We start from the raw sequence: 52,014 nt of genomic DNA on the forward strand, positions 1-52,014 counted from the left end.
GCGCGGGTGGCCTCGGGCCACTGGTCCGGGTTGTAGTCGGCGCCGAAGCCGATGCCGCCCAGGCGCGCGCGCAGCGCGGCCACGCGGCCGGCGGGGCGGTGTGTGGTGTCGTTCATCGGTGGGTTGTGGCACGCCGGGGCCGAAGTTCTCTCGGGCCGGCGCCACTTCTCCTTCGGGTCACTTCGGGGCGGTGAGGACGAATGGGTTCGCGGGAGGGTGCGGAGGGCGTGCGTCGTTCGGCGCCGCCGGTTCGGTTCGGGGCGTGCCGTCCCGCGTCTGCTCGGGCTTTCGTCGTACCGGGAGTGGCAGCGATCGGCGGGCGGCAGCCAGGGGGCGGCGGGCGATGCGGGGAGGCCGCGTGAACCCGTCGGCCGGGAGTGGGCGCGACGTGTCGTCGGGGAGTGGGAGTGGCCGTGACGGTCCAGCGGGGGGCCGTGACGGTTCGTCAGAGGTGCGTTCGGTCGTGACGGCTCGTCAGGGCGTGCGAGGGGCCGTGATCGTTCGTCAGGGAGTGGGCGGCGCCGAGGTGCTGTCCCGGACGATCAGGGTCGGGGCGACCGGCGTGGCGCCGTGGACGGTGGCGTGACCGGTGCGGAACTGGTCGAACAGCAGCGCCACGCACTGCCGACCGACCTCTTCGAAGTCCTGGTGGACGGTGGTGAGCGAGGGCAGGAACCAGGCCGACTCGGCGAGATCGTCGAAGCCCACCACGCTGACCTCGCCCGGCACCGGACGCCCCGCCTCGTGCAGGGCTCGCACGATGCCCAGCGCCATCTGGTCGTTGCCCGCGAACACGGCGGACACCTCCGGGTTCGCGGCCAGTTCGAGGCCGGCCGCGTAGCCGCCGGCGGCGGTCCAGTCGCCGTACAGCAGCGGCGGCACGGGCGCGCCGGCCGCCTTGAGCGTGCGGTGCCAGGATTCGGCACGCCGGCGGGCGGCGTACGAATCCTGCGGGCCGGACACATGCCAGACCGTGGGATGGCCCAGGTCGAGCAGATGTGTGGTGGCCAATCGGGCGCCCTCGGCCTGATTGGTGTCCACGCCCGGATGTCGGCGGCTCTCCTCACCGTCGACCACCACGACCGGCAGGCCGGAGGGCAGGCGTAGCGCGGGAGTGTCGAGGATCTGCGCCTCGATCAGGATGATGCCGTCCACGGCCTGCATGGTCAGCCGATCGAAGGCGTCGCGTACGGCGCTCTCGGTCTGCGCGCGCACGCTCACCACGTTCACCGAGTAGTCCGCGTCCTGCGCGGCGGCGACTATGGCTTCGAGGGTGCGCGCGTTGCCGTAGGCGTTGAGGCCGAAGCTGATCACGCCGAGCATCCGGAACTTGCCGGTGGCCAGTGCCCGGGCGGCCGTGTTGGGTCGGTAGCCGAGCATCCGCATCGCGGCGAGCACGCGTTCGCGCGTCGCCTCGTCGACGTTGCTGCGGTTGTTCGCGACGCGCGAGACGGTCTGGCTGGAGACCCCGGCCATCTCGGCGACGTCGGCCATGGACGGGGGTCGGGTACGCGTCGCGGACGACCCGCCCGATCCGGGCTTCGCCGACTCTCCGTCCTTCGCCATGCCCCGATCCTTTCATTCACACCGTCCGCGCCGGGCGGCGGATGCGCTCATGTTCGCGCGAACATGATGTCGGGTCAACAGCGTGTCGTGAATGATCGCGAAGGATTGCCGGGGGTCGTCAAAAGCGACATTCCTGCGGGAAAATTCCCGCACGAACGTCCGAGGGATGCCTATTGACAGCCGTTGAGGCTGACGGAACACTCTCGAAACGCGCCGCGATGTTGGCGCAAACATTCGGGGCCGGTGGTGAACACCCGCGCGTCCGCCGTTCTCGAAATCCCCGAGTGTTCCGGAGGACCTTCCGTGAGAGTCGACCCGACCCCATGCCGCCGACAGGGCATGCGGTGAAACGCGGCGCCCTGCGGCGTAACCTCACCGGCCACGCCTTCTTCTTTCCGTTCCTGGTGGTCTTCGGCATCGGCGTGGCCGCCCCGCTGGCCTACGCGTTCCGGCTGAGTCTGTACGAGGACCGGATGATCGGGGGTACGGTCTTCGTCGGCTTCGACAACTACTCGAAGGCGCTGAGCGACCACCTGTTCTCGGCCGGGCTGGCCCGGGTCGCGCTGTTCTTCGCGATCCAGGTACCGCTGATGCTGACCCTGTCTCTGCTGGCGGCGTTGGCCATCGACAGCGGCCGGCTGCGCGGTGCGAGCCTGTTCCGGGTCGGCATCTTCGTTCCGTATGCGGTGCCGGGCGTGGTCGCGGCACTGATGTGGGGCTACATCTACGGCGACCGGTTCGGCTTGGCCGCCGAGGTGGGTGACCTGCTCGGCACGGAGCTGCCCGATCTGCTGAGTCCGGACTGGATGCTCGCGTCCATCGGCAACGTGGTGACCTGGTCCTACGTCGGCTACAACATGATGATCCTGTACGCGGCCCTGCGGGCGATTCCCGAAGAGTTGTACGAGGCCGCCGAGATGGACGGCGCGGGCGTGTTCCGTACCGCGTGGAGCATCAAACTCCCGGCGCTGAAGCCGGCGTTGCTGCTGGCCACCACGTTCTCCGTGATCGGCAGCTTTCAATTGTTCAACGAGCCGAGCATCCTCCAGACGCTCGCCCCGGCGTCGGTGCCGACCAACTACACCCCGAACCTGTACGCCTACAACCTCGCGTTCAGCGGCCGCCAGTTCAACTACTCGGCCGCCATCGCGGTGGTCCTCGGCGTGGTCACCGTGTTCGTCGCGTACCTGGTCCAACTCGCCACCGCACGACGGGAGCGCATGCAGTGAGCACCTCCACCCTGCCGGACGGATCGCGTGCCACCGGCGAGGCGGGCGAGGCCGGCGAGAAGAGCGGGGCCGGCGCAACCGGCGTGACGCGGGCCGGGTTCCTCCGTCCGCGCGGGCGGCTCGATCGACGTGCGCGACGTGGGCGAGGGAGGTCGGGTGATCGCCACGATCGACGTGGTCGCAAGAGCACCGCGCTGACCGTCGCGATGGCGTTGATGCTCGCCTATACGCTGCTGCCGCTGGTGTGGCTGATGTTCGGTGCGACCAAGTCCAACGAGGGCCTGCTGTCCTCGCGCGGGCTCTGGTTCGCCGACGACTTCGCGTTGTTCGACAACGTCCACGACGTCTTCACCTACGACGACGGCATCTATCTGCGCTGGTTCGCCAACAACCTGCTGTACTCGGTGGTCGGCGCGGGCGGCGCCGCGCTGATCGCCACCCTCGGCGGGTACGCGCTCGCCAAGTTCGAATTCACCGGGCGGCGGCTGATGTTCGCGCTCGTGCTGGGCGCGATCTCGATTCCGGGCACGGCGTTGGCGGTGCCGACCTATCTGCTGTTCAGCGACGTGGGCATCGTGAACACCCCGTGGGCGGTCATCCTGCCCTCCCTGGCTAGCCCGTTCGGCCTGTACCTGATGCGCGTGTACGCGGCCGACGCGGTGCCGGACGCGATGCTGGAGGCCGCCCGCATGGACGGCGCCGGCGAGCTGCGGATCTTCTTCACCATCTCACTGCGACTGCTCATGCCCGGCTTCGTCACGGTGCTGCTGTTCGCACTCGTGGCGACCTGGAACAACTACTTCCTGCCGCTGATCGTGCTCAACGACCCGAACTGGTTCCCGCTGACCGTCGGCCTCAACCGGTGGAACGGCCAGGCCAACGGCGGGAGCGTGGCGGGAAGTACGGCGATCTACCCGATTCTGCTGACCGGCAGTCTGCTCGCGATCGTGCCGCTGATCGTGGCCTTCCTCTTCCTTCAGCGGTTCTGGCAGTCCGGCCTGTCGGCGGGCGGGGTCAAGCAATAGAGCCGTGGGCTCGGCGCGCATTTCGCTTCTTCTGTGCATGCCTTTGCTGCCTTTCGGCATTTTCCGGCATGACATATATTTTCGTGATCTGCCATGCATTTCTTCTATTTCGCTCTTCATCACGTTTTTGTTTCGCTCGTCCCCGAGTTTGCGAATTCCCTTTGGAGTGGCCACATATGAACGCAAGAACGTCGATCGTGGGTCGGCTCGGCTCGCGCCGGTCGACCTCGGTGACCGCCGCGGCGACCGTCGCGGCGCTGGCCCTGTCGCTCGCCGCATGCGGGTCGGATTCGAAGTCCGACGACGACGAGGGTGGCCGGAAGGCCGATCCGGCGGCGGTCGCGGCGGCTCTCGAACAGCCCGCCGAGATCACCTTCTGGAGCTGGGTCCCCAATGTGGATCGGACCGTGGCGCTCTTTCGGAAGAAGTACCCCAAGGTGCACGTCAAGCTGGTCAACGTAGGCCAATCGGCCGACCAGTACACCAAGTTGCAGGCATCGCTGAAGGCGGGCGAGGGCGCTCCGGACGTCGCGCAGATCGAGTATTTCGCGCTGCCGCAGTTCGCGATCACCAAGCAGCTGGTCAACCTCGCCGACTACGGAATGGTTTCGTCGCGGGACAAGTTCGCCTCGTCCACGTGGGCGCAGGTCAATGTGGCCGGTGGAATCTACGGCGTTCCACAGGACACCGGACCGATGGCGATGTTCTACCGCAAGGACATCCTCGACAAGCTCGGCGCCACGCCGCCGAAGACCTGGGCCGAAGTGGCCGAGTTGGGCCGGAAGATCAAGGCGGCCAATCCGGAGAACTTCGTCACCTACGTCGACCAGGGTGACGCGGGCACGGCCAACAGCATGATCTGGCAGCAGGGCGGAAAGCCGTACCAGGTCTCGGGTGAGTCGTCGGCGGCGGTCAAGCTCAAGGACGACCCGGGCACGGCGAGGTGGGCGAGCACGTGGGGCGGGATGCTGGCCGAGAAGACGGTGGACGCCACGCCGAGTTGGAACGAGGAGTGGTGGAAGTCGATGGGCGCCGGCAAGTACGCGCTGTGGATGGCCGGCGCGTGGGCGCCCGCCGTACTAAAGAAGAACATCCCGCAGGGCGCGGGTCAGTGGGCGGTCGCGCCGATGCCGACCGGTGATGGCGCCCCGGCCAGTGCGGAGAACGGCGGTTCGTCGGTCGCGGTGACCAAGCAGGCCAAGAACAAGGCGGCTTCGGTCGCCTTCGCCACCTGGCTGAACTCGGACCCCGAGGCGGTCAAGTCGCTGAACACCGACGTGGGCCTGTTCCCGGCGACCCGGTTGTTGCTGGACGACCCGGCGTTCCGCGGTGCCGAACTCCCGTACTTCCCGGGTTCGAAGCCCAACGAGGTGTTCGCGCAGATGTCCGGTGCGGTGCGGCCGGAGTGGCAGTACCTCCCCTTCCAGGTGTACGCGAACAGCATTTTCAAGGACACCATCGGCCAGGCCTACAAGCCGGGCGGTGACCTGCCGGGCGCGTTGTCCAACTGGCAGGAGCGGATCGTGTCGTTCGGTAAGGAGCAGGGTTTCACGATGAAGTGAAGCCCGAGTGGGTCGGTTTGGTGTGGTTCGGGCGGCGGCGGCGGTGGGGGGCGGGTGAGTTGCCTGCCGCCGCCGATGGGTCGGCTGGATGGTCTGCCGCCCGATGGTTGGTCGGAGAGCGGGTGTGAGCGAGAGCGTGAGGGAGCGGACGGCATGACGAAGAGTGGTTCGGTCGATGGTGGCGTGCTCGCGTTGGAACCGCGTGCCGGCGAACACTGGTGGGGCGGTGCGGTGGCGGACGGCCGGCACATGCCGTCCGCCGAGGGGTACGGGATCGACCTGCGGGACGTGAAGGCCAACCAGGGCATGCCGGTGCTGCTCTCCGATCACGGCCGATGGGTGCACTGCGCTCGGCCGTTCGCGTTTCGGATCGAGGGCGGGCGGCCGGTGGTCGAGGTGCCTGGGGTGGCCGAGTTGCCTGGTGCTTCCGGTGCTTCCGGTGCTTCCGGCGCTTCCGGGGCTTCCGGTTCGTCCGGGGCAGAAGTGGGCGTCGAGGCGGGTGTGGCTGCCGGTGGCACATTGCGGGACGCCTACTTGGAGGTGATGCGGCGTCACTATCCGGCGTCCGGTGGGTTGCCGGACCCGTTGTTGTTCACCGCGCCGCAGTACAACCTGTGGATCGAGACCGTCTTCGAGCCCACCCAGGAGAAGGTGCTCCGCTACGCGGAAGACCTGCTGCGGAACGGGTTCCCGCCCGGCGTACTGATGATCGACGACCGGTGGAGCGAGGACTACGGGACCTGGACGTTCCACCCGGGTCGTTTCCCGGACCCGGCGGGCATGGTCGCGCGGCTGCACGAACTCGGCTTCCGGGTGATGTTGTGGCTGGTGCCGTACGTGACCCCGGACTCGCCGACGTGTCGGGTGCTGCACGACCGGGGCCTGCTGGTCGAGCGCCCGGACGGGTACTTCGGCGTGCATGCGTGGTGGAACGGCTACAGCGCGGGCCTGGACCTGCTCGATCCGGCGGCCACGGGATGGCTGCGCGAGCAGCTTTCGGAGCTTCAGGAGTCGATCGGCATCGACGGGTTCAAGTTCGACGGCGGCGACGCGCCGTTCTGGCGCGCACTCGGCGTGGCCGACCCGGAGGCGTACACGCACGCGTGGAACCGGTTCGGCGCGGAGTGGCCGCTGAACGAGTTCCGCGACTCGTGGCGCGCGGCCGGGTTGCCGCTGGCGCAGCGCCAACAGGACAAGTACCACCTGTGGGAGGGCCGCTTCGGCTTGGACAGCCTGATCCCGAACGCGCTCGCCCAGTCGATCACGGGCCACGCGTTCACCTGCCCCGACATGATCGGCGGCGGCGAATTCCGCTTCGTCCCGGGTCCGGGCGGCGAGGGCTTCGACCCGGAATTGTTCGTCCGGTACGCGCAGACCGCCGCGCTGTTCCCGATGATGCAGTTCTCGGCGGCCCCGTGGCGTGTCCTGGACCCGGAACACCTCGACCTGTGCCGTGCGGCCGCCCGCCTGCACACCGATCTGGGCCCGGAGATCCTGGCCCTGGCCCGCGCCTCCGCCCACACCGGCGAGCCGATCCAGCTCCCGCTGGACTACGTCTTCCCCGGCCTGGGCTACGCCGCCATCACCGACGAGTTCCTCCTCGGCGACTCGATCCTGGTCGCCCCCGTCACCACCAAGGGCACCCGCTCCCGCAAGATCACCATTCCCCCGGGCACCTGGCAGGCCGACGACGGCACCACCCACACCGGCCCCACCGACATCGAGGCCGCCACCCCCTTGTCCCGCCTCCCCTGGTTCCGCCGCGTGGCCACCACGGACCGACCAAGCCCCGACGCCGGCAATTGACCGCACCACGGGCCGGCCGGCCCCCGATCGCCGGCCGCCCGCCCGACCCCACGCCCGCAGGCCGACCGACCAACCCCCATGCCGGCCGGCCGACCGAGCCCGGTGACCATCCGCACGCCCGAGCGGCACGAACCACCCCCACGCATTCGGTAGGCTGTCCTCTCACCTCCGGGCGCATAGCTCAGTTGGTTAGAGCACTGCTCTTACAAAGCAGGGGTCGACAGTTCGAGTCTGTCTGTGCCCACCGGATCTAACGCACAGCTCAGAGCGCAAAAGAGGCGGCTGACCTGCGGAAACCCGCAGATCGGCCGCCTCTTCCCTATGCCTGGTGACTGCTCTCATGTGCTGCGGTGTGCTGTGAACTGCTGTGAGTTGCACATGATCATCTCCTGAAATTCTCCCGGTTGCAGACAGCAGCATCTGAGAGCAGTCAGGAGCGAAGGGGAGCGCCGAGGGCCCGACGTCTGCGCCACCAGCGAATCGAGCCCCCGACGCGTTCTTGGGGTGGTCCGTCCGTCCTAGCCTGCGAATCGCGCGATTGGAAGATCGTTTCGCCGCTTCACTCGATAGGGCTAAGAAGTTATCGGACATTTGTTCGAAACTGTCTTTCGAATGGTCTGTAACGTTCAAGATCTGGCAGGCGCACGAGACTGCACGCGTGCCAGCCGAGGCGAGCTACCTGCGCGTGGCCGAAGCGCTTCGCCGACGTATCCGCTCCGGCGACCTCCAGCCCGGCCAGCCGTTCCCCTCTCGCCACGAAATCGCCACCGAGTACCGCGTCGGCCTCGGCACCGCCCAGCGGGTACTCGGCGTCCTCCGTGCGGAGCACCTGGTCGAGGGAGCCCAGCGACATAAGCCGACCGTGGCGCATCCTCCAGCGGTGAGAGTCCTGACCGACCCGGTCACCCCCTGGCCCCACGGCATCGGCGAACGCCGACTGTCCCGCACCGCCGCAAAGGGCGACATCGCCGCGCTGCTCGGGCTCGCCGACGGCACCAGGGTCCAGCGCGAGCGAATCGAGTACCTCGACCCGGACGGCCGCACATCGCACGTCCTCGCCCGGTATGGCAACCAACTCCGGCCCGCGCCCGGCCGGCACGAGCACGCGGGGACGACCGCGCGGGCCGCAGGCCCGGGTGAGGCCGGGATGCTCGGTGTCGCCATCGGGTCGGTCCTCCTGGTGGTGATGGTCATCAGGTACGCGCGGGACGGACGGCCTGCCGCAGTCGACGAGTTACTGCTGCCGGCGGACAGGTGGCAGGTGCGGCTCGGGTCGGCTCACCGGAGCGTGTGACCCGCCTGGGGTCACGCCGAGCCGTCACGCACCAGCTCGCACGCGTATGCCTCGTACTCCCGGTGCTCCCCGATCCGGAACGTCACCAGGGCCTTGGACCCGGTGCCTTCCACGCTGACGACGACGCCGCTTCGGCTACCGCGGCCGGTCGGCAGAGGGGTCTGGGTGACGTGGTCGCCGGGCGACAGCGGGGCGTCGGACATGGTCTCTCCAAGACGGGTGTGGGTGGTGGTGCCTCGCCCGGCCGGACAGCTCTGGCGGCCGGGCGAGGTGCTGGGGGCCCGGCGGTGATGTGAGGCACCGCCGGGCCGAGTCGCCCGCGAACGGTCGGGCGACGAGGGGGCCGGTCCCGCTACCGCGCCGGTGGCGGCAGGACCGGAGTCGAGGGCCCGGCGGTGTCATACTCACCGCCGGGCCGGGCCGTCCGCCGGGCGAAGGACGAACGGCCGGGGGTGCCGCCGCAGATCGATTGCGGGCGGCGTCGGGCGAGCTCAACCGCCCGAGTTCGAGATGCGGCCGATCCCCGACGGCGGCAACGTGCGCATCAGGCGCATCCGCGCCTCGTGCACCAGCGCGGTCAACTCCGCACGCGACACGTCCAGATCGGGCCGGCCGGGCAGCGAGATGCGGTGCGGGTGCTCCGAACTGTCCGAGTCGCCGACACTCACCTGGACGACGATGTCGCTCCGCGGCACGGGGACCGCCTCCATTCCGTCGTGCGCCCCCGACGCAGGTCATCGAGGGTGTGTACTGGTCTGAACAGCTTGTGACCATTCAGCGGGCCATACCCCCTCGGCGTCCACGGTCTGATCCGGACGCCTGGGCTGTCCGCTTCACGAGGACGAGGCCGCCATGCCGTACCCCCTCCGCCCCCTCGACGGCTCCCGATCCCCGCGCCACCACCTCGGGCAGGAACTGCGACACTGGCGCAAGCGCGCACGCCTCACGCAGGACGGCCTCGGTGCGTTGGTGCACGTCAGCGGCGACCTGGTCGGGAAGATCGAGAAGGCGCAACGCCGTTGCGACGAGGATCTCGCCGAACGTTTCGACGCCATCCTCGACACCGGCGGCGTCCTCGTCCGCGCGTGGCGCCTCGCCGACGAAGCGGACAGACAAGCCGCTGAAGCGGACAATCGGCCGCCCGCGGCGCTCTCCTCCCTGACGCTGGAGCAGCTATCCATCGCTGCCCCAGACAGGACCAACGTGCTCCGCAGGAACTTCGTCGCCGGCGCCATCACCGGGACCGCGTCCGCTCTCGCGCCGCCGCCCGCCCCGGCACGTGCGCCCGCATCCCGCCAGCCGGTCGACCCGGCGCTCGTCGTGTACTTCCGCGAGCAACTCCAGGGCCACTACCGGGCGGACATGCTGCTGGGCCCGCACCAGCTTGTCGCCACCGTCACCGCGCAGCACCAACTCATCTGCGAACTGTCGGCGAACGCTGCGGGCGAACTACGACGCGACCTCCTTCGGGTCGGCGCCGCCTACGCTGCCCTCCTCGGCTGGCTCCACCAGGACGCCGGCGACCACACCTCGTCGATCCGGTGGCGCGACATCACCCTCGACATGGCCCACCGCTCCCGCGACCACCAGCTCGTCGGCTACGCCCTCGCGAACAAGGCGTCGTTGTGCGTCGATATAGGGGACGGGTCCGGTGCCGTCGACCTCGCCGACGCGGCCCTCGCCGACCCCCGGGCACTGGCCCCCAAGGTGCGCGTCATCGCCTCCGTCCACGGCGCCCACGGCCGCTCCCTCGCGGGCGACCGCGCCGGCGTCGACGCTCTCCTCGGCGAAGCGCAGCAGCTCGTCGAACGCATCGACGACGACCTGCCCTGGGGCGATGCCTGCCGCCGCACCCCCGGATACATCGACGTCCAACGCGCCACCTGCTACGGGCGAATGCAGGACCCCGACGCCATCCGCGAGGCCGACCGCGTATGGACGCGCGTGCTCGCCGCGATGCCGGACACGCACCGCCGCGACGTCGCGGTCTTCCAGGCCCGACACGCCGCCGTCGCCGCGGCGGCCGGCGAACCCGAGCGGGCGCTGTACCTCGCCGGCCGGGCGACCCTCGTCGGCACCAGCACCGGATCCGCTCGCACCCGCGCCGAGTTGGCGTTGCTCCGCGACCGGATGCAGCCCTGGTCCGACCACGCATACGGGCGCGACCTCGCCGAGCTGCTGGCTACGATCGGCCTCTGACGACATGGGGGTGGACATGGCACTCACGCCACTGACCGACGACCAGATCACCAAGCTCCTCGCCGACCTGCCCGGCTGGCGGCGAGTCGGGGACGCGATCGAGCGGACCTACACGCAGGCGTACCACGAGACCCTGCACCTGGCGATGTATGTGGGTGCGAAGGCCCGGGAGATCAGGCACCACCCCGACATCCACATCACGTGGCAGCGGATCCGGTTCTCCATCACCACGCACGACGCGGGGAACACGTTGACGGACCGGGACTTCGTTCTCGCGAAGTGGATCGACTCCATCGCCGAGGGCCACGGAGCGGCGCCGGTCGACTGACCAGTCGTAGCATCGACGCACCCTGCGGCTGCCGGGCCAGGCCGGAACCGGGCAACCGGATCCCCCACTCACTGTGGTGGTGGCGGCCCCCGGAGCCGCAGGGCGCACACCGGGTCGCGTACCCCACGCGAGTGCGCCGGCTACCGATCACCGCGGGCGTGGTGCCACGCTGGGCGCATGCCCATCACACACGTCCGCGGCCAGGCCGTCGTCCTCCCCGACACCCTCGACGGGATCCGCGCAGCCCTCCCCGAAGAACGTCGCGCCGAGTTCGACCGCGTGATCGGGAGCACGCCGCTCCGCGAGATCGCCCAGGTCGCAATCTTCGACTTCGCCATGCCCGAGGACGCACACCGCGAGTCCGACGAGCAGATGGCCCGCATCCACGCCGGCGACTACACCGGCGTCGTCAACGCCGACGGAAGCCCCGCGACGCCACCGGAGGAGCGCGAGTGAGCTACCACGTGCAGTACACCAGCGCCGCCGAGCAAGGACTGTCCGGGCTGCCGCTCACAAGCCAATACGTCGTTCGGCGGGAGATCCAGAACACGATCGGCCGCGACCCCTACGGGTGCGGGTCCTCGCCCGTCCGCGGGAACAAGGACCGGCGGTCCGCCTCGGTGTCCACGGTGATCATCGAGTACGAGGTGTCCGCAGCCGTGCTCACCGTCACCGTCCTGAAGGCACTTTCCTGGTAGGTGCCGTTCGAGCGGTGAGTCTGTGGATACCCCGGCGGGCCGTGGGTGGCGGCAGGTAGCTTGTGACGCGCGATTGGTGTAACCGTCGCCCGCGTTGATCTGGCCAGAGGGCGTGGGTGACCCCTGCGCTTGAGCCCTGCCGTCAGAGAGCGGCGGCGGGGCTCAAGCGCAGGTGGAACGCCTGGGCGGCGGCGGATCCATGGAAAGCCGAACCGGCCGTGGACGCCAGCCGGCAACCTGAGTGCGTGGCCGACCTCGGACAGCAACCAGAAGCAGACGGCCGGCTCCAGTGTCTGGAGTGCGGGCGCTGGTACCGCCTCCTCCCGCCCCACCTCGGCCAGGCCCACGACATCTCGGCGGCCGAGTACCGCGAGCGGCACCAACTCCCCGCGCGGCTCGGGCTTCGCGCGACCGATCTGCGGGAGCGGGCGACAGAGCAGGGGCGTAAGCGGTATGCCGCCCGTCCGGACATTCGGGCCGCGATGGAGGCGGGCCGGGTCGTCGCCCCCGAGGTTGGCGCGCCCGAGGCAAGCAGGCGCACGGCCGGGCGGGTGATGAATCGGGCGGCCAAGCGGGCGGGTGGCCGGGCTGCCCGGGAGGCGAGGTTGGCCAGGCTCGACGCGCGGGCGGTTGCGCTGGGGTATGCGGATCTGGCCGGCTACCTGGAGGCCGTGAAGGACCGGCCGGTGGCCGTGGTGGCGCGCGAGTTGGGGTGTGGGCGGGCGACGGTCGGGCGGTGGCGGACGTCGTTGATCGCGCCGAAGCCTTGATGCGCGCCTTGGATTAGCCCCCCTCCTAACAAACTCTTGACGTGTTGTTAGGAGGGGGGCTAACGTATGTGGTGTCGGGCCAACGACCACCACCCAAGGAGCATCCCATGCACCGCATCCTCTCCTCCACGACCACCACCATCGACGGCATCGACCCCGCCCACGAGGACACCTACGTCGCCGCCGTCCAAGCCGAACTCCCGCACGCCACCCGCGAGACCTACAGCCTCGACGGGATCGGCCAGAAGGAGTACCACATCGCCGTCGTGCCCTACACCGACCCCATCCAGGACAGCCCCCGCTTCGCCGTCTACTACACCGACCCCGCCCACACCGAGATCAGCGACCACGACACCTACCTCGACGCCGAGCGCGAATACGAGAACCTCGTCATCGCGGGCATCGAGAACTACGACACCGAGGTCGACGAAGACGGCAACGAAATCCCCGCCTACGCCGAGACCGACGTCGAGCCGAGCGTGGTCGCCGCACATCGCGCCGCCGAGAAGGCCGAAGCCGCCCGACGCGAAGCGCAAGCCGACGCCGAGGCCAAGGCGATGCAGCGCGCCGTCGCCGTCGCCGGCCTCGTCGACGCCTACGACGCCATCGAACGCCGCGGCGGCCTCACCGAAGCCGCCCGCCGCCTCGGCCTGGAGAAGGCCACCGTGTCCGCCCTCGTCAAGAAGGCCCGCACTGGCACCGGGGCCGAATCGCCTGCGCGTCGCTACAACTGGGAGCTGACCGCGCCCATGATGGGCGTGGCCCACTCGGCCGGATCGGTGTACGCCCCGGACCTGGAGCAGGCGTCGATCCTCGCGTTCGCCGCCAGCGGCACAGAGCCGTTCGACGGCTCCCGCGACGACGCCTGGACGCTGGCCGTGGACCGCGCGGGCAAGGCCGCCCCCCTCGGAGGCTGGATTTCCTACAACGAGGGCGAGACCCACTACGTGACGCCGACCACCTGACCCCGGACAGCACGAAGCGGCCCCACCCCCGCGAGGAGGTGGGGCCGCGAACCCCGCGACTGCGGGGCCAAGTGTGGAGTCCAGACACGGACAAGGGCGATCCCCGCGCGAGCGGGGCCGACGAGAGACACGCTAGCCGCCGGGACGGACATCCGTGCAGCGGGTGCGAAAAGAAAGCCCCCACCGCCGCCCACGAAGGGCAGCGGTGGGGGCTCTTTGCACAGGTCAGACGTCAGGTGTTAACGAAGGCCGTGATTTTATTACGGCGATTGTTGACGCTCGGACGGGCTACGGCAGGCCGTGCGCCTGCAACACCAGGGCGTCGGCCGGATCCGGATCCGGCGGCGGGATGTCGTGCTCCCGAAACGCCCGCGCCATCTTCCGTATGTAGCGCACCAGCGCGTTGATCGTGAGCGAGTCCTGACGGCGCGTCCCCTCGATCTCCTCGACCCTGCGCTGCGCGGCCTCCGCCTGAGCCTTGGCCGCATCCACATCCAGCCGCATCTCGGCCATGTGCGCCTTGTACGTCTCCCGGTCCTCCGCCCGCTCCGCCGGCGTCGTCGTCACCAACGCCGTCTCCCTGTTCGCCGACCTGGCCGACCGGGCGGTCACCACCGACACGGCGGCCACGACGACACCCACCACAATCTGGGCCCACGCATCAGGTCCCATCGGCCACCTCCCGCCGTATCGGCTCCGGGATCCGTGCCACGATCACCGCCGCCACCGCCAGCGCGGTCCACGGACCGGCGGAGATCCAGCCCCGGTCGTACTCGTCGAGCGGCCACCACGCCAGCAGATACGCCACCCCCCACACCAGCGGCGGGATCACCGCACCCACGTAGCCGATGCTGTCCCGCCGCGCGAACGCTGCGACGATCGCGACCATGCCGCCGACGATCCACAGCCACGCCCACGTATCGAGATCGTCCCCCAGTACGGTCAACCCGCGCTGCTGCGCGAACGTGGCGCCGGAGCCGAGCAGTCCGGCGCCGTATACCGCCCAGGCCACGCCGTAGGTCATGAGGAACGCGCCTCGGTGGCCGATCCGCCACGCCGCGCGGCGGGCCGGGCTCATCCGAGATACCCCGGTGTGGTCGTGTCGTCCGCCGGCCGGGGCGTGTGCTTCGCCTTCCAGGCCGCGACCATCGTGATCGCCGTCGGCACCATGGGCGCCACGAACACCTCGACCACATCCGGCAGCCACGACACCAGGCCCGCATCACCGACCGCGGTCAGGACGCCGAGCAGGGCGGCGAAGCCCAGATACGAGGCCGCGCCGGCGACCTTGACCTTCGTTTCCATCGGTGCCGCCATGTCAGGACTCCATCCGCTTGTGCGTCTCGTCGGCGTTGGCCTTCGCCAGGAGCTGCATGAACTCGGGGTCGGCCTTCATCGCCGCTACCAGGGCAGGGGCGTCGATCGTCACCGGAGTGGGCTTCGGGCCTTGCTCGACGAACGCCTTGAACTCCTCAGCCAGCGCGGCCACGCCATCCCGAGCCGCCTCGGCCGCGAGCTGGGCCAGGATCGCACCGCGGGTGCCCTCTCGGCCCATCGGCGCGTACTTGGGCTCCTCGCCGAGAGGGAAGGTCGTGTCGAGCATCGGCGTCCGCAGCAGACGCTGCTCGACCGCGTCCGTGACCTTGGCCACGACTTCGTCGACGTTGGCCATATCGAACTCATCTCCTTGTACAGAACCAGCGTTGGGTCGTGGGGCCCCGGCCTGGACCCACGCGTACAGCGGGCCCCCGGGGCAGTCGGTGCTGTAGCCGTCACGGTGACCGCGGATCTCGCCGCCGGCCGGGCCGCGGGCCTGGCAGTACTCGATCGCGTCACGCAGCCCGTGCAGTTGCTCGGGCGTCGGGGTGGTCGAGCCGGACGAGCCGAGCAGGGCGCACACCGCGTAGTGCTGCTCGTTGAGGGTGGTGGTCCCGTTCGCCGAGTTCCGGCGGGCCAGGCCGCGGCCCTCGTGCACGTAGCCGTGCTCGCACACGATGAAGCTGTAGCCGATGTCGCTCCAGCCGTTGCCGTCCATGTGCGACGCCTGCAGCCGGCGGACGTAGGCCGCGCAGCCGTCGTGGTCGCCGAACGAGTACGGGGTCCCGAGGTAGTGGACCTTCACACCGCGGCGGGCAGCGGAGTACTTGGTCGCGCCGCCAGGGGTGAGGTACGCGCGGGCACCCCACTCCGAGCGGGGCACCAGCTTGAGGCCCGACCAGGCCGAACCGCCTGACGGGGCAGTCGGCTTCGGAGCGGTCGCGCTACCGACCCACGCGCGCATGTCCGCGATCGACCCGTTGTAGACGTTGGTGTCGAGCGGCTTGTCGGTGTACTGGTGGATGCGCCATGCGGCCTGGATCCCCGGCGACCCGGCAGGCTTCGCGTAGTCCGCGATCCACAGGAAGTCGCCGGCGTTGTCGTCGGTCTGGTGCCACCAGTCGGTGTTCGTGTAGATCCCGACCTTGTGGTTCGGGAATCGCTTCTTCACCGCAGCGAGCCAGGCGTTCTTGACCGTGGTCGCACGCGACGCCGACACGCCCTGGTTGTACGGCTCGAAGTCCAACACCAGCAGCTCGGCGACCGGAACGTCGCCGACCGCCGCGACAAAGTTCGCGATCTCGCCAGCGACATCCTGCTCGGCGTGCAAGAAGTGGTAGTGGCCGACCACCAGGCCGCGGCTTCGCGCGGTCGCGAGCTTGGCCTTGTAGCCGGACTGTCGGGTCTTGGCACCCTCGGACGCCTTGATGATCACGAACGTGGCGTCCTGCGGTATCGACGACTGATAGTCGCTGACGTCGTAGCCCTTCGCGAGAGCCATGCGCCCTCCTCAGGGCATAGAGAAAGCCCCGGCCGGACCGGCTCGGGGCGTAAATGGGACGGGTGGGTTCACCGTTCGCCGTACAGCAGGAGCCGGCCAGCCGTCATATTCCCCAGGGCCTTGACCTGCAAGGACGTGACTGCAGACGTTGATTTCCACATGCCGGACGTCGTCGACATGCCGTGCGTCGTCGTCGTCCCCGACGAGTGCACGCCCTGCGCGTGGCAGCCCTTCCAGGACGAGGTCGAGGCATAGTCCAGGACCTTGCACACCGCCGACGCCTGGCCCGTGCCGACCGGCGCGATCACCACGTAGGGCTCGGCGTTCGACCCGGCCTTCGCGAACGTTCCCGGGCTGCTGTAGGCGTACATCACGAGCGTCGAATAGTTCGTGCCAGTGTCCGAGTTGAGCGTCACCAGGATGAAGTCGCTGCCCGCGGAGACGCTGGTCAGCGTCACGATCTCCAGTGACAGATGCCGGAAGTCCTGCGGGATCGACGCGAATGACACGCTGGCCACCGAGGAGGAGATCACCTTCTCCTCGATGAGCGTTCGATATGGGTCGTACTTGCTGCGCGCGGAGTTGTAGACGACGTCGGCGTGGATGTCCGTGCGGTACGCGCGATCCCCGTCCGCAGGCGTCGGGTTCGCCGTCGCCAACGCTGCGGCCGAAGCGACCTTCAGGCCCGCCCGCGGCCCCGTGGTGACGACCCATGACGATGACGGCGAGTGGTAGCGGACCTGCGCGGCGATGTCGACCTGGTAGCAGGCATCGCCGTTCTGCGGCGCCGGGAACTGTGCGGTCCGGTCGGACGTGTCGGCGACGATCACCGTGCCCGCGTCACGCCACCGGGCCGTACCCGTCGTGTCGCGCACGAACAGGTTGCCGCGCTTGTCCGAGCGAGTGTGCAGGTCACCGACGGTCGGTGTCGGGTTCGCCGTATCGCGGGCCGCCGAGGACGCGTACTTGGGGACGACGATCGAGTCCAGCGACGTGGCGACAGCCTGGGTCTCGAGGTTGCCGTAGTGGATTGCAGCCTTCGGTGTCGCCGTGGTCTTGACTGACGCCGCGGCGTCCTCGTCACCCGGAGCCGTGGCCACCGAGACAGGCCAGCGCGGGCCGGACGCGAACTGGAGCCAGTAGGTCGTGGCAGTGGAGTCCGGGCCCTGGAACAACACCTGCCCGTAGGCGTCGGTGGTGACCACGCCCGCGAGCGGAGTGCCGCCCGTGGACAGGATGTCGGTGACGATCGACCCGCCCGTGCGCAGGCTGTACACCGTCGCCGACGCGGACACCAGAGGCACACCAGCCTGGGAGACGACCGCCCCGCCCTCGTACAGGTACCGGGTCACGTCAGGTCCCCCTTGCGGTACGAGACGCTGTCGAACCAGACGGCCCCGTTGGGCGTCACGTCCGGCTCGTCCTGGTCGATCGCCCACACCCACAGGCGCATCTCGCCGGTCGCGTCCCGGATCTCACCCGACGCCACCGCCGCGCGGGAAGCGAAGGTGCTGCCGGACCAGCCGGACGCGTACACCGGGATCATGTCCGTCGGCACGTAGGCAACGATCTCTCCGTGGGTCCAGGGGTCGTCCTTCCATAGAGCGCCCCTGATCAGCACCGTGTCGGTGGCCTTCGACCACTGAAAACAGAACGGCGAGACCCCGGGCTCGGTCGTGTGCAGGTCACGCCATCCGGCGCTGATCGAGGCCGGAGGAAACCACGCCTGAGCGCTCGGCATCGGCTCCCAGATCACCGCCCACGTCGGGTCACCGACGCCACCGGTCTTGATCCACACCGCGTTGACCGTCGACCCCGTGTTGCACACCACGAGCAGCCCTCGAGGGCCGGCGCCGTACCGAACATCCCGGTCGTAGGCGCTCGTCGCCTGCAGGACGGTGCTCGTGTCCAACTTCTCGCCCAGCAGGCTCAGCCAATAGGGGACGAGGTCGGCCTCGTCATCTTCGGGCACGGGCAGTTGCGCGTAGGTCGTGAGGTCCACCGCGCCCCCTCTCTAAGTCGTGGTGTAGCCGCCGGACGGATCGACGAGGCGGATGTACGAGACGCGCAGGCCGGATGCGTCGCCCGAGCCGAAGCCGCGCGCGGTCCCCGCGGCCAGGGCCGCCCGCCACGCCTCCGGGATCTGCACCACGCGCACCTCGCCCACCTCCAGCGGGACGAGGAGCGGCGCATACGCCCCGAGTTCGGTGAACCCGGTGGCCGGCGGGGTTGTTGCGGCGTGCAAGAACAGACGCGCGACTTGCGGCCCGAACGACCCGTGCAAGATCGGGTCCCGCGCGATCCACACCCGCACCGTCGAAGCCCCCGCGGCAGCCGTCGACAGCGCGGTGCCGTAGAAATAGGCGGCCTGCAGCGGGGCGCCGTCCCTGTCGGGGGCGCCCTGGCGCGTCACGTCCTCGCCACCCGTGCGATCACCCGACGAAAGAAATGACGCGCCCTCGACCGGCTGGACGGCCGGCCCCGCATAGACCGGGTCCGGTCCGATCCGGCCGATCACGTGCGGGGCGCCGCTCACATCGGCGACCAGGACCCGATCCCCGACCGCCCGATCCTGGTACGTGTCCAGGGCCGGGATCCCGATGACGTGCCCGCCCCACGAATCGACCCCGTTGATCCGGCCGTCGATCCGCAGCGCGGTGACCGTGACCTCCTGCGCGCTCGGCGGCGCCGGTGTTCGGGCCAGGCCGGCCAGCGCACCGGGCAGGCCTGCCGCCGTCACCGGACCAGCCCGTAGCGGCTGGAGATGGACTGGACCCTCGTGTTCGCGTTCATTGTCGGCGAGCCCCACTTCCACGCGATCCGGTCGATCAGGTGCAGCTCGGGGCGGCCGTCGACGTCGACCGACACCACGTCACCCGCCTCGATGCCGGGCTGCAGCTTCGCGTCGAACTCCAGCGAGGTCGGGATGCCGAGGGAGTTGCGTAGTCGCACCTCGGCCGCGGCGATCGCGGCGACTTCGGTGTCCAGCAGCGGCGAGGAGATCCGCTCCGGAATCACCCCGAAGCGGCCTGCGAGTTCGGGGCGGTTCACCGGGTCCGGGCCCGCGTAGGTCAGCGACGTCGGCTCCCGGTCGTACACGTACACCGGGCCGATCGTCGCCGCGGACGCCCCTCCCGTCCCCTGCGGATTGCCGACCGCCACGATCAAGTTCCGGACGTCGGCGGCAGAGAGCGTGCGCGCGGTCGCGACAACGTCCCACTGGTGGAACGACCAGACCACCGCATCGGCGGAAATCGCCGGGACCTCGGCCACGACGAACAGGCCGACCGAGTCGCAGTGCAGGGCGGCCCCGAGCCCGTCCAGCAGCGAGACCTTGTCGCTCGTGCCGTCGACGAGTTGCCACCGGTCCTCGTCGACCGTGGCCTGCGGGCACATCGCCCCACCGGGCGTCTCCCAGCGGAACCGGGCGTCCGGCACGGCCTCGGTGACCAGCCGTTCGAGCTGGACCTGGCGCGACCACCCGGCCTTGTCCGGCACGGTGCGAGGCTTGGCGAACTTCGAGGCCACCACCTTGGACTCGTACGAAAGCCCCTCAACGCTGATCGACTCGCGTCCCGGCGTGGCCTTGGTGACGTAGTACGCCCCGTAGGGAATGCGGACCGGCGACCGCCGCAGCGACGCCACCTCCAGCCACGACCGCAACCGGCAGCCCAGGGCGTGGATCCCGTCCAGGCCGACCGGCGTATCCGCCACGAAATCCCCCGAGAGCCGCCACCGCGAGGACTGCGTTCGGTCCTGCGTCGTCGTCCCCGACAGGGCCCGCAGCGGATACCAAGTGGTCCAGTCGGGCGACCACTCCACCACGACGTCGACCCGCATCGCCGACGACAGGGCAACCGCGAGTTCCGGACCGGAGCCGATCACGGCAGTAGCCCGTCGCTGAACGGGCGCCCGGAGAACGCGACGTCCGCGAACGTCGGATACATCGCCTGCCTGCGCGCGAGCGACCGCCCCGGGACGACGAGCGGCTGATCCGCAGTGCCCGGCCGGTCCTGCTCGAGCAGGCCGATCGTCCACTCCCTGTACATGTGGACGGTGCGACCCACCCGCTTCCAGGGCAAGTCGGTCGGCAGGTAGTAGCCGTCGTCCCTGTTGTGCGCGGCCAGGCCCTGGACCAGGACCGGGCCCTGATCCAGCACGGCCTGCAGCGCGTCCTGCTCGGCCCTCGAAGTGGTGAGGACCGTCATCTGCGTCTCGTGACCGCCCCGAGTGCTCCAGGTGGATGCGGTATTGCGGGCGGACAGGATGTCGGCCGAACTCGTGCGGCCCTTGTAGGTGCCGGCCGACCAGTCCGTCGCCCTGACCTGGACCGACAGCTCAGGGCGCCCGAGGCATTTGATCCACAGCCCCGGGTCGTCCATGCCACCGACAGGCCCGGTGCTCACGATCGCCGCACCGCCCGACGCCGGACCCGACGACCCGTCCGCCATCCGCGGCACCGCCCAATACAGCGCGGGCAAGCCGAGTGGAGCCTCGTGGTCGTAAGCCCAAGCCCGGCCGCCGTAGCCGACGACCGGGTTCCCGCTGCGGACGAGTTCGGTGCCGACGCTCGTCTGCCGGTAGACGTCCGCCCGAAACGGCGCCGCGTAGGCCCCGGGCATCAGCGTCCGGTAGTCGACCTCGACCAGCGCCCCCGCCCACGTCGCATCGGCGGTGACCTTGATCAAACCGTCGATCGACGTGGACGAGAGCACCGGCGCCGGGGCCGGGCCCGCCGTGGTGACGATGACCATCAGCGACTCCTCCCCGCAGCCTCGACATCGGCCAAGACGACCTCGACGACCTTGTCCTCGAGGTAGCCCTCGAACTCCCGCTCACCGATGCGCACCACGACCGGCTCGCCGCCGAGACGCACCTGGATGACCTGCGGCCCGGGAGTCACCGGGGCGCTCTGCTGGGGCAGGGACGCGCCCGACGTGGCCCGTGCCATCGCCGCCATCGCGCCGAGCACTTCGGCAACCTGGGCCACGACGTTGCCGCTGGACAGGCTGTCGAGGACTCGCGCCATCGACCCGAACCCGACCAACTCCGGCCCGCGTTCGCCCACCATCGCCAACTCGCCGGCACCCGCGAGACCGCCCAGCGCGTAGCCCTTGGGGCTGAGCGCGGGGTTGGCCTGCTGGACCGCCGAGATGTTGCCGTAGCGGCTCTTGATGTAGTTGATCGAGGCTGCCAGGTTCGAGATCGGATCGAAGATGTCCGCCGACAGGCCGGGTTGCCGGAAGGCCGCGAAGGTCGTGGGAATGACCTGGGCAAGGCCCCTCGAAGCGTTGCCCCGAATCGCGTTGCTGTCGGTGGTGTTCATCGCCATCGGGTTGCCGCCGCTCTCGCGACCGACCAGCGTGGCCATGCCCGACCGCCACTGGTCCAGCGACCCCGGCGGCGGCGTACCCGTCGCCGAGAGTGCTGCGTTGATCCAGTCTGCGAGCTGCCCCGACGGCATCGCCCCACCGCCACCGCCACCGGCGGACGCGACGAGGCCGTAGTGCATCCCGAACATGGGGTCGTTCCAGCCTCTGGCGCGCGGCCCGACGATGACGCCGTCACCGCCCCGGGACTCGACGTTGACGCCGCCGAGAGTGCCCGCAGTATGGCCGACGCCGTTGTTGGTGATGCCGATCATGAACGGGGCCTGGAGGTTCTGCTTCCACCCCGCTGGCGCGCGGCTGCCGTCGAAGTCGAACGTCGTCCACTTCCGCCTGGGCGCGCGGCCGAGAATGACCTCCTCGATCGCCGCCATGAAGCCCGAGCAGTCCCACGACGGGTTGCCGGAGCCGCCCCACTGGTAGGGCTTCCCGGCCTGCGTTTGGGCCCACGCCAAGGCGCCCGCGACCTTCGCCCCGCCGCTACCGTTTTCCCGGGCATCCTGCGCGTCGACGCCGCGGATGAACGCGGAGATCCCGGCCGCGACTTCCTTCGGGACGCCGCGGACCATGTCGGCGAGCATCGGACTCTGCACGTTCCCCGCAGCCCAATTCCCCGCCATGGCGAGCCACTTGCCGACGGTCTTGTCCCAGCCGTCCGCCATCCGGCCACGCGCATAGGCGATTCCGTCGTGGACGCGGTCCTTGCCCCATTCCCACGCGGAGTTCCAGGCGCCCTTCGCCGAGCCGATCGGGTCCTTGATGACGTCGACGATCCCGCCCCACGAGTACGCGGGAAGGCCGTCCTTGACGCCACCCCGGGAGACCGAAACGGGCCCGCCCGTGGCATACGCGGTGAGGGCCTCGCGCGGGATGCTGCGGGTGCGCAGGCCCTCCATGACGGCAGGCCCGTAGTGCTGCACCGCCGTGACGGGCTGCACGAACTCGCCGTTGGACAGACGCGCCAGGATCGAGTCCGAAGTCGCCGTCCCCGGGCCCGAGATCGGACCACCCGTGGCGTAGGCCGGAATGCTTCCCGTTTCCACGGGCGCGATGTCCTTGCCGCCCCACAGGTCGTTGATGAAATTCCAGGCCTTCAAGAGGCCGTTGTTCCAGACCGTTTCCAGGACGAATTTCACGGGCGACCCGAAGGCCTTGGAAACGCCGTCCCAAATCGACCTGATTCCGTCGACGGTGGACCGAAGGGATTCCTTGATGTCCGTGCCGAATGCGACGGCTTTGTCGTAGACCGTATTGAAGACCCCGACAATGAAGTCCTGGATTCCCTGGAAGATCCGCTTTGTGTTGTCCCAGGCGGTCGTGAACCAACCGATCAAGCCGTTGACGATGTCCGGGATGATGCTGTGACCCAACAGGACGTCGTACAGCCACTGGAAGACTCCGACGATCACGTCGATGGCGTACTTCGTGTCCTCGGCCAACTCGCCGAGGACGTTCGCCAGCCACACGACTGCCGCGACCAGGCCGTTGATCAGCGGGATGATCAGCTCGATCGCGACCCACGTGATCAGTGCGGCCTTTGCCGTCTCGTACATGATCGCGAGCTGCAGCCCGAATTCGATCAGCGGCATGATCGCCAGCAGGAGATCGACGAGCGGCGGGATCAGGTCCATGATCGCGGGCATCAAGGCGACGAAGATGTCGACGATCGCGATGAACATCGGCATCGCCCGCTCGATGAGCAGGGTCACGAGGGGGATCACGACCGGCAGCAGGTCGACGAACGCCTGCGCGAGCATCAGGATCACCGGCACCAGGGCCTGGACGACCTTGAGGATCGGCGGACCCAGGGCCTCGATCAGCATCACCGCGAGCTGCGACAGTTGCGGGACCAGCGGCATGATCGCCACGACCAGCATGTTCACGAGCTGCGTGACGAGATCGACGATGATCGGGATGATCGGGCCGAGTGCCGCGAGCAGCGCGTTCACCACCGGCACCAGGGCGCTGACCAGGGCGCCCGCGAGCTTGACGAACGCCTGGACGATCAAGACCAGCGGCGGGCCGAGCTGGGCGATGATCGGCCCCAGGGCGTTGACGAAGACCATCGCCAGCTCGGTGATCGGGGGGATCAGGGGCAGGAGCGCCGTCAGCAACTGGCCGAACAGCTGTCCCAGTTGCATCAGCACCGGGGCCGCGGCGACCGCGACCTGGCCGAACGCGGACGTCAGTTGGGTCAGCAGCGGTCCGACCGCGGCGAGGACCGGGCCGAGGGCGGACACGAACGCCTGCGCGACCTGGACGATCACGGGGGCGAGGGCCGTCATGACCGGGCCCAGGCTCGTGGCCAGCATCGACGCGAGCTGACCGAAGATCGGCAGTAGGCCGTTGATCACGTCGAACAACCCGGCCAGGACTTGGCCGGCGCCCCCGATTCCGGGCGTGAGCGCCTGGAAGAACTGGGGCAGGCCGAGGCCGAGCAGACCCGAGAACCCGTCGGCGAGGGCCTTGACCGTGGGGCCGCTGGCCGCACCGAAGGCGCCGAAGGCATCGGTCAGCGGAATGATCGACTGCAGGACCTGGTTGGTGAACCCCGCCGACAGGTCCATGATCGTCTTGAATTGGGCCTGGAACCGGTCGGTGCCCATCAGGTCGGCGAACGACGTCGCGAACCCGCCCAGGGCGGTGCCGAACTGGCCGACGACCGTGGTGATCGCCGGACCCATGGCGGTGATCTGGCCCAGGATCGCGGTAATTCCGGGCAGCATCGTCGACTGCGCGGCCTTGCCCAGGTCGTCCAGCAGCGGCTTCATCGCGATGAGCTGCTCGACCAGCGCCCGCCCGGCCGGCGACAACTTCCCGAGGGCTTCGGCGTACTTGTCCGCCGCGCTCTTGCCCTGGTCCGCCTGAGCCGCAGCCGCCGCGGCCTGCTGTGCCTGCGTGTCCGCGAGGGACTGCACCGCGCGGGAGACCTGCTCGATCCCGCGCTCCTGCGTGCGGGCAGAGTTCTCCTGCGCCACCGACAGGGCCCTCTGCGCGTCGACGACCTTCTCGGCCGCTGCGGCCTCGCGCGCCTTCGCGTCGACGACGACCTTCGACGCTTCGACGGCGCGGGTGGTGCCGAGCTTGGCGGCGGCGGCCTGCTGGTCGGCCAGTTCCTTCGTGCGGGTCTTCTGGTCCTCCAGGTCGGCGATCGCCTGACGGCGCGTAAGGTCCGCGCGTTCCTTCTGCAGGTCGCTGGCCTTGGAGTCGAGGCGGATCTTCTCCAGGGCTTCCTCGGCTTCGCGCACCCGGAGTGCCGCGCTCTCCTGGGAGAGCGACGCCCGGCTGACCTGCTTGTCGAGCGCTTGGAGCTGCGCGAGGGCCTCGCGACGGGCCTCGGCAACACCAACCTGTGCTGCTTCCTCGTCCCGGACCGCAGCGGCGTACTGGCGCTGTGCGCCCTCGACCTGCCGGTTCGCTGCGACTGCGGCATCGGCCGCGGCCCGTCGGGCGTCCGCAATACCCTGCTGAGCGCCTCGAATTGCCCGCTCGTTCGACAACTCGGTCGACGCGAGGGCGGCACCAGACTTGCCTGCGTCTTCCTGCGCGGCCTTGTATGCCGACAAGGCCCCGCCGACGCCCTTGAACGCAAGGATCGCCACGCCCGCGATGGCAGCGATCCCACCCAGGGCAGGGGCGATCGCACCGAGCGCGGGAAGCAGCGACGCCGCGACCGCGACCAGGCCGCCGATGGCCACGGCCAGCATGGACACTCCGCCTGCGGCGCCCGCCGACGAGGTACCCGCCCCCGCCGCGGCGGTTCGTAGTGCGACGAGCTGGGCGATGGCCGCCCCGGCGTCGAGGTCCACGTTGATCGTCGGGTCGTGCGCGGTGAGCGTCCGCACGGCGGCGTCCACCGCGCCGAGCTGCCCCAGGGCGCCGGCCGAGTCGACGTCGATCTGGATCGTCGGGTTCAGTGCACTGATCTGCGCGAGGAGAGCCTCGACCTGGGCCAGACGTGCGATCGCCGCCCCGGCGTCGACGTCCACGGTGATGTTGACGTGGCGGCCGTCGAGGTGCACGACCGACATGCGGATCGTGTCCAGCTCCAGATAGCCCCAGGTCGTGTCGACGTCGACCGTGATCGAAGGCCGCAGCCCGGACAGCGCCTGCGCGGCCGCGGCGATCTGGGTGAGCTGGGCATTTGCCGTGGTGGCGTCGACGTCGACGGTGATCGTGGGCCGGTTCGCGGCGAATGCGTCGAGCCGGGTGGTCAGCGCAGCCAGGGAGGCGGACGCCGCGGCGGTGTCGAGGTCGATGCCGACGTCGACGCGGCGGCCGTCGAGGGTGCCGAGCAGCGTGTCCAGCGCGTTGGCTTGCGCCTGCGCGGCCAGGATGTCGAGGTCGACCGTCGTGGTGACGCGGCGGCCGTCGATGCGGTCGAGGAGGGTGTCGAGGCCGGCGAGGGCGGCCGACGAGCCTGCGGTGTCGACGTCGACATGCGTGGTCGTGCGGCGACGGTCGAGGGCGGTGAGCATGCCGTCGAGGAGGTCGATCTGCCGCCGTGCGGGGCGGATGTCGGCGTCGACGCGGCCGGTGATCCGGCGGCGCTCGAAGTCGTCGGCGTCGCGGGCGGTCTGCCGCATGCCCTGAACCCAGGGAGTGCGGTCGAGGACGATGGTCCCCTCGATGCTGCCGGCGTCGAAGTCGGCCACGGCTCACCGCCTTCGGGGGTAGGCGGCCCAGGGCCGGTGTGGGGTTGTGGGGTGGTGCGGCACGCCGGAGTAGTGGCGTGCCGCACCGTCCTCCCCGGCACAGGGAGATCAGGGGGCGGCGGCGACCTTGGTGCGGACCTGGTAGCCGCCGAGCGAGGAGATGTCCCCGGCAAGGGCAGCGAACCCGCCCTCGGCAACGTCCTCGCGAGGCGGGAGCTTGATGAGGCCCTCGGCCTCCATGCCCTCGAGGTAGCAGCGCTGCCGGTCCCAGCTCAGGGCGTCCCACTCTCCGGGAGACAACCCGAGCCTGCGCTGGGCGAGATAGAGGATGACCCGCCGGCCTTCTGGGACTTCATCCCAGCGGCGGGTCAGGCTTCCGGGCGCAACTCCTTCATCAGCCACTGCGAGAACTTCGTGCGCACCCGGTACGGGACGGTCTTGAGCGTCTCCCGGTCGGGGCTCCCACCGCACAGCTTGACCAGGGCGTCTTCGAGTTCGTCGTTGATCTCGCGGGCGGCCTGGATGTCGTCGCCGATCGACGCGAGCGCCTCCTCGGCGTCGCGCGCAGAGGTGATGACGTCGTCCGCCCCGATGACCTTGGCCTTGCGCGCGGCGGCCTGGAGAGCCTCGAAGAACTCCTGCACCGCCTCCTGGGAAGGCTCGGGAACGATCCCGTGGGTGTCCTTGTCGAACTTCCAGCGGAGGGGCTTGACGACTGAGGTGGCATCGAACGAGGACATGGCTGAACCTGCTTTCTCTCTGTGCCGGGGAGGTGGGTGATGCCGCGTCAGGACGTGGCGGGCGCGACGATCTCGTCGATGAGGATCTGCGACGGGTCGACCAGCGAGGAGAACGTCACCGGGTAGATGCGCTTCACCGTGCGACGGAACGAGGTCTCGGAGTCGGACCCGGCGGACGCCTTCGGGATGACGAACCGGCGCGGGAGGCCGAAGCTGTTCTTCAGCTCGATGCCGACGGCGAACTTCGCCAGCTCGTTGTTGAGGTGCAGGGTGTGCTTGCCGGGCTGACTCGCGCCGGCCGCGACGGTGGTGATGGTGCCGCCGCCGTAGCTGTAGATCATCGTCTCCAGGGTGTCCTCGGCGAGGTCGCCCATGATCGACATGACCGAGGTCTCCACGACCTGGTCGACCGGGGTCGACTGCTCTTCGATCGTGATGTCCGTCTTGGACTTGGAGTTGCCCAGCTTCCAGCCCTCACTGGTCGCGCCGGTGTAGACCCAGCCGGATCCCCACGCCTCGAACAGGCCGAGGGTGTCGGCGGGCATCACCGCAGGGTTCAGCGGGTCCCAGAGCTTGGCGTAGACGACGGCGAAACCGACTGCGACGCGGTCGGCGTTCGGGACGACAGGCGACATGTCAGTGCTCCTCGGGGGTGTCGGTGGTCTCGGTCAGCGGCACCCCGTAGCGGGCGGCGGCCTCGTGCACGCGATCCGCGTTCTTGCGCGTGTAGTTCGTGCCGTCGCGGGTGACGGTGTCGAGGCCGTCGCCCGGGTCGAATCTGGTGAACACGCCGCCAGTGCGGAGCGTGACCGCCTTGGCGTTCGGCGACGGGGTCGGAGTCTCGGATGCGGTGGCCGCCGCCTCCGCGGACTTGGGTGCGGGCTTGCTGTCGGCAGCCATCGCGGTCCTCTCTCGGGCATGCGAAAGCGCCCGCCGGAAGTCCGTGCGGGCGCTCGAAAGTGAGTGGGTCAGTAGCCGTGCATGAACAGGTAGGTCGCCACGAAGTGCGCCGTCTCGTCGTCGGACCGCAGGAGGAACCGCGGCCGGGAGCCGAGGCGCTGGGCGTCGGTCACCCGCACCGTTCCGATGACCAGCGGCCACGGTGCGGTGACGATCCGCCGGTCCAGGCTCATGGCGAGCGCCTGCGAGTTGGCGTAGGACTCCTCCTCGAACTGGCCCGCCTCCCCGGCACACCGGAGCTGCCAGACCGTGTGATCCATGGAGTCCTCGACGGCCAGCCCAGGGCCGGGCGTCTCGGTGAGCATCACGTAGGGCGGCACCGCATCCGGGACCTCGGTGCCGGGCTGGTAATCCGCCTCGACGCCGAGCAGGAGCCAGTCGGCGAGCGCTCGGAACTCCACGCTCACCTCCTGATCAGCCGGGAACGTGGCCCTGGGATCGGGCGCGGGACTTCTGCCGGAGCTGTGCCGCCGTAAGCCGCGGGACTTCGGCCGGCCTGCTGTAGACGATCGCCCCGTTGTCCTCGACGGACGGGGCCGCCGACCGCCGCAGGTCATGGAACTCGATCGGTGCGTGCGAGTAGACCTCGCCGGTCATGTCTTCCATGGCGTCCGCCATCGTCCGCGGCAACTCGCCGGGCCGGTGGACGGATTCCGCGAGATCCCGCATGTAGCCGCGGTACTTGTCCATCAGCGGACCGCTCAAATACATCGGGCCGCCGCCGCGCGGGTGCCGGTACGTCAGGTCGTTGTGCTGGACCGCCGCGTAGACCTGGTCGACGACGATCCGGCCCACGAGCTTGCCGTCTCCGACCGCGTCCGCCAGGTCGCGGATGCGGCGGCTGAAGTCACCAGGCATCGTCGTACTCGCAGCCGTAGCCGTAGCTCAGTCCCGCGTCCGCAGGGGTGAGGAGTGTCCCGCAGTACTGGTTGATCACCGTGACCGTCGCGAGCCCGTCCCCGTCGGTGTCGCCCGGGGGCGGTTCGAGCGGTGCGATCGGGGCGCCGGAGATGCGGCCCTTGCCGTCTCGAATGGTGCGGAGTTGTTCCATCGTCGCCTCGTACCGCTGGACGTAGCCGGCCGTGGGGATGTTGCGGTTCTTGCGGACGATGCCCGCCGACAGGTACGCGGCGATCGCCCGCGACCAGGACCGCATCGGTTCGACCTGCGGCGCGGTGAGCACGACGGGGGTGACGTACCGGCCGCCGACGTACACGTCGATCGTGGCGTCGGCTTCGACGATCTGGTCCTGGATCTGCTCGTCCGACAGGCCCGCACCGGTGGTGCGGTCCTCGATGCCGTCGCGCGAGAGCGCCTCGCGGACGTCCTCGACGGTGGAGTAGGCCACGGGTCACCTCCCGGGGTGTGTGCGGGCCCGTGTGCCGTCCGGGCCCGCGATCACTTCGCGCCGCGGGGGGTCGGCTTCGGCTTGCCTGCCGGGTCCGTCGGCGGCGGATCGGTAGGCGGCGGGTCCTCGACCTTCTCGTCACCGTCGCCGCCGTCCTTCGACGTGTCCGGGGCGGACGCCTTCTCCGCCGCACCGGCCTTGATCAGCCGATCCGCGTTGTCGCCGTCCGTCTCGAACTCGTCGCCCCGGTTGAAGGTCCGGTGCGCGCCCTCGTCGGTGAGCATGCGGTAGTAGTCCGCGAGGAGCCTGAGCTTCACGTTCGCCATGTCACATCTCCCGTCAGGTCGTCAGGCCGGTGATACGGAGCGCCGCCTTCGGCTCGTCGAGGAACATCGCCGACTTGCGGCTGACGTCCGACCGCCACGTCTCGCGCGGCTTGTCCTCGTACATCGGGGTGACCCGCAGAGGCCGGGAGTCCGCGATCCCACCGACGACCTTCGACTGCAGGATGATCGCCTCGGTGTCGGGCATCCGCCACGACCGCACGATCCGAAGCCCCGCGAGAGTGCGCGGGAGCGATCCGTTGTACGCGGGGTTCTCCGACGCCAGCGGGCTCGACAGGACGAGCTTCCACATGTCGTCGTTCTGCTCCAGGTCCGCCGCGATGCGGTTGGAGATGATGATCGTGTCCGGGTCGAACCCGAACTTGTTCTGCCCCGTGCCGTTCGACGTGTCCGCGTCGGCGTTCCTGACCAGGAACTTCGCCTCGGCCAGGTCCTTGCGCACGTTCGTCGCGGTCGCCCACGCGCCGGTCGTCGCGGCCATCGTCGGCACCGCGCTGTTCGTCCGGAACAGGCTCAGGAAGGTGTCCTCCCAGGCGCGGATCGTGCTGTTCCGGATCTGCTGCATCTGCTTGTTGACGCGGTCGATGTTGTCCTCGTCGAGCATCTCCTGGGAGATCTTCAGCGAGAGGGCGCGGCGGACCGCGCGGGCGACCTTCGGGGTGCCCTCGCTCCCGAGGGTGGCCGGGATCTCCGCGAACTCCGCGACCACGTCCGGGTCGTTCTCCGCGAACAGGGACGTGGACTCGTGGTAGACCACCGCGCCCGACGGGGCGGACCCGGCCGGGCGGAGGATCTCGTCCACGATGAACTGCTGGTCGAGCATGCTCAGCATGAGCTTCTGCGCGAACAGCGGGTTTTTCGTGAACATGTTGACGGTCAGCCGGGTGCCGTCGGCGAGGCTGCCAATGGTAGGCATCTAGGGTTCTCCTTCTCGTCCTGCTCGTCAGCCCAGGTAGAGCTGGACGAGGCCCTTGCCTGCGGAGGTCGCGCCGGCGGGTTCCACGCAGCGGCCGATGATGAGGTCGGCGGCGTCGGTCCCGGACACCCACGGGGTGACCTGGCCGGACGCGGCCGACTTGAGGGTGGCGCCGAATCCGGCGTTCGCCGCGAACGTCAGCTTGAAGACGCCGCAGGTGGCGACCGACACGTAGGGGCCGGGGAACGACGCGTCCACGAACGCGGCGCCGTAGCTGGTGGTGCCGGTCGACGCGTCGGTCTCGACGGCGTCGAACAGGGCGACGCCGAGGACCTTCGCGGAACCGGCGGGCGCGGTGCGGACCTTGGATCCGGTGTGCGCCTCGATGAGCTGGCCGCCGGTGACAGTGCCACTGACAGCGCAGGTGAGAGGGCCGTGCTCGAACTTGGCCACGACTCCGGGCATGAGGTTCTCCTTTCGGGCATGCGAAACGCCCCACCGCTGTGATGGGGCGTCGGTGAGGCTGAACCTCAGATGCCGTAGGCCTTCTTGTATGCGCCGACCATGTCGTCGGCCTTGGCTTCCTCGGCCTTGCTGTCCTCGGTGGGCTCGGGCGTGAACGCGTGGCCGCGCTCCCTGGCGAGGTCGATGTAGCCGGCCATGGAGTCGAGCATCTGCCGGGCGATCGCCCCCGCGTCGACGGATCGGGTGCCGGTGCTGTTGGACAGCTCGACGGTGACCGGGTCTGCGGACTCCATGAGCGGCCGGGCGAGTTCGACGAGGGCCGGCGGGACGCCGCGACGCACGTACTCGCCGCGCTCGTTCGTGTACCGCTCCGCCGCCAGGGTCGCCTTCATCCCGGCGACCTCCGCGCGGGTCTCCGCGAGGATGGCCGCATTGGCCAGCTCGATGGACGTCGGCTCGGTCGGGTTGGACAGTTCCGCGCCCGCCGTCGCGAGCTGCTTCTCCGGGGCTTCGGCCGGGGCCTGGTCGTCCTCGCCGACGGACCCGGCGATGAGCTCGGCGAGCTCCTCGTCGGTGACGCCGTCGTCCGGGGTGTCGTCCTGCATGCCAAGCGCGCGACGGAGCCGGGTACGGAAAGGCACCCTCTCGGAGTCGGCGTCGGGCGCCGTTTCGGTGGTGATCGAGTCGGCCACGGTGGGCCCTCCCTCGGTGTAGTTGGCGTGCGTGAGGTCGATGACCTGCGCGTCGGGGTCGTGGCCGGACAGCTCGACTTCGGTCCACGCGCCGAGACCGGTCACGCGGGGGTCGAGCGTGCCCAGGACGTGCTGCATGGCCATCCCCAGTCGCCGGCCGTCGGCCCGATCGGTCTGCGGGACCAGGCGCGCGGACACGCCCAACTTGGGGTTCTTGCGCACGAGTTCGGCCGCGTCCGGCGCGAGGTCGAGGGTGGCGTACAGGCCGTCGTCACCGACCTCGACGTCGAGGACCTCGCCGCGGTACCGCTCCGGGTCCATCGTGTGCCGGTTGTCGGCGTCGGCCAGCATGAACGGGACCTGGTCGTATGCGCCTGCCGTGAACGAGGCGGCCAGGTCGGTTAGATAGGCCCGGTCGAACCGTATCTTCGTGCCCTTGTAGTCGATCTCCCCGATCGGGAGGATCCGCTTCCGCCAGCACGTCCGGGACAGTTCGACCGCCGCGTCGCCGGTCGAGGGTGTGAGCAGGGTGTGCGTCACGACGGAGCCTCCCTCGTGGTCGGTGGATCGTCGCCGGCCAGGACGGCCGCCCAGAACGCGTAGTCCTCGTCGTCCGGGCCGATGTCGCGGTCGCCGTCGACGCTGTAGGTGGTGTCGCCGTCCTCGACCGTCTCGGTCCACGGCACCCGGAGTCGCCCGCCGGGCAGGCGCTTGACCGTCACGATCCGCCTCCCAACTGCCGTTCCAAGTCCGCGAAGTACGCGACGAGAGGGCGACCGACGCCGGTGGCATGGTCCGCGGGGATGTTCGGCCGCATCGGGCTGGTGACCGCCAGGGCCCGCCCGATGGCCAGGGCCGCGGCCTCGTCGTCCCCACCGGCCGCTCGGGCCAGGGTGTACGCGGCGAAGCCCTCGGCGAACATCTCGCCGCGGCCGGCGCGCCCGTTCGGGTCGTAGTAGGTGCTCATGATGTAGCCCGACCGGTACGACGCCAGGTGTGCGGCGTCGGACGCCCGAACCCAGCCGGGGCTCGAGGACTCGTACTGCCGCCCGGCGCGTTCACCGAGGGCCCGGTCGATGCCGTGCCCGCTCTCGTGGGCTGCGACGGAGACCGTCGCCCCGGAGCCGTTGTGGCCGACCGCGACGATCGTGGACCCGTCGGCCGAGTTGAGCACGACGCCTTCCGCCCGGCCCGCGGCGCGGCCGTTGCCGCGTGCGCCCATGCGGTCGGGGAGGTCGCCGAGGCCTCGGGCGTCGCCGTTGCCGATCCAGATGCCGGACGCCGGATTCGCGGCCAGGTGCTCGGTGAGGACCTGGCGGAATGCGGGCGAGATGGCGTCGAGGTCGTCCAGCCGTTGCCGTAGGACGTCGTCGGGGAGGTCGTCGGCGTGGACGTGCACCTGCCCGCCGAACGCGTCGTTGGTGGCCTGGATGCGGTCGTTGGTGCGGTACCGCTCGGCCTGTGCGCGCTCGCGTCTGGCCCGCCCGGCCTCTGCGACTGCGGCGGCCTCGCGGTCGCTGCTCTCCTCGTACAGGTCGCGCCGCCGCGCGTTCTGCTCGGGTGTGCGGTTCTCGCGGCCGAGGGCGACGAGTGCGTCGTACTCGGTCTCGATCTCGGCGTCGGTCATCTCGCTCGGCGACCGCGTACCGACGGACACCGGGGCCGGCGGTGGGGTCGGTGTCGGATCCGGGCGGGGCTCCTCCCGGGGCGTGGCCGCCGGGGCCGGGTCGGGCCGGGTCGCTGCGCTCTTGCGGGGCGCGCGGGCCGTCGTGGCCTTCTTGGCCGGTGCGGCGCGCTTCGCCGGGGCCGGGCGGGTTGCCGCGGTCTTCGCGGTCCGCGGGGCTGCCCGCTTGCGCGGTGCGGGTGGGGCCGTGGGGGCGGGTTGCGACGCGGACCGGGCTCGCGCGCCGCCCGTGATGCCCGCCCGCCAATCGGCCGCGGGCGCCGGGCTACCCGAGGTTGACGAGCTTCGCCGCGGCGTGCGGCGCGTGTAGTCGATGCGCGCCCCACCACCGCCGCCAGGGCCGAACTGGCCGTTGGGCCTGCGCGGGTGCCGGTGCTCGTCCCACGTGGCGCCCGCGGCAAGGTCGATCCGGCGCGCGGGCACGTGGGCCAGGTCCGCCTTGCGGTGCTTCCCGGCCGCGGCCTTCATCCGCTCCCACTGCGCGAGCGCAGCCTGGGCGGCAGCCCGCGCCTTGGGCCCGACCTGCTGGGCTCCGGGGAAGTTCGTGTCGCCGCTGGTGGCCATCCGCCGGATTGCGACGACCGCCGTGGCGATGCACCGGGACTTGCCCCAGCCGGGGTTCTTTTCGGCGATCCGCTCGGCCGTGCGCTTGATCAGTGGCGGCAAACCGCCACCCTTTGCGACCCAGTTATCGGCCACCTGCGGCTCTCCTCTCGAATCCGGAGCCGCCCATGGAGGCGGTGGCCCCCTCGACCAGCCCGGCGCCGGGATACGGCGCGGTGGGCTTGCATCGACAGCGGGGGTGAACCGCCCCCGGGTACCCGATAGTTGGGGGACGGTTGACGTAGAAGTTCTTGCCGTCGGCGCGCTCGCACTCGGGGCTCGTGCGGGCGTCGATGGTGGCGTCCCAGCCGAGGAGGTCACCGTGCTCGGCGGCGGCCAGGTCGACCTGCTTGGCGACGAGCGCCCGGCGCTGGAAGGCGGCGAAGTGGCTCTTCCACAGCCGTTTTTCGCGGTCGACGGCCACCTGCGGATCGCCGCCCTTGTCGATGGCGTCCTGGATCCGCTGCGAACTTCGCCGCAGGAATGCGGCGCGGTAGTAGTCCTCGGCGGTGCGGGTGATGCCTGCCGCCGTGGTCCCGGGTCGGGGTGTGGGTGGTGCGGCCGGTCCGCCGGGCCCGGTCGCACCCTCCCCGCTTGGAGGCGCTGCGTCGCCTCCTGTCACCCGGCTTCGGGTGGTCTGTGTCGTGCTCGCGGGCACGTAGGTTCGGCGGTACTGGCCGGGCTTGTAGCCGATAACGCCGACGGCCATTGCTGCCGCGCGCGGCGTGACCTTCAGGAGCCGAGCGACTTGGCGGGCGAGGGCGACCGCCCCGGCTCCGATGACGAGGAGTCCGAGGATCGCGGCGATCAGGGCCCACTCGGTCGCGGTCGGCGACGGCTGCTCGGTCTCGGTCTGCGCGGGGGCGGCCATTGCTCACCCCCGGTCAGATCAGTCGAGCTTCCATTCGGTGTCGCCGGTGCGGCGATGGACTGTGCCGACGCCCTCGACGCGTATCTCGATGCGCCAATCGGATTGCGTGCCGTGGCAGAGGAACTGCGCCTTCGGCAGGGCGCTCAGGGTGATCGCGAGGTCGTTGAGCAGGCCGTAAGCGACGGAGCGTTCGTTTTGACGCGTGCGACGTTCGTCGTCGGTCATGCCAGCCCGCTTCCGGTAGGTCGGACCGACGAAGAGCCGACGAAGAAGATCTGCCTGTAGCCGAGCCGGATGACGAAGTAGGGGGCTCGCTTGACCCTCACTGCCAGCCACACGGGCGTGCGAGTTCGCAGATATCCCGAGGGGAGCCTGAAGGTTCCCCCGGTGATTGCTCTGCGGCCCCAGCGGAGTGAGCAGCCATGGACCAAAGCCGACTGGGTCTTGTCGGGGTCGATCACCGGGGTGACTCCTCGCAGATCCGCACGTTGTCGATCAGGCGGATGCACCGAATTGCCGAAGTGGGCGCGGAGAAAAGGGTGATCCCGTCGCGGCCCAGGAAGCGCACCACGTGCGGGCTGTGGCGTACCTCAAGGGCGTCCACCACCTCCTCGGAGTGCGGATCCGTGAAGGTCACCTGCCATGTGTGCCACGGGGACACGCTGGGGTCGGTGGTCACATCCATGCCTCTCCTTGTGCCGGGAGTTGATCAACTCGGATGGCGCTCGGCGTTGTGCTGCGCGAGGTCCTCGGCGTCGAGGCCGTCGAGCGCGACGTTGGCCACGACCATCGCCCGCCGGTAGTTCGCGCCGTGATCGGCGGAGAGTTCGTCGGTGTACTGGTAGCAGCGCCGGCAGTACACGAACAGCCCGGCGCCGGCGATCCCGACTACGGCGAACTGCTTCACGCCGCTCCCTTCACGAGTTGTGCAGCCGCCGAGACCTGCCCCGCAATGTCCGCCACCGGGGCGGCGGCGGGAGACCGGGCGGCTTGCTGGGCCTGCTGCCCGGCGGACTTCATGGCCTTGCGAACCTCGTCGGCGTCGAGGTCCAGGAACCCCGCGACCTTGCCCGCCACCTCGCCCAGGAACTCGCTGGGGAACTCGGCCTTCGCCATCTCCAGGATCTTCATGAGCGGGTCGAGGTCCGTCTCACGAAGTGGTGCGAACCGGAACGCCGGATAGGCCGCAGCCTGGCCGAAGTTGTAGCGCACCAGATCGGCGCACACATGGTTCGTGAGGTCCGACGCAAGCTCACTCGCGTAGGCGGTGGACGCCTGCAGGAAGAAGTCGGTGGCGTTCGTCGACAGCGCGAAGCTGCCTCGGCCGCTTGCCGCAGCGGACGTCAGGTCGGTGAACCCGGCCAGGATCGAACCGGACATCTCCGAGTCCAGGTAGGTCATGGCGGCCTGGAAGAGCTGGGCGCCGGTGCCGTTGGACTCGATGACCTCGACCTTGGTGCCCTCGGGCACTCCCGCGACGCCGCCGTTGCGGAGCTTGGCGATCTTCCGGGCTGCCGCGCCTGCGCTGGTCTCGCCCTGGCGGTCGGTGACGACGGTACGCGGCCCGGCCTGCGTCTCGAGGAACTGGTACCAGAGGAACCGGAGCTTCTTTTTCGTCTCGTGGCACCACAAGGCGACCTGCAAGTCGGAGGCTCCGCGGATGGGGTCCCTCGACTGGTTCGCGAAGTGGACGAAGGCGTACTCGGCCTCGATCCGGACGGGCTCGAATCCGCGGCCGGCGGTCGGCATCGGCATGTACGGGCGCTGTCGGAAGCCCCTGAAGGCGGCCGTCTTCGGATCCCTGGCCACGTCCACGGTGGACGGCGGGCGGTAGGCGAGCTTGTCGTAGACGATCCGCCCGTCGTGCTCCTTGAACACCTTCTCGAAGCACGCCCGCCGGTAGATCCGGGCCGATGTGGCCTGCGCGATGACCAGGGACATCGGCGTCGACATGCCGCCCGCGTAGGCCGGTGCGGTCAGGGCCTCGGTGACCATGTCGGCCTCGCCGCGGTCGCCCGGTGCGGGCTCGATCGACCACGTGGCGGACCGGATCGGCAGGGTGAGCGTCTGCGCGAGGGTGGCGGCCTTGCCGTCGCGGTCGAGCATGTCGCTCATGGCCTGGGCCTCGAACGGCCCGTAGTCGAAGACGCTGCCGTCGGCGTAGTCGGCGAACAGGACATCCCGCATGCCGAAGGTGCTGCCGAGTTCCCGCTCCAGCTCGGGCGCCTCGCCGCCGCGCGCCAGGTCGACGACCTCGGCGAGCGCGGACGTGCCGGAGGTCAGCCCCACCGGTGCACTGCGTCGTCCGGGTCGAACGCGTCCTCGTCCTCGCCGCTGCCCCACGGGATCACCTCCTCGTCGTCGCCGCTGTTGACCGGGCCGGCCGTGTGCCACCAGGCCATGACGGTCATGTCGCCCGCGTCCGGTGAGCGCCCGAGGCGCTTGCGGACCTCGTCCTTGGATTCCACCGCGATCCGCCGCCCCTTGATCGTCCACTTGGGAGTGACCAGGTCGGCTTTGAGGTCTTCGTCGTCGGGGAGCATGATCTCCGCGCCCCCGCGCTGGCTCGGGTCGAGTAGCTCCCGCAGGTTCCACCAGGCCGCGCTGCGGTTGTTCACGAACTCGAACTCGCCGAGCTGGTCGGTGCGGCCGGCCTGCTCGGACGCGTTGAACGCAAGCGTCTCGTGGCCGAGTTGCCGCAGTCGATCGACCACACCCGCACCGATTCCGATGACGTCCACGATCGCGAACGCCCGCGGCGTCGTCAGCTTGGCGGCGACGCGGTCCGCGGTGGCCATGGTGTCGATGCCCGAGTACTGCACCAACTCCTCGAGGACGGTGCCCTGACGGACGCCGATGCAGGTGGAGTCGGTCCCGAACCTGGCGACGTCCACGGCGACGACACGCCGACCGCCCTGCTCGGGCCGCCCCGCCGAGTCCCACTCGCGCCACCGGTCGACGGCGCGCTCGATCCACCCGAGGGGGATGACGCCCTCGTCGGAGTCGTCGGGGAACTCGCCGCGGACCTTCGACTTCCACAGCGACGACGCGGTGCCCCAGCGCTGGGCGCGCTCGGCGACCCAGGCGGCCGAGATGAGCATCGGCCGCAGGTCGTCCGGGACGGGCTCGGTCGACGGTGCCCGGCCCGCCTCCTTCAGGATGCCCTCGAGGATGGGGTACTGCTGGATGGCTTCGGCGGTGATGTTCGGCGTGCTCAGTCCGTCGATGCGGATCCGGTTCCAGCCGGACCCGGGGTCGCAGATCTTCTTGAACTGGGTACCTGCGTCGTCGGGATTGCCGATGGCCAGCACCCGGGCGTCCTCGTTGGTGGCGAGGGCGTCGATGGCGTCCCACAGCACCTTGGGGATGCCGCAGGCCTCGTCGACCACGATCAGCACGTAGCGGTCGTGGATGCCCTGGAATCCATGCGCGTCGTGGTCGGCCGGTTTGCGGCCGAACGCGATCTCGGCACCCGCCGGGTCCTTCCACATCGGCTGCCCGGGGAGGACGTTGCCGATCAGGCCGCCCTTGCGATGGGCCCGCCGGATCTCCTTCCACAGGATCGCCTGCACCTGGCGGGCGGTGGGAGCGGTGGTGACGGCGACGGCCTGGCCGATCGGCCGGGTCGACAGCCACCAGCCGACGCCGCGCGATGCCGTGAAGCTCTTGCCTGCGTCGTGGCAGGACTGGACCGCGGTGTACCGGTGGTCCCGCACGGACTCGAGGACTTCGCGTTGTGCGGACCACAGGTGCTCGTGGAGGGTGTCGGTGACCCAGCCGACCGGGTCGTTCCAGTAGTTCCGCTGCGGGGTGAGGAGCCGCCGGGAGAGGGTGACGAACGGGTCGGCGAGCGGCATCGATCACCGCTCCTCCCGCTACGAGGCCACCACGGCGAGGTGTCTGCCTGCCGCCATGCGGGCCTGGTTGAGCGCATCCGGGTCGGACACTCCCGCCGCGGCGAGGGCCGCCTCGAGGGCGGAGAGCAGCCGTTCGGCCTGGGCTTCGCTGATGGCCGCGAGGCGGTCTGCGATCCCGAGCCGGGCGCATGCGGCCAGAACCTTCGTCTTGGCGTCGGAGGCGCGCTCCCACACCCGGACGAGGGCCCGCTCCTGTTCGCCGAGGTGGGCGCCGCCGTTGTACACGTACTCGGGCAGGGCGAGCATCTCCAGCCGGATGTGCGACTCCCACGCGGACACGACTCCGGCGTGTTCGAGGAGCGCGGTGAGCGGGTCGTCGATCGGCCTGATGTCGAGCCGTCCACAGGCTGTGCGGACTTCCGCTTCGATGACCCGCTCCCAGGCTGCGGCTTTGGCCTGCGGGGTGTTCCCGCCGTGTTTGCGGCAGCGTTTGCCGCCCGCGACGGGCCATTGCCCGCATGTGGCCGGTCGGTCGGGGATGCCTCGGCTGTTCTTGACCTTGGCGCCGCATGCGCAGCCGGAGCAGGGGCGGCCCTTGCCCGTGGACGGCTGCCCGCACTTGCACCGGAACTCGGCGGCCATCGCGGTCCTCCTACAGCGGGTTGCCCTTGGTGATGATGTCCCAGTCGTCCAGGCCGAGCGGCTCGACTTCGGCAACCGGCGAGATGCCGTACCAGGCGGTGCTCGTACTGACCGGCATGGAGCCTGGTGCCGCGGCAAACCCACCGCTGGTGGCGCGGACGACGCCGTTGTCGACCGGGGAGCTGAACGCACCGGTGGTGACGCTGTACCGCCCGGCCGGGCAACCGTAGGACGCCCAGTAGTCCACGCCGAGGCTGGGCACGAACGGCGTGGTGAACTCGGCCAGGTTCCAGCCGTCTGCGGGACTGGCGGTGACGGCCGTCGCGAGGAGTGCCGAGTCCGACTGTCGCCAGAGGTTGACGGTGTTCGCCGTGTTGGCGGATGAGCCGCGGTACCAGTAGATGCCGGTGAGGCTGCATGCCACGAGGACGCGGAATCTGACGCCCAACTCGTAGTTGTCGGTGTCGCTCTCGGTGGGGCTGGCCGGCAGCGTCGGGTACAGCACGCCGAACTCGCCGGCGACCAGGGTTGTCGGCGGTGCCACGTTCGTGTTGCCGCGCTTGGCAATGGCGACGACGCCGGTGGAGCGGACGCGGACGACGTCGCCCGCGGCGTAGGTGGTGGTGTCATCCCAGTCGGCGTTCCAGGCGTCGGCCCAGGAGAGCCCGGGGGCACCGTCGGCGCCGTTGTCGCCCGGCGCCCCGTTCGTGCCGTTGGTGCCCGCCGGGCCGACGAGGGACGCGAGCCATGCGGCCTGAGAGCCGACGAAACCGGCGGCGACGGCGATTTGGTAGGCGGATTGGCCCGCGGGTCCTGCCGCACCGGCTGCCCCGTCGGCCCCGTGGAGCGAGTCGAGCCATGCGGCCTCGTCGCCTTCGAAGCCGTGATCGAGGGCAATCTCGTAGGCCGACCGGCCCGGGGCACCGTCTGTGCCGTCGGCTCCGTCGGCGCCGTTCGTACCCGGGGTTCCTGGTGCACCGTTCGTCCCGTTGGTGCCGTGCAGGGATGCGAGCCACGCCGCCTCGTTGCCGACGAATCCGTTCGCGACGGCGAGTGCATAGGCGGACTGCCCTGCCGGGCCAGCACTGCCTGCCGGGCCTGTGCTGCCGGTGGCGCCGTCGGCTCCGGGTGGGCCGGGGACCCCCGAACGGCGGACAGCGACGACCCGTGCGGGTGGTCGAACGATCAGGACGCGGTCAGGCACGGCCGTCCACCACCTTCTGAACCTTGATCGTGCCCTTGGCCACCGCGTCGGCGTCCTGCGTGTCGGGGTTCGTCCACAGCGCCCAACTTGCTTTGCCCAGGACGCGCGTGGTGTCCGGGGTGAGGGTCAGGTGCACGATGCCGCCCGTTGCGTCTTCGACGACGAGGGCCCCGGCCGGGTTGGTGACCCCGGCGACGATGCGGATGGTCTCGGCGCCCTCGGCGGTCGACTCGACGACGAACACCACGGTGTCGCCGGTCAGATCCTGCGGGATGTACGGCCCGGTGGGATTGTCCGGATCGGTGTAGCCGAGGTCGAGGTACAACGCGTAGCGCTCTCCGGCGTCCACGTCGTCCCACGCGAAAGGGTCCGTCGGCATCGGTCCGCCTCTCCGTGGTGACCGTCAGCCGGTCTGAATGGTGTCGGCGATCAGCGTGATCTCGGCGTGGGAGACGTCGATGTTGAGCCGCGTTCCGTAGATGTTGGTGGGGAAACCCGCCCGCTTCAGGGTGGCTCCTGCCGCGATCGTGATCGGCGTGGGCGTCACGGCGTCGCCGTCGACGGTGGCTTCCTTCAGGAAGGTGATCGTGCGGCTGGTCGCGCCCGTGTTCTTGGCTTCGATACGGACGCGGCCGTCGTTTTCGACGTAGTGGTTGTTCGTCGCATCGCCCGTGACGGCTGCGTAGGGCGTGGGGGGGACGGTGGCCTTGCGGCCGATGACGGTGACGGGTACGGCAACGCGCGGCACTGGGGCCTCCGATGTGGTGTGGGGTGGGTCAGGTGGCGTCGGCGACGGTGGCGGTCCAGGTGATCGTCAGCGTGTACGAGTTGCCGGTGACCTTGGTGAACTCGTAGTGCGCGGTGCCCGGCGCCCCGGCCTTGATGATCGTTTTCAGTGTCTTGACGAGGTCGTCGATGGTGCCCGCGCCTGCCGGGACGGTCGCGGTCAGGGGGATGTCCACGAGTGCCTCCAGGGCGGGTGTTGGTGCTGCGGGCAGGATTCGAACCTGCGACCTCCGGCCGGAATGGGTGGCCGGCGAGCTACCGCTGCTCTACCGCAGGGCGTTGCCGACTGCCGCGCCGCCGTGCAGGTGCCACCTGCCGACGCCGCGTTTGGCGAATCAAGCCCACGCCGCAAGGAGCGATCAGATCGCTCCAAGCCGTCGACGCGGCAGCCGGGCATGGCTGAGGCCCCGCGCGATCCGGGACGCGGGGCCTCAGGTACAGGGGTGCTGCAGTTCGGTCAGACGTTCCACTGTCCGGTGACGGTGGACATCATGCTGACCTGCAGCTGGATCGTGGTGATCTTCGATCCGGTGGGGACCTCGTAGGTGACGTAGCCGAGTCGGCTGCCGCCGGGCGGAATGCTCACGCTCGGCGGAAACGCCGGACCGGCGCTCGTCTCGCCGAACGTATTGCCGAACTGCTGGCCGTCGGTGTCGATCAGGTGGGAGCCGAAGTTCGGTGTGTCGGTGATCGGCGCGTCACCGTTGTTGGCGATCTTCCACTGGACGGCGACGTACCGGTTGCCCGCCTTGGGCTTGAGGAACTGGTTCGACGACGACGCCGGGTCGACGAGCTTCACCAGGGTGACGTCGACCGGGACGCCCTTGGTGTTCGTCAGGGTGAGGGTGTCGCCGACCTTCGCTGCTGCGGGTGCGGCGGGCTTGGCCGAGGTGGGCGCTGCCTGTGTGGCAGGGGCGGCTTGCGTCGGCGGGACGGTGCCGCCGGGCGGTTCGGTGATGGACGTGTCGATGATCGTCGGGCTCTTGGGCTTGGTGACGACCTTGTCGTCGCGGTCGTTGCAGCCGGCGAGTGCGAGCGTGCAGGCGACGGCCAGGGCGACGCCGATGATGCGAGTGCGCATGATCCCCCCACGGGTTCTAGTGCGGGGGACGCTACGCGTCTCGCGTCGGCCAGGTGCGGGCTTGGCCGAGTCGTGATCGAAGTGGCCGCCCGGCCTCCACATTGAGGCCCGCGTCGTCGCATTCGCCGCAGTGGCCCGAGGTGCCGTCGGTGGGCTGGCCGTGGGGGCATTCCCAGTGGTCGGGGCGGAAGTCGTCGTCGTCGCACGCGCAGGCGGTGACGGCTTCGAACTCGTGGCAGGTGCATCGGACGCGGTAGGTGTCGCGGCCTCGGCAGGGTCCGTCGTCGGGGTGGGCGTCGCGCGGGTGTTGGCAGGTACAGGGGTTCGGATTGAACATTCGAACCCTCCGGGTGATCAGGGATCGCCGCCGTTCCGGGGCCCGGCCGCCATATGCCGGGCGTGGTGATCGCGCGGAGGTCTTGCCTCAAGGTGCGCGGCTCGTGTGCCCATCCCGGAGGCCGGGCCGCGCGTGGTGTCCCTGGCCGCGGCGCCTCTGCGGGCGGGGATGGGTCCAGGGCGATCGAAGGGTCCGGCCGCCGTGCCGCTGCGCAGGCGCTACCTGCCGTCCTCCACCGCGACGCGAACGCGGCCCGGAAAACGCAACGAGCGTGATCACCTCGCTGGACGCGGGCACGGCAGCCGGACGTGCAGAGAGCCCCGGGCCGGTGCGGCTCTCGGGGCTCTCGATGTCTAGGCGCACGTGGTGCACATTAGGAAGATCATGCGCCACTAGGCCGACCTTGGCAAGCGACCCGCCGAATTGGCCTCGCGGAGCCGGAAAAGCTGGTCAATTTCCCAGAGGTCCACGCGGATTCGGCGCGGGGTGCCGTGGTTGACCATGCGGCCCTCGGCGATCCACCGCTGGATGGTGCGCGCGGGGATGGGGTACTGGAGGGCTGCATCGGAGAGGCGGACGATCACCGGTCGGCGAGGCATGATCCGATGATCGCACCGTCAGTCCGCCAACCCGGTGATGATCAGCGTCGCGGGAATCCGCCGGTCGACTTCCAGCAACGGCGGCGGGTCGACGTAGCGGTGCGGCCGAACGCCACATCCGATCTGTGCCTGCTCAACTTCCTGCTCGTGGATCTGCTGGCGCAGGCGCGCGATCTCGGTCAGCCACTCCAGCGCTGTGTGGGTGCCTGCGTGCTTGGCGACTTCGGCTTCGGCGGCGGCGTTTCGTGCTTCGACCATCGCGGTGATCGCTGCGGTGAAGTCGGGCACTCCCGTGGCTGGGTCGATGCGGGCGAACATCGGCCCAGGCGCGTTGGATTGGTCGTGATGCCAGGTGCAGACGTCGATCGGGCAGTGATGGCGGATGACGTCGAGGTCTCGGACGTACTCGCGTTCGCTCACGGCCGCCAACTCTCCTGGTAATCGGGGTGGTTCTGGTACACGGCGAACTCCCGGCCGGTCAGCGGCACCCGCCAGTAGAGGCCGACCACGAGGAGCGTGGAGTCCTCGCGGATCCACCCGAAGCGGTGGGTGCCGTGTGCCGGCTCGAAGCTGACCCTCACGTCGTCCCTCCGTAGTAGCTGTCGAGTTGCACGTCCAGTTCGGCGAGGTCCGGGTGGGCGGCAACCTCGGCGTCGTAGCTCCGCTGAATGGCGGTTGCACATTCGCGCATCGATGCTGTGGCGGAGGCGACTTCAGCGGCAAGTTCGAACTGTGCGGCGGCTACGCGGGCACGGGCGGCCAGGATGCGGAACAGAGCCGCTCTGGCCTCGTCGGGAGTCCGCTCGCTCACGACGTCTCCTCGGTGCAGTCGTGTCCGCTGAGCCAGCCCAGCGCTTCGGGGTCGATGCTGTCGCCGGTCCGGGACTGGCCGCAGCGGGTGCAGTGGACGCCGCCGGGCGAGAGCCGGACGAGGATGCTGTCGGGGTCCGGCCGGTACTCGGACACGGTGCCGCTGGCGGCTCGGCGGAGGCGCGGGATCCGGAGCTTCACGACCCCTCCGCCGGTTGCGCCGCCGCCCACGCGTCCTTGATCGCTGCGATGGCGGGCTGGAGTTCCGCCCACAGTTCGCCGACCGCCTGCTCGACCTTGGGCGAGGGCTGCCCTGCTGCGGCGCGTGCGACTTCGCGTTGGGCGCGGGCCCAACCGAGGGTCGGCGTGAGGCGGGCGACGAGGGCGTCGCGGGCGTCGGTGCTGAGCGGGACGGCGATGGTGTTTGCCATGGTTCATCCTCTCGCGGCGGGGCGACAGTTACAGGCGGTCGAGTAGTGCGGGCCCGAAGAGGATCGCCAGGACGGCCGCGGCGATCGCCCAGTACTGGATCGGCAGGTCGCCGAGGCGGGTGCGGACCTTGATCTCGCGTTCGCCGTCGGGGATGTGTCCGCCGTGTATCTGCTCGCGGTGGTCGCGGCGGATGTGGTCGAGCGCGTCGCGGGAGTGGACGCGGTGGGACGTGATGCGGCACCGCCGACACCTGTACTGGTAGCTCACGGATGCCCCCATTTCGGATCACCGCCCATCATGCTCGATTCGCCAGGCGTTGGAGCCGAGTTCGGGATCACGGACGTACCGAACGCGTCGGGAGGACCGCTCTCCGGCCCCCTCTCCGGGGCTCTCCGCTCCCGGAGAGTCCGCAGGTCGGGGGTGGTCTCCGGGGGTGGAGAGTGGCCCATGGGCGCCCGCAGGGGAGAGGGGTGGGAGTTGGCTGCGATGCACCCCCGCGAGGCCCTCCCGGCCCCCCGCGCGGAACTTCCTGGCGGGGTCGTAGCCGGCCTTGCGGAGGAGGTCGGAGAGGGCCTTGTCGGGGGCCGCGGAGAGGCCCGGGATGCGCTCCCGCATGGCCGGTCGGAGGGTGGCCAAATGCACCCCGTTGTCGTCCCCGATCAGCTCCCGGATCAGGGCCGTCAGCGGGGGCTCGGAGGGGACCTCGGGGAGGCCGGCCGCAGGTGCCGCAGGGGCAACCTTGCGGCGGCCGACGAACCGGGCGGCCAGTCCGGCGCGTTGCTTGGCCGGAGCGCTCTGCTTCGCAGGCTTGGGGAAGTCGAGTCCGGGGAGTCGGCCCAGGCCCGCGAGGAGCACGACGACCAGCAGCCCGCCGCCGGCGACCCACGGCCCGGCCGGGTGCGAGGCCGCCGTCCGCCCGATGCCGTACACGACGGCCAGGGCAATGCCGATGCGGGCGAGGGCGCTCCCCCGCCCGATCCTGCCGGACAGCCAGGCGCCCGCGAGGGCCAGCAGGGTGCGTAGCCCGCGGGCGATAACGCGCAGGAGCCGGCCGGTCCCGCCGACCAGCAGGCGGCCGGCGGTGGCCATGTGTGGCGTGAGGTCGGCGAGTTGGCGGACGTCGAGATACGGCCGCAGGTCGGGCATGGTCGCGATGCCGCGGCTGGGCTGCTCGTCGGCGGGGGGAGTGGTGGCCTGCTCCCCCGGGCCCGGCTCCTCGTCGGGGTCGGGCTCGGGGACTGCGTGCAGGTGGGCGGCGCTCATGCCGCGAGGTGCTGTGCGGCCAGGGCGATGCGGTCGGCGACGATGCTCCATGCGCCGCCGGCGCCGGATGCGACGTAGAAGAACGCGATGCCGAACACGGCCACCTGCCGGGTGGACAGCTTCTTCCACATCACCATGGCGAGCATGATCAGTGCGATGCCCGGCATCGTGAGGCCGGGCAGCATGCCACCTGCAAGGCCGATGAGGTCGTTGACGCCTGTCGAGGCGAGGTCGAACGGCGAGCCGGCTGCCCGGTAGGAGGCGCCGGCGAGCATGGCAATAACCAGGGTGGTGCCCCAGCCGAGGCCCTTCGCGTGGCCGTCGACTCTGCCGGTGCCGAACCACAGGATGGCGGTCAGAGCTGCGGCGAGGCCGACTGTCCCGAGGCTGCCGAGGATGCTGTTCATTTCGGTCCCATCGGGAGGTCGGTGGTGCCGTACAGCAGGACGCCGACGACGATGGAGATCAGGGGGATGCGGCACGGGAGCGCCAACGCCCAGTGCCACCTGCGGGTTTCGTGGTCGCACGCCCATACCAGGGCGGTGACGCAGTACCAGAAGTAGACGTGGACGTCGGTCCACGAGTCGTAGGTGGCCACGAGGTAGGCGGTCTCGGCGGTGACCCACTGTGGGAGGTGGAGGGCGAACCCGGCGCCGAGCGCGCACCCGTTGTAGAGCGCCCACCGGTTGCGTGCGGGCATGTGCCGCCACCACTCGACGGGCGTCTGCCTGGGAGTGTGTCGAGGCTGCCGGAAGGTCGGGCGTTTGTGGGCGCCGGAGCCGCGGGGGTCCCAGCGGCGTCGGGGCGTCTCGGGTTCGTCGTCGCCTTCCTCCTCGCACTCCCCCTCGACCTCCGGAACTTCGTCCTCGGGGTTGTCATCGACAGCGTGGTCGGCGAGGTGGTGCTTCGGTCCGTCGCGCCAGGGCGGGACGAGGGTACGGCGCTGCTTCGGGGCCTGCCTGGTGGGCGGGGTGTCGGGGGGTGGCGGTGCGGGTGGGCCGAATGCGAGCGGTTCGGTTTCGGGGTCGCTGACGATCTTGGGCATGGTGGTCCCGTCGTGGGGTCGGGGGCGGCGCGCGGCGCCGGCTCGCCCGGGGCGTGGTGTGGGTCAGGCTGCGGGTTCGGTGCGGGCGACGGAGGGCAGGTCCGCGAGCCCCGGTTCGACCGCCTCGATCACCGTGCGGAGGGTCCGCGCGGTGGACTCGGGCAGGTGACCGAGCCCGGCGTCCTGCACGCTGCGCTGCATCTGCTTCGTCGTCGGCCGGAACCCGGTCTCGTAGAACGCGCGGATGGCGTGGCACCTCGGGTCGTCGTAGAACGCGCGGGCCGGCGCGACGCTGGCGGGGCCGTCAAGGGCGTCAGCGGGGGGCGTCACCGCAGGTGGGACGGCCTTCGCGTCGGGTGCGCTGACGGGCGCTGGCGTGATGCTGACGGCGATCCGGGCGGGCAGTCCGGCTTCGATGATGTCGAGGCGGCGGCCGATGACGGCGCGGATCGCGCGGAACGAGCGCCTGGGAAAGAGGACCGCCCCGAGGACGCCGATGCGCGGGAGCCGCTCGGGGAGGAGTCGTTGCCGGTGCAGGGCGGTCATTCGGGCGTCGAGGACGTGGGCGACGAACAGCAGCTCCAAGAGGACCGGCGCGGCGCCGAGGACGGCTCCGCCGGCGGTGCCCCAGCCGAGGCTGACGCCGTGGCTGTAGTTGACGTAGCTGCTGGTGCAGACGCTGCCGAGCATGAACACGGCGGGCAGGAGGAAGCCGCGGCCTCGCTCGATCGCCGCGCGCGCGTATTCGCTGAAGATGAGGCCGGCGCCGTCGAAGACCAGGGCACCGCCGACGGCGATGAGCCACGGCAGGTGCAGGCGGGCATACAGGAGGTGGTAGACGCTCCAGCCGCCGATGGTGAGGGCGGCGACGAGGACGTAGTACCAGGACGCGCGGAGGGTGGTGGACATGCGGTGCTCGGCGGTGGTCGGAGGGTGGCCCGTAGGCTTGTCGGCATCCATGGAGTGCGGCTCCTTGGTAGGCCCCCGTGTCGACGCTCGCTACGTCGCCGGGGGCTGTTTGCTGTCTGTGTGCTGGGGCGCTGACGGGGTCGCTGACGCCCGTCATCACTGTAGCGTAGACGGGTTACAGCTACGGGTGATCGTGTCTACCCTCCCGCCGTGGAGGGAGCCTGATGAGAGATGAGGTGCGGCGCGTGCTGACGGCCGTCGATGACCTTGAGCGGATCCCTGACGCGGGCGAGCGGGCGAAGGCGCTCGGCGAGTTGCTCGGCGAGATCCCGGGCTTTCACAGCAAGGTGCGTGAGATGCGTCAGCAGGCCGTGCTGACGTTGCGTCAACAGGGTCTGTCGTGGCAGGAGATCGGCGACCTCATTGGCGTGCACCGGCAGCGCGCGAAGGCGATCTCGGAAGGCAGGTCATGGCGGAAGGCACCGCCCGCTGACGCCCCCGATGACGCGTCAGCGGGGTAACGCCGACGGGCCGCCCTTTTCGATGACGCCTCTGTAATTCACGCCGTCGAGCAGTTCCACTCGTTCGGCGGGCACGCACATCAGATGGACGTGGCGCTGGCGCGCGACCCAGCCGTTCCACTCGACGAGCGCCCACCTGGTCTCGTCGTCCTCGGTCAGCCACCACCAGATGCGGGCGTCGAGGACGCCGTCGTCGTCGAGGTTGATGCGCACACGTGGCAGGTGTGCGGTCGGGGTGCGCGTGTCCATGGGGTCATCGTGGCGGGCGTGGGCCCCAGATGTCGCGCTGTCCGGGGATGACGAGGCCGTCCTCGTAGATCACGTGGTCGATGCGGGTGGATACGTCGTCGGTCCATTCGACGTACAGGGCCACCGGGGCGCCCGCGCGTGCCTGGTGCCAGCCGCCGACGACGCCGTGTCGCCATGCGCCGTCGATGGCGAGGAGCGCGTAGGGCCAGGGGTGCGGGTGGGTGACGCGGATGCCGCCGGTCTGGGTGTGGCATCGGGTGAGGCTGCGTGCGGGGGCGGGGTGGTCGATGTCCACCCCGCCATTGTCTCGCACATGCGTGCGAAGCGATCAGGTGCCGTCGCGGTCGCGGATCGCTTTCAGGGCTGCCGCGATACCCGCTTCGGCCCTCTCTCGGATTCGCCTGTAGTCCGCTTCGATCTCGGCCACGGGTTTGGCGAGCATTTCGGCGGCGCCCACTTCGGTGATGCGGTGCTGGCTGGCGAGTAGGCCGGCGGCTTCTGCGGGGGTGAGTGCCCCGCTTGCGATCTTGGCGCGGTATTCGCGGAGTTGGTCGAACAGTGATGCGGCGATGGGGTGCCTCCTGGGGTTAGTGGGTGGTGTCGCAGGATCGGGCATGGTCGGCCGCCCAGGTGGAGGCGGCATCGCGGTGCACCTGGGCCGCGTCGGGTCCGCAGTGGCGCCACGTGGTCCAGGTGGGGCGTGCGCCGCATCCGGTGCAGGCGCCGTCGATGACCTGGTTGCCGTCGCGGTCGCGGAAGGCGAGGGTGACGCCGTCGGGGGTGGTCACGACACCGAGCCCAGCTCGGTCGGGTCGACGCCGTCCCGGTCGGCGAGGGATCGCAGCGCGCGAGCGGCTGCCTCGTGGTGCTCGGCGGCACTGGCGTAGTGCCGGCGGCGTGCGTCGGGGTCGGCGTCACCGGCCGCGATGTAGTCGGCGGCCTTGGCGACGTGATCGGCGGCCACCGACTTGAGGCCGCGGATCCGCGGGGTGATGTCGGCCATGATGGCTCTCCCTGCTGCTCGTATCGGGTGGATGTGGGCCCGGGGTGGCTGTCCGGCCGGCAAGTCAGCGGCCACCCCGGGGCGGGGCTATGCGGCGAGGCGGTACGCCATCTGCGCAAACTTGGCGGCGGCGGCCTTGTCCTTCGGCCGGTAGACCAGCGCGCGAGCGGTGAACGCGGCGAGGTCGTACAGCTTGACCTGGACCCGCTTGGTGGTACGCCCCTTGAGCTTGATGCGGCCGGTGGTGGTGGCGGTGGGGGTGACGCCGCGGCTGAACGCTCCGGCGAACCGCTCGGCGTCGGCCGGCGCGATGCCCGCGGCGGTGAGGTGGGCGACTGCGGTGGCGGTGCCGGTGGCGACGGCGCGGGTGGCGGTGCGCTGGGCGCGGCGGGTGCGGATGGCGGTGCGGATGTAGCTGCGGGCGGCGCGGGCGGTGGCGTTCACGGTGTCCTCCGAGATGTTCGCGGTGGATATCCACCGACACCTGAAGACTAGGCGTCGTGGATATCCACCGCAACCCCTTCCGTGGACTTTGTGGATATCCACACCTACGCTGGCCCCATGCCGAAGCAAAGCCCCGAGAACCACACCCCCCACCGCCCCATCCGCGTCGAGGACGACCTCTGGGAAGCCTTCGGGCGCCAAGTCGGCAGACGCCGCTCCCAGGTCGTCCGCGACTTCATCGCCTGGCACACCCATCAGCCCGACGCCGCGATGCCCAAGCGCCCGCCGGCGCCGCCGAAGGACGCCCCGCCCGCCTCCTGAGTCACGCCGCCGACCACCGGTCCCGCAGCTGCTGCTCGTGCTCGTCGATCAGCGGCGGCCGGGTGTCGACCCGCGGGGCGGGCGGTACGGCCATGGCTGCGGCGAGCCCCAGCCAGTCCGTCCGCCCGCGCGCCTCGTGGCAGCCGGTGCACGTGATCACGCTGTCCCCCGGCGACACCGTCAGCGGTGTTCCGCACGGGCACCGGCCGGCGGAGCGTTGGTGCGCGCCGTCGAGGGCCGCGTACAGCCCGCGGAGGACGTGCGCCGCGGTGCTCGCGACGTGGTCCAGGACGAGCGGCGGAACACCCCCTTCGACGACGCCGATGAGCCACACGCAGGCCCAGGGGGCGCCGTGCCGCCACGTGTAGTCCCACCGGTTCGGGTCGGCCCCGGTCAGCTCGGTGTACGGCCGGGAGGGGACGCCGCGGACGAGGCTGTGCCGGAGCCGGTGGACGATCCGGGAGGGTTCGGCGGCGGGCTGGACGGCGGACGCGACGTGGTCGGCGAGGGCGCACAGTTCGGCGGTGAGCCGGTGGGCGGCCATGAGCTGGGTGAGGTCGCACGGGGCTGGCGAGGCGCCCTTGCCGTGGATGCCGAGCTCGACCTCGCGGCGCTCCTCCGCCCAGGCCTGCGCGCGGGCCTCTGCCTGCTCGGGCGTGGGCTCGGCGCGCGGCGGCCGGGGCTTGCGGGTGCCGTGTTCGCCGGTCAGCTCGGGCCACAGGTCGTGGATGTCGGTCAGGGTGCGGATCGTGTCGTGCTGCATGGGTGCTCCCTGGGCGGTACGGTCCGGGGTACGAGGCAGGACCGTCGGCCCCCGAGGGATCGGGGGCCTTCGCCGTGTCAGGGGCCGGCGGTCAGGAGTGCGCGGACGGCGATGTCGGCGACGCGTGGCTTCGTGGGCGGCTCGGGTGCCGGTTCGGCGGGGTGGATGGTGCAGCGCCCGAGTGAGCAGGTGCACCTCGGCGGGTGGACCGCCCAGTGCTGGGCGCGGATCTCGTCGTAGGTGACACGGCCAGGACCGAAGTCGAAGCCGAAGCCGTACCGGCTGTAGAAGTAGTGGGCGTCCCAGTCGTAGGTCATCGGTCAGCCGTAGGTGGCGGTGAGGAGCCAATTCGGCTGCCGTCGGGTGGGCGTGAGGCCGAGCACGGTGAGCGCCGCCCGCAACTTCTCGTCCCAGCCGCCCGTTTCGGGGCGCCGGGCGAGGTCGGGCAGGTCGAGGGCCTGGACGTTGCCGGAGTCGGCTTCGAAGACCTCGGCGGTCAGCAGATACGTCGGGAACTCGTAGCAGTAGCAACTGGTGATGCGTACTCCGAGCCGGGCCATCGCGGCATTCAGGCGGTCGCGGAAGGTGCCGTAGTCCTCGTCGGGTCGGCGGTCGGCGAAGTCGATGGAGGCGAGGAGGCGCGCGGTGGCGGCTTCCTCGAAACCCTCGTTGCCGTTTTCGCCGTCGCCTTCGTAGTCGCTGAACCAGGGGAGAACGAGGCCGTTGTCGTCGTCGGCTTCGGCGACTTCCCATTTTTCGCCGCCGCCGAGGTTGTAGCCGTAGGCGAGGACGGCGTCTGCGTGACTGCCCATGTCGCTCCTGT

70 protein-coding genes and 1 tRNA gene are annotated in these 52,014 nt (G+C 70.2%); 14 read left to right on the plus strand and 57 right to left on the minus strand.

Annotated elements, in window-relative coordinates; translation table 11 throughout:
- Positions 1–504: 504 nt before the first annotated feature.
- Positions 505–1,494, minus strand: a complete 990-nt coding sequence (locus ACIBSV_RS46600; protein ID WP_395873753.1) for a LacI family DNA-binding transcriptional regulator — start codon at positions 1,492–1,494, stop codon at positions 505–507.
- Between the two features lie 395 nt (positions 1,495–1,889).
- Between ACIBSV_RS46600 and ACIBSV_RS46605 the strand changes: the two genes are divergently transcribed.
- The 6 genes from ACIBSV_RS46605 to ACIBSV_RS46630 all read left to right on the plus strand — a co-directional run bounded on the left by ACIBSV_RS46605 (position 1,890) and on the right by ACIBSV_RS46630 (position 8,482).
- On the plus strand, positions 1,890–2,795 hold the full coding sequence (locus ACIBSV_RS46605; RefSeq protein WP_395873624.1) for a carbohydrate ABC transporter permease: 906 nt from the start codon (positions 1,890–1,892) through the stop codon (positions 2,793–2,795).
- Complete coding sequence (locus tag ACIBSV_RS46610) at positions 2,792–3,820, plus strand: carbohydrate ABC transporter permease (RefSeq protein WP_395873625.1); 1,029 nt, start codon at positions 2,792–2,794, stop codon at positions 3,818–3,820. The genes ACIBSV_RS46605 and ACIBSV_RS46610 overlap by 4 nt, the downstream gene beginning before the upstream one ends.
- Before the next feature lie 176 nt (positions 3,821–3,996).
- Positions 3,997–5,382: an ABC transporter substrate-binding protein gene (locus tag ACIBSV_RS46615; RefSeq protein WP_395873626.1), complete on the plus strand. Its 1,386-nt coding sequence runs from the start codon at positions 3,997–3,999 to the stop codon at positions 5,380–5,382.
- 153 nt (positions 5,383–5,535) lie between these two features.
- Positions 5,536–7,188, plus strand: a complete 1,653-nt coding sequence (locus ACIBSV_RS46620; protein ID WP_395873627.1) for a glycoside hydrolase family 31 protein — start codon at positions 5,536–5,538, stop codon at positions 7,186–7,188.
- A gap of 170 nt (positions 7,189–7,358) precedes the next feature.
- Positions 7,359–7,432: transfer RNA gene (locus ACIBSV_RS46625), tRNA-Val, on the plus strand.
- Between the two features lie 414 nt (positions 7,433–7,846).
- Complete coding sequence (locus ACIBSV_RS46630; RefSeq protein WP_395873628.1) at positions 7,847–8,482, plus strand: GntR family transcriptional regulator; 636 nt, start codon at positions 7,847–7,849, stop codon at positions 8,480–8,482.
- A gap of 11 nt (positions 8,483–8,493) precedes the next feature.
- Here ACIBSV_RS46630 and ACIBSV_RS46635 read toward each other — a convergent pair whose 3' ends face one another.
- Entirely contained in the window at positions 8,494–8,685 is a 192-nt protein-coding gene (locus ACIBSV_RS46635; protein ID WP_395873629.1) for a hypothetical protein, read from the minus strand.
- 288 nt (positions 8,686–8,973) lie between these two features.
- Positions 8,974–9,177, minus strand: coding sequence for a hypothetical protein (locus ACIBSV_RS46640; RefSeq protein WP_395873630.1), 204 nt, complete (start codon positions 9,175–9,177; stop codon positions 8,974–8,976).
- Between the two features lie 157 nt (positions 9,178–9,334).
- On the opposite strand from ACIBSV_RS46640, the gene ACIBSV_RS46645 reads away from it, so the two are divergent.
- From ACIBSV_RS46645 to ACIBSV_RS46670, 6 genes are all read left to right on the plus strand, one after another.
- On the plus strand, positions 9,335–10,681 hold the full coding sequence (locus ACIBSV_RS46645; RefSeq protein ID WP_395873632.1) for a helix-turn-helix domain-containing protein: 1,347 nt from the start codon (positions 9,335–9,337) through the stop codon (positions 10,679–10,681).
- 16 nt (positions 10,682–10,697) lie between these two features.
- Positions 10,698–11,009 (plus strand): 4a-hydroxytetrahydrobiopterin dehydratase, encoded by a 312-nt coding sequence (locus ACIBSV_RS46650; RefSeq protein ID WP_395873633.1) that lies wholly within the window; start codon positions 10,698–10,700, stop codon positions 11,007–11,009.
- A gap of 177 nt (positions 11,010–11,186) precedes the next feature.
- Complete coding sequence (locus ACIBSV_RS46655; protein WP_395873634.1) at positions 11,187–11,465, plus strand: hypothetical protein; 279 nt, start codon at positions 11,187–11,189, stop codon at positions 11,463–11,465.
- A complete protein-coding gene (locus ACIBSV_RS46660; protein ID WP_395873635.1) occupies positions 11,462–11,707 on the plus strand; it encodes a hypothetical protein in 246 nt (81 codons plus the stop codon). Before ACIBSV_RS46655 ends, ACIBSV_RS46660 begins: the two co-directional genes overlap by 4 nt.
- Before the next feature lie 245 nt (positions 11,708–11,952).
- A complete protein-coding gene (locus ACIBSV_RS46665; RefSeq protein WP_395873636.1) occupies positions 11,953–12,477 on the plus strand; it encodes a MucR family transcriptional regulator in 525 nt (174 codons plus the stop codon).
- Between the two features lie 107 nt (positions 12,478–12,584).
- Positions 12,585–13,442 carry a MarR family transcriptional regulator gene (locus ACIBSV_RS46670; protein WP_395873637.1) on the plus strand — a complete coding sequence of 286 codons (858 nt, stop codon included), beginning with the start codon at positions 12,585–12,587 and terminating at the stop codon, positions 13,440–13,442.
- Positions 13,443–13,730: 288 nt separating this feature from the next.
- Here the strand turns inward: ACIBSV_RS46670 and ACIBSV_RS46675 are convergent, their stop codons facing one another.
- The 45 genes from ACIBSV_RS46675 to ACIBSV_RS46895 form a co-directional block, all read right to left on the minus strand.
- Positions 13,731–14,114, minus strand: a complete 384-nt coding sequence (locus ACIBSV_RS46675) for a hypothetical protein (protein WP_395873638.1) — start codon at positions 14,112–14,114, stop codon at positions 13,731–13,733.
- Complete coding sequence (locus ACIBSV_RS46680) at positions 14,104–14,520, minus strand: hypothetical protein (RefSeq protein ID WP_395873639.1); 417 nt, start codon at positions 14,518–14,520, stop codon at positions 14,104–14,106. The genes ACIBSV_RS46675 and ACIBSV_RS46680 overlap by 11 nt, the downstream gene beginning before the upstream one ends.
- Positions 14,517–14,759: a holin gene (locus tag ACIBSV_RS46685; protein WP_395873640.1), complete on the minus strand. Its 243-nt coding sequence runs from the start codon at positions 14,757–14,759 to the stop codon at positions 14,517–14,519. Before ACIBSV_RS46685 ends, ACIBSV_RS46680 begins: the two co-directional genes overlap by 4 nt.
- A 1-nt stretch (position 14,760) precedes the next feature.
- Entirely contained in the window at positions 14,761–16,260 is a 1,500-nt protein-coding gene (locus ACIBSV_RS46690; RefSeq protein WP_395873641.1) for a GH25 family lysozyme, read from the minus strand.
- 68 nt (positions 16,261–16,328) lie between these two features.
- On the minus strand, positions 16,329–17,612 hold the full coding sequence (locus ACIBSV_RS46695; RefSeq protein WP_395873642.1) for a hypothetical protein: 1,284 nt from the start codon (positions 17,610–17,612) through the stop codon (positions 16,329–16,331).
- Positions 17,609–18,262 carry a hypothetical protein gene (locus ACIBSV_RS46700; RefSeq protein WP_395873644.1) on the minus strand — a complete coding sequence of 218 codons (654 nt, stop codon included), beginning with the start codon at positions 18,260–18,262 and terminating at the stop codon, positions 17,609–17,611. The genes ACIBSV_RS46695 and ACIBSV_RS46700 overlap by 4 nt, the downstream gene beginning before the upstream one ends.
- 12 nt (positions 18,263–18,274) lie before the next feature.
- Positions 18,275–19,000: a hypothetical protein gene (locus ACIBSV_RS46705; RefSeq protein WP_395873645.1), complete on the minus strand. Its 726-nt coding sequence runs from the start codon at positions 18,998–19,000 to the stop codon at positions 18,275–18,277.
- Positions 18,997–20,145, minus strand: a complete 1,149-nt coding sequence (locus ACIBSV_RS46710; RefSeq protein WP_395873646.1) for a hypothetical protein — start codon at positions 20,143–20,145, stop codon at positions 18,997–18,999. The genes ACIBSV_RS46705 and ACIBSV_RS46710 overlap by 4 nt, the downstream gene beginning before the upstream one ends.
- Positions 20,142–21,014, minus strand: coding sequence for a hypothetical protein (locus tag ACIBSV_RS46715; RefSeq protein ID WP_395873647.1), 873 nt, complete (start codon positions 21,012–21,014; stop codon positions 20,142–20,144). The genes ACIBSV_RS46710 and ACIBSV_RS46715 overlap by 4 nt, the downstream gene beginning before the upstream one ends.
- Positions 21,014–26,302 carry a transglycosylase SLT domain-containing protein gene (locus ACIBSV_RS46720; protein WP_395873648.1) on the minus strand — a complete coding sequence of 1,763 codons (5,289 nt, stop codon included), beginning with the start codon at positions 26,300–26,302 and terminating at the stop codon, positions 21,014–21,016. The genes ACIBSV_RS46715 and ACIBSV_RS46720 overlap by 1 nt, the downstream gene beginning before the upstream one ends.
- Before the next feature lie 108 nt (positions 26,303–26,410).
- On the minus strand, positions 26,411–26,704 hold the full coding sequence (locus ACIBSV_RS46725) for a hypothetical protein (RefSeq protein ID WP_395873649.1): 294 nt from the start codon (positions 26,702–26,704) through the stop codon (positions 26,411–26,413).
- Complete coding sequence (locus ACIBSV_RS46730; RefSeq protein ID WP_395873650.1) at positions 26,671–27,042, minus strand: hypothetical protein; 372 nt, start codon at positions 27,040–27,042, stop codon at positions 26,671–26,673. Before ACIBSV_RS46730 ends, ACIBSV_RS46725 begins: the two co-directional genes overlap by 34 nt.
- Positions 27,043–27,089: 47 nt before the next feature.
- On the minus strand, positions 27,090–27,677 hold the full coding sequence (locus ACIBSV_RS46735) for a hypothetical protein (RefSeq protein ID WP_395873651.1): 588 nt from the start codon (positions 27,675–27,677) through the stop codon (positions 27,090–27,092).
- 1 nt (position 27,678) lies between these two features.
- On the minus strand, positions 27,679–27,942 hold the full coding sequence (locus ACIBSV_RS46740; protein WP_395873652.1) for a hypothetical protein: 264 nt from the start codon (positions 27,940–27,942) through the stop codon (positions 27,679–27,681).
- A gap of 68 nt (positions 27,943–28,010) precedes the next feature.
- Positions 28,011–28,403 (minus strand): hypothetical protein, encoded by a 393-nt coding sequence (locus ACIBSV_RS46745; RefSeq protein ID WP_395873653.1) that lies wholly within the window; start codon positions 28,401–28,403, stop codon positions 28,011–28,013.
- A gap of 13 nt (positions 28,404–28,416) precedes the next feature.
- Entirely contained in the window at positions 28,417–28,860 is a 444-nt protein-coding gene (locus ACIBSV_RS46750; RefSeq protein WP_395873654.1) for a hypothetical protein, read from the minus strand.
- On the minus strand, positions 28,850–29,350 hold the full coding sequence (locus ACIBSV_RS46755) for a phage protein Gp36 family protein (RefSeq protein ID WP_395873655.1): 501 nt from the start codon (positions 29,348–29,350) through the stop codon (positions 28,850–28,852). The genes ACIBSV_RS46750 and ACIBSV_RS46755 overlap by 11 nt, the downstream gene beginning before the upstream one ends.
- Positions 29,351–29,400: 50 nt before the next feature.
- Positions 29,401–29,676: a hypothetical protein gene (locus tag ACIBSV_RS46760; RefSeq protein WP_395873656.1), complete on the minus strand. Its 276-nt coding sequence runs from the start codon at positions 29,674–29,676 to the stop codon at positions 29,401–29,403.
- Between the two features lie 13 nt (positions 29,677–29,689).
- A complete protein-coding gene (locus tag ACIBSV_RS46765) occupies positions 29,690–30,610 on the minus strand; it encodes a hypothetical protein (protein WP_395873657.1) in 921 nt (306 codons plus the stop codon).
- 27 nt (positions 30,611–30,637) lie between these two features.
- A complete protein-coding gene (locus ACIBSV_RS46770) occupies positions 30,638–31,075 on the minus strand; it encodes a hypothetical protein (protein WP_395873658.1) in 438 nt (145 codons plus the stop codon).
- Positions 31,076–31,140: 65 nt separating this feature from the next.
- On the minus strand, positions 31,141–32,307 hold the full coding sequence (locus ACIBSV_RS46775) for a hypothetical protein (protein ID WP_395873659.1): 1,167 nt from the start codon (positions 32,305–32,307) through the stop codon (positions 31,141–31,143).
- Complete coding sequence (locus ACIBSV_RS46780; RefSeq protein ID WP_395873660.1) at positions 32,304–32,489, minus strand: hypothetical protein; 186 nt, start codon at positions 32,487–32,489, stop codon at positions 32,304–32,306. Before ACIBSV_RS46780 ends, ACIBSV_RS46775 begins: the two co-directional genes overlap by 4 nt.
- Complete coding sequence (locus ACIBSV_RS46785) at positions 32,486–34,150, minus strand: hypothetical protein (protein WP_395873661.1); 1,665 nt, start codon at positions 34,148–34,150, stop codon at positions 32,486–32,488. Before ACIBSV_RS46785 ends, ACIBSV_RS46780 begins: the two co-directional genes overlap by 4 nt.
- Positions 34,140–34,925 carry a hypothetical protein gene (locus tag ACIBSV_RS46790; RefSeq protein ID WP_395873662.1) on the minus strand — a complete coding sequence of 262 codons (786 nt, stop codon included), beginning with the start codon at positions 34,923–34,925 and terminating at the stop codon, positions 34,140–34,142. Before ACIBSV_RS46790 ends, ACIBSV_RS46785 begins: the two co-directional genes overlap by 11 nt.
- A gap of 18 nt (positions 34,926–34,943) precedes the next feature.
- The gene (locus ACIBSV_RS46795) at positions 34,944–35,150 is read right to left on the minus strand and encodes a hypothetical protein (RefSeq protein ID WP_395873663.1); all 207 of its coding nucleotides are present in this window, start codon (positions 35,148–35,150) and stop codon (positions 34,944–34,946) included.
- A gap of 232 nt (positions 35,151–35,382) precedes the next feature.
- Positions 35,383–35,610, minus strand: a complete 228-nt coding sequence (locus ACIBSV_RS46800; RefSeq protein WP_395873664.1) for a hypothetical protein — start codon at positions 35,608–35,610, stop codon at positions 35,383–35,385.
- Between the two features lie 24 nt (positions 35,611–35,634).
- Positions 35,635–35,832 carry a hypothetical protein gene (locus ACIBSV_RS46805; protein ID WP_395873665.1) on the minus strand — a complete coding sequence of 66 codons (198 nt, stop codon included), beginning with the start codon at positions 35,830–35,832 and terminating at the stop codon, positions 35,635–35,637.
- Positions 35,829–37,214, minus strand: coding sequence for a DUF935 family protein (locus tag ACIBSV_RS46810; protein WP_395873666.1), 1,386 nt, complete (start codon positions 37,212–37,214; stop codon positions 35,829–35,831). The genes ACIBSV_RS46805 and ACIBSV_RS46810 overlap by 4 nt, the downstream gene beginning before the upstream one ends.
- On the minus strand, positions 37,205–38,782 hold the full coding sequence (locus ACIBSV_RS46815; RefSeq protein ID WP_395873667.1) for a hypothetical protein: 1,578 nt from the start codon (positions 38,780–38,782) through the stop codon (positions 37,205–37,207). The genes ACIBSV_RS46810 and ACIBSV_RS46815 overlap by 10 nt, the downstream gene beginning before the upstream one ends.
- An 18-nt stretch (positions 38,783–38,800) precedes the next feature.
- Positions 38,801–39,424, minus strand: coding sequence for a hypothetical protein (locus tag ACIBSV_RS46820; protein WP_395873668.1), 624 nt, complete (start codon positions 39,422–39,424; stop codon positions 38,801–38,803).
- 10 nt (positions 39,425–39,434) lie between these two features.
- Positions 39,435–40,628 (minus strand): DUF4082 domain-containing protein, encoded by a 1,194-nt coding sequence (locus tag ACIBSV_RS46825; protein ID WP_395873669.1) that lies wholly within the window; start codon positions 40,626–40,628, stop codon positions 39,435–39,437.
- Positions 40,621–41,007 carry a hypothetical protein gene (locus ACIBSV_RS46830; RefSeq protein ID WP_395873671.1) on the minus strand — a complete coding sequence of 129 codons (387 nt, stop codon included), beginning with the start codon at positions 41,005–41,007 and terminating at the stop codon, positions 40,621–40,623. Before ACIBSV_RS46830 ends, ACIBSV_RS46825 begins: the two co-directional genes overlap by 8 nt.
- A 24-nt stretch (positions 41,008–41,031) precedes the next feature.
- Complete coding sequence (locus ACIBSV_RS46835; protein ID WP_395873672.1) at positions 41,032–41,376, minus strand: hypothetical protein; 345 nt, start codon at positions 41,374–41,376, stop codon at positions 41,032–41,034.
- A 28-nt stretch (positions 41,377–41,404) separates the two neighbouring features.
- The gene (locus ACIBSV_RS46840; RefSeq protein ID WP_395873673.1) at positions 41,405–41,590 is read right to left on the minus strand and encodes a hypothetical protein; all 186 of its coding nucleotides are present in this window, start codon (positions 41,588–41,590) and stop codon (positions 41,405–41,407) included.
- 281 nt (positions 41,591–41,871) lie between these two features.
- Positions 41,872–42,495 (minus strand): DUF4352 domain-containing protein, encoded by a 624-nt coding sequence (locus tag ACIBSV_RS46845; protein WP_395873675.1) that lies wholly within the window; start codon positions 42,493–42,495, stop codon positions 41,872–41,874.
- 954 nt (positions 42,496–43,449) lie between these two features.
- Positions 43,450–43,851: a hypothetical protein gene (locus tag ACIBSV_RS46850; protein ID WP_395873676.1), complete on the minus strand. Its 402-nt coding sequence runs from the start codon at positions 43,849–43,851 to the stop codon at positions 43,450–43,452.
- The gene (locus tag ACIBSV_RS46855) at positions 43,848–44,012 is read right to left on the minus strand and encodes a hypothetical protein (protein WP_395873677.1); all 165 of its coding nucleotides are present in this window, start codon (positions 44,010–44,012) and stop codon (positions 43,848–43,850) included. Before ACIBSV_RS46855 ends, ACIBSV_RS46850 begins: the two co-directional genes overlap by 4 nt.
- Entirely contained in the window at positions 44,009–44,242 is a 234-nt protein-coding gene (locus tag ACIBSV_RS46860) for a hypothetical protein (protein WP_395873678.1), read from the minus strand. The genes ACIBSV_RS46855 and ACIBSV_RS46860 overlap by 4 nt, the downstream gene beginning before the upstream one ends.
- Positions 44,239–44,442, minus strand: coding sequence for a hypothetical protein (locus ACIBSV_RS46865; protein WP_395873679.1), 204 nt, complete (start codon positions 44,440–44,442; stop codon positions 44,239–44,241). The genes ACIBSV_RS46860 and ACIBSV_RS46865 overlap by 4 nt, the downstream gene beginning before the upstream one ends.
- On the minus strand, positions 44,439–44,672 hold the full coding sequence (locus tag ACIBSV_RS46870; RefSeq protein ID WP_395873680.1) for a hypothetical protein: 234 nt from the start codon (positions 44,670–44,672) through the stop codon (positions 44,439–44,441). Before ACIBSV_RS46870 ends, ACIBSV_RS46865 begins: the two co-directional genes overlap by 4 nt.
- 28 nt (positions 44,673–44,700) lie before the next feature.
- Positions 44,701–44,940: a hypothetical protein gene (locus ACIBSV_RS46875; protein WP_395873681.1), complete on the minus strand. Its 240-nt coding sequence runs from the start codon at positions 44,938–44,940 to the stop codon at positions 44,701–44,703.
- A gap of 18 nt (positions 44,941–44,958) precedes the next feature.
- A complete protein-coding gene (locus tag ACIBSV_RS46880) occupies positions 44,959–45,936 on the minus strand; it encodes a hypothetical protein (protein WP_395873682.1) in 978 nt (325 codons plus the stop codon).
- The gene (locus ACIBSV_RS46885) at positions 45,933–46,343 is read right to left on the minus strand and encodes a hypothetical protein (protein WP_395873683.1); all 411 of its coding nucleotides are present in this window, start codon (positions 46,341–46,343) and stop codon (positions 45,933–45,935) included. Before ACIBSV_RS46885 ends, ACIBSV_RS46880 begins: the two co-directional genes overlap by 4 nt.
- Positions 46,340–46,981 (minus strand): hypothetical protein, encoded by a 642-nt coding sequence (locus ACIBSV_RS46890; protein ID WP_395873684.1) that lies wholly within the window; start codon positions 46,979–46,981, stop codon positions 46,340–46,342. The genes ACIBSV_RS46885 and ACIBSV_RS46890 overlap by 4 nt, the downstream gene beginning before the upstream one ends.
- A gap of 63 nt (positions 46,982–47,044) precedes the next feature.
- The gene (locus ACIBSV_RS46895) at positions 47,045–47,941 is read right to left on the minus strand and encodes a hypothetical protein (RefSeq protein WP_395873685.1); all 897 of its coding nucleotides are present in this window, start codon (positions 47,939–47,941) and stop codon (positions 47,045–47,047) included.
- Between the two features lie 173 nt (positions 47,942–48,114).
- On the opposite strand from ACIBSV_RS46895, the gene ACIBSV_RS46900 reads away from it, so the two are divergent.
- A complete protein-coding gene (locus ACIBSV_RS46900) occupies positions 48,115–48,411 on the plus strand; it encodes a hypothetical protein (RefSeq protein WP_395873686.1) in 297 nt (98 codons plus the stop codon).
- On the opposite strand, the gene ACIBSV_RS46905 is transcribed toward ACIBSV_RS46900, so the two are convergent.
- The 6 genes from ACIBSV_RS46905 to ACIBSV_RS46930 form a co-directional block, all read right to left on the minus strand.
- A complete protein-coding gene (locus ACIBSV_RS46905) occupies positions 48,400–48,660 on the minus strand; it encodes a hypothetical protein (RefSeq protein ID WP_395873687.1) in 261 nt (86 codons plus the stop codon). The genes ACIBSV_RS46900 and ACIBSV_RS46905 overlap by 12 nt on opposite strands.
- A gap of 4 nt (positions 48,661–48,664) precedes the next feature.
- Positions 48,665–48,955 (minus strand): hypothetical protein, encoded by a 291-nt coding sequence (locus ACIBSV_RS46910; RefSeq protein ID WP_395873688.1) that lies wholly within the window; start codon positions 48,953–48,955, stop codon positions 48,665–48,667.
- Positions 48,956–48,988: 33 nt separating this feature from the next.
- Complete coding sequence (locus ACIBSV_RS46915; RefSeq protein WP_395873689.1) at positions 48,989–49,276, minus strand: hypothetical protein; 288 nt, start codon at positions 49,274–49,276, stop codon at positions 48,989–48,991.
- The gene (locus ACIBSV_RS46920) at positions 49,248–49,448 is read right to left on the minus strand and encodes a hypothetical protein (RefSeq protein WP_395873690.1); all 201 of its coding nucleotides are present in this window, start codon (positions 49,446–49,448) and stop codon (positions 49,248–49,250) included. The genes ACIBSV_RS46915 and ACIBSV_RS46920 overlap by 29 nt, the downstream gene beginning before the upstream one ends.
- A complete protein-coding gene (locus ACIBSV_RS46925) occupies positions 49,445–49,663 on the minus strand; it encodes a hypothetical protein (RefSeq protein WP_395873691.1) in 219 nt (72 codons plus the stop codon). Before ACIBSV_RS46925 ends, ACIBSV_RS46920 begins: the two co-directional genes overlap by 4 nt.
- Positions 49,664–49,750: 87 nt before the next feature.
- Positions 49,751–50,107 carry a hypothetical protein gene (locus ACIBSV_RS46930; RefSeq protein WP_395873692.1) on the minus strand — a complete coding sequence of 119 codons (357 nt, stop codon included), beginning with the start codon at positions 50,105–50,107 and terminating at the stop codon, positions 49,751–49,753.
- A 117-nt stretch (positions 50,108–50,224) separates the two neighbouring features.
- Between ACIBSV_RS46930 and ACIBSV_RS46935 the strand changes: the two genes are divergently transcribed.
- Positions 50,225–50,428, plus strand: a complete 204-nt coding sequence (locus ACIBSV_RS46935; protein WP_395873693.1) for a hypothetical protein — start codon at positions 50,225–50,227, stop codon at positions 50,426–50,428.
- Between the two features lies 1 nt (position 50,429).
- Here the strand turns inward: ACIBSV_RS46935 and ACIBSV_RS46940 are convergent, their stop codons facing one another.
- The 3 genes from ACIBSV_RS46940 to ACIBSV_RS46950 form a co-directional block, all read right to left on the minus strand.
- Positions 50,430–51,191, minus strand: coding sequence for a hypothetical protein (locus ACIBSV_RS46940; RefSeq protein WP_395873694.1), 762 nt, complete (start codon positions 51,189–51,191; stop codon positions 50,430–50,432).
- Between the two features lie 77 nt (positions 51,192–51,268).
- Positions 51,269–51,508, minus strand: coding sequence for a hypothetical protein (locus ACIBSV_RS46945; protein WP_395873695.1), 240 nt, complete (start codon positions 51,506–51,508; stop codon positions 51,269–51,271).
- A gap of 3 nt (positions 51,509–51,511) precedes the next feature.
- Positions 51,512–52,003: a hypothetical protein gene (locus ACIBSV_RS46950; RefSeq protein ID WP_395873696.1), complete on the minus strand. Its 492-nt coding sequence runs from the start codon at positions 52,001–52,003 to the stop codon at positions 51,512–51,514.
- Between the last annotated feature and the right edge of the window lie 11 nt (positions 52,004–52,014).

This window comes from Embleya sp. NPDC050154 (assembly GCF_044460165.1).
In the GTDB taxonomy this organism is placed as follows: domain Bacteria; phylum Actinomycetota; class Actinomycetes; order Streptomycetales; family Streptomycetaceae; genus Embleya.

Excerpts from the sequence above, each read along its gene's own strand:
- ACIBSV_RS46600 (WP_395873753.1), bottom strand. The coding sequence starts at position 1,494 with ATGGCCGACGTCGCCGAGATGGCCGGGGTCTCCAGCCAGACCGTCTCG.
- ACIBSV_RS46605 (WP_395873624.1), top strand. The coding sequence starts at position 1,890 with ATGCCGCCGACAGGGCATGCGGTGAAACGCGGCGCCCTGCGGCGTAAC.
- ACIBSV_RS46615 (WP_395873626.1), top strand. The coding sequence starts at position 3,997 with ATGAACGCAAGAACGTCGATCGTGGGTCGGCTCGGCTCGCGCCGGTCG.
- ACIBSV_RS46620 (WP_395873627.1), top strand. The coding sequence starts at position 5,536 with ATGACGAAGAGTGGTTCGGTCGATGGTGGCGTGCTCGCGTTGGAACCG.
- ACIBSV_RS46635 (WP_395873629.1), bottom strand. The coding sequence starts at position 8,685 with ATGTCCGACGCCCCGCTGTCGCCCGGCGACCACGTCACCCAGACCCCT.
- ACIBSV_RS46645 (WP_395873632.1), top strand. The coding sequence starts at position 9,335 with ATGCCGTACCCCCTCCGCCCCCTCGACGGCTCCCGATCCCCGCGCCAC.
- ACIBSV_RS46650 (WP_395873633.1), top strand. The coding sequence starts at position 10,698 with ATGGCACTCACGCCACTGACCGACGACCAGATCACCAAGCTCCTCGCC.
- ACIBSV_RS46655 (WP_395873634.1), top strand. The coding sequence starts at position 11,187 with ATGCCCATCACACACGTCCGCGGCCAGGCCGTCGTCCTCCCCGACACC.
- ACIBSV_RS46670 (WP_395873637.1), top strand. The coding sequence starts at position 12,585 with ATGCACCGCATCCTCTCCTCCACGACCACCACCATCGACGGCATCGAC.
- ACIBSV_RS46675 (WP_395873638.1), bottom strand. The coding sequence starts at position 14,114 with ATGGGACCTGATGCGTGGGCCCAGATTGTGGTGGGTGTCGTCGTGGCC.
- ACIBSV_RS46680 (WP_395873639.1), bottom strand. The coding sequence starts at position 14,520 with ATGAGCCCGGCCCGCCGCGCGGCGTGGCGGATCGGCCACCGAGGCGCG.
- ACIBSV_RS46685 (WP_395873640.1), bottom strand. The coding sequence starts at position 14,759 with ATGGCGGCACCGATGGAAACGAAGGTCAAGGTCGCCGGCGCGGCCTCG.
- ACIBSV_RS46690 (WP_395873641.1), bottom strand. The coding sequence starts at position 16,260 with ATGGCTCTCGCGAAGGGCTACGACGTCAGCGACTATCAGTCGTCGATA.
- ACIBSV_RS46715 (WP_395873647.1), bottom strand. The coding sequence starts at position 21,014 with ATGGTCATCGTCACCACGGCGGGCCCGGCCCCGGCGCCGGTGCTCTCG.
- ACIBSV_RS46730 (WP_395873650.1), bottom strand. The coding sequence starts at position 27,042 with ATGTCCTCGTTCGATGCCACCTCAGTCGTCAAGCCCCTCCGCTGGAAG.
- ACIBSV_RS46735 (WP_395873651.1), bottom strand. The coding sequence starts at position 27,677 with ATGTCGCCTGTCGTCCCGAACGCCGACCGCGTCGCAGTCGGTTTCGCC.
- ACIBSV_RS46740 (WP_395873652.1), bottom strand. The coding sequence starts at position 27,942 with ATGGCTGCCGACAGCAAGCCCGCACCCAAGTCCGCGGAGGCGGCGGCC.
- ACIBSV_RS46750 (WP_395873654.1), bottom strand. The coding sequence starts at position 28,860 with ATGCCTGGTGACTTCAGCCGCCGCATCCGCGACCTGGCGGACGCGGTC.
- ACIBSV_RS46760 (WP_395873656.1), bottom strand. The coding sequence starts at position 29,676 with ATGGCGAACGTGAAGCTCAGGCTCCTCGCGGACTACTACCGCATGCTC.
- ACIBSV_RS46765 (WP_395873657.1), bottom strand. The coding sequence starts at position 30,610 with ATGCCTACCATTGGCAGCCTCGCCGACGGCACCCGGCTGACCGTCAAC.
- ACIBSV_RS46770 (WP_395873658.1), bottom strand. The coding sequence starts at position 31,075 with ATGCCCGGAGTCGTGGCCAAGTTCGAGCACGGCCCTCTCACCTGCGCT.
- ACIBSV_RS46790 (WP_395873662.1), bottom strand. The coding sequence starts at position 34,925 with ATGGCCGCCCCCGCGCAGACCGAGACCGAGCAGCCGTCGCCGACCGCG.
- ACIBSV_RS46795 (WP_395873663.1), bottom strand. The coding sequence starts at position 35,150 with ATGACCGACGACGAACGTCGCACGCGTCAAAACGAACGCTCCGTCGCT.
- ACIBSV_RS46800 (WP_395873664.1), bottom strand. The coding sequence starts at position 35,610 with ATGGATGTGACCACCGACCCCAGCGTGTCCCCGTGGCACACATGGCAG.
- ACIBSV_RS46815 (WP_395873667.1), bottom strand. The coding sequence starts at position 38,782 with ATGCCGCTCGCCGACCCGTTCGTCACCCTCTCCCGGCGGCTCCTCACC.
- ACIBSV_RS46820 (WP_395873668.1), bottom strand. The coding sequence starts at position 39,424 with ATGGCCGCCGAGTTCCGGTGCAAGTGCGGGCAGCCGTCCACGGGCAAG.
- ACIBSV_RS46830 (WP_395873671.1), bottom strand. The coding sequence starts at position 41,007 with ATGCCGACGGACCCTTTCGCGTGGGACGACGTGGACGCCGGAGAGCGC.
- ACIBSV_RS46845 (WP_395873675.1), bottom strand. The coding sequence starts at position 42,495 with ATGCGCACTCGCATCATCGGCGTCGCCCTGGCCGTCGCCTGCACGCTC.
- ACIBSV_RS46870 (WP_395873680.1), bottom strand. The coding sequence starts at position 44,672 with ATGGCAAACACCATCGCCGTCCCGCTCAGCACCGACGCCCGCGACGCC.
- ACIBSV_RS46880 (WP_395873682.1), bottom strand. The coding sequence starts at position 45,936 with ATGAGCGCCGCCCACCTGCACGCAGTCCCCGAGCCCGACCCCGACGAG.
- ACIBSV_RS46885 (WP_395873683.1), bottom strand. The coding sequence starts at position 46,343 with ATGAACAGCATCCTCGGCAGCCTCGGGACAGTCGGCCTCGCCGCAGCT.
- ACIBSV_RS46890 (WP_395873684.1), bottom strand. The coding sequence starts at position 46,981 with ATGCCCAAGATCGTCAGCGACCCCGAAACCGAACCGCTCGCATTCGGC.
- ACIBSV_RS46895 (WP_395873685.1), bottom strand. The coding sequence starts at position 47,941 with ATGGATGCCGACAAGCCTACGGGCCACCCTCCGACCACCGCCGAGCAC.
- ACIBSV_RS46900 (WP_395873686.1), top strand. The coding sequence starts at position 48,115 with ATGAGAGATGAGGTGCGGCGCGTGCTGACGGCCGTCGATGACCTTGAG.
- ACIBSV_RS46905 (WP_395873687.1), bottom strand. The coding sequence starts at position 48,660 with ATGGACACGCGCACCCCGACCGCACACCTGCCACGTGTGCGCATCAAC.
- ACIBSV_RS46915 (WP_395873689.1), bottom strand. The coding sequence starts at position 49,276 with ATGCCCGATCCTGCGACACCACCCACTAACCCCAGGAGGCACCCCATC.
- ACIBSV_RS46925 (WP_395873691.1), bottom strand. The coding sequence starts at position 49,663 with ATGGCCGACATCACCCCGCGGATCCGCGGCCTCAAGTCGGTGGCCGCC.
- ACIBSV_RS46935 (WP_395873693.1), top strand. The coding sequence starts at position 50,225 with ATGCCGAAGCAAAGCCCCGAGAACCACACCCCCCACCGCCCCATCCGC.
- ACIBSV_RS46940 (WP_395873694.1), bottom strand. The coding sequence starts at position 51,191 with ATGCAGCACGACACGATCCGCACCCTGACCGACATCCACGACCTGTGG.
- ACIBSV_RS46945 (WP_395873695.1), bottom strand. The coding sequence starts at position 51,508 with ATGACCTACGACTGGGACGCCCACTACTTCTACAGCCGGTACGGCTTC.
- ACIBSV_RS46950 (WP_395873696.1), bottom strand. The coding sequence starts at position 52,003 with ATGGGCAGTCACGCAGACGCCGTCCTCGCCTACGGCTACAACCTCGGC.